At 40.1% G+C, this 51,069-nt stretch carries 43 protein-coding genes (1 of these 43 running past the window's edge); 27 read left to right on the forward strand and 16 right to left on the reverse strand.

Translation table 11 applies throughout. From position 1 onward, the window contains the following. Together H1A14_RS18725 and H1A14_RS18730 are read left to right on the forward strand one after the other, a co-directional pair. A protein-coding gene (locus tag H1A14_RS18725; RefSeq protein WP_228527869.1) for a formylglycine-generating enzyme family protein crosses the window boundary here: on the forward strand, positions 1–833 show its 3' portion. Its footprint begins 139 nt before the window's first position; 833 of the gene's 972 nt are visible here — the last part of the coding sequence; the start codon falls outside the window, past its left edge; it ends in the stop codon at positions 831–833. A 27-nt stretch (positions 834–860) separates the two neighbouring features. Next, complete coding sequence (locus tag H1A14_RS18730; RefSeq protein WP_262893973.1) at positions 861–1,109, forward strand: outer membrane beta-barrel family protein; 249 nt, start codon at positions 861–863, stop codon at positions 1,107–1,109. Positions 1,110–1,174: 65 nt separating this feature from the next. Here the strand turns inward: H1A14_RS18730 and H1A14_RS18735 are convergent, their stop codons facing one another. The 3 genes from H1A14_RS18735 to H1A14_RS18745 form a co-directional block, all read right to left on the reverse strand. Beyond that, positions 1,175–2,059, reverse strand: a complete 885-nt coding sequence (locus H1A14_RS18735) for a macrolide 2'-phosphotransferase (protein WP_194777821.1) — start codon at positions 2,057–2,059, stop codon at positions 1,175–1,177. 753 nt (positions 2,060–2,812) lie between these two features. Then, the gene (locus tag H1A14_RS18740; RefSeq protein ID WP_194777822.1) at positions 2,813–3,508 is read right to left on the reverse strand and encodes a hypothetical protein; all 696 of its coding nucleotides are present in this window, start codon (positions 3,506–3,508) and stop codon (positions 2,813–2,815) included. A 306-nt stretch (positions 3,509–3,814) separates the two neighbouring features. Further along, positions 3,815–4,402, reverse strand: coding sequence for a hypothetical protein (locus tag H1A14_RS18745; RefSeq protein ID WP_194777823.1), 588 nt, complete (start codon positions 4,400–4,402; stop codon positions 3,815–3,817). A gap of 338 nt (positions 4,403–4,740) precedes the next feature. Between H1A14_RS18745 and H1A14_RS18750 the strand changes: the two genes are divergently transcribed. From H1A14_RS18750 to H1A14_RS18775, 6 genes are all read left to right on the forward strand, one after another. Further along, positions 4,741–8,730 carry a hybrid sensor histidine kinase/response regulator transcription factor gene (locus tag H1A14_RS18750; RefSeq protein WP_194777824.1) on the forward strand — a complete coding sequence of 1,330 codons (3,990 nt, stop codon included), beginning with the start codon at positions 4,741–4,743 and terminating at the stop codon, positions 8,728–8,730. A gap of 193 nt (positions 8,731–8,923) precedes the next feature. Beyond that, the gene (locus H1A14_RS18755; RefSeq protein ID WP_194777825.1) at positions 8,924–10,015 is read left to right on the forward strand and encodes a lipase family protein; all 1,092 of its coding nucleotides are present in this window, start codon (positions 8,924–8,926) and stop codon (positions 10,013–10,015) included. 54 nt (positions 10,016–10,069) lie between these two features. Beyond that, complete coding sequence (locus tag H1A14_RS18760) at positions 10,070–10,228, forward strand: hypothetical protein (protein ID WP_194777826.1); 159 nt, start codon at positions 10,070–10,072, stop codon at positions 10,226–10,228. 251 nt (positions 10,229–10,479) lie between these two features. Beyond that, entirely contained in the window at positions 10,480–11,253 is a 774-nt protein-coding gene (locus H1A14_RS18765) for a hypothetical protein (protein WP_194777827.1), read from the forward strand. 84 nt (positions 11,254–11,337) lie between these two features. Next, positions 11,338–12,252, forward strand: a complete 915-nt coding sequence (locus H1A14_RS18770) for a phospholipase A (RefSeq protein WP_228527870.1) — start codon at positions 11,338–11,340, stop codon at positions 12,250–12,252. Positions 12,253–12,452: 200 nt separating this feature from the next. After that, positions 12,453–13,526, forward strand: coding sequence for an RES family NAD+ phosphorylase (locus H1A14_RS18775; RefSeq protein WP_194777828.1), 1,074 nt, complete (start codon positions 12,453–12,455; stop codon positions 13,524–13,526). A 581-nt stretch (positions 13,527–14,107) separates the two neighbouring features. Here H1A14_RS18775 and H1A14_RS18780 read toward each other — a convergent pair. Continuing rightward, entirely contained in the window at positions 14,108–15,682 is a 1,575-nt protein-coding gene (locus H1A14_RS18780; RefSeq protein WP_194777829.1) for a calcineurin-like phosphoesterase C-terminal domain-containing protein, read from the reverse strand. Between the two features lie 336 nt (positions 15,683–16,018). Here H1A14_RS18780 and H1A14_RS18785 point away from each other — a divergent pair, with 336 nt between their 5' ends. Continuing rightward, positions 16,019–17,212, forward strand: a complete 1,194-nt coding sequence (locus tag H1A14_RS18785) for an ATP-binding protein (protein WP_194777830.1) — start codon at positions 16,019–16,021, stop codon at positions 17,210–17,212. A gap of 184 nt (positions 17,213–17,396) precedes the next feature. On the opposite strand, the gene H1A14_RS18790 is transcribed toward H1A14_RS18785, so the two are convergent. Continuing rightward, a complete protein-coding gene (locus tag H1A14_RS18790) occupies positions 17,397–17,759 on the reverse strand; it encodes a DUF6122 family protein (protein WP_194777831.1) in 363 nt (120 codons plus the stop codon). A 186-nt stretch (positions 17,760–17,945) separates the two neighbouring features. Continuing rightward, a complete protein-coding gene (locus tag H1A14_RS18795) occupies positions 17,946–18,731 on the reverse strand; it encodes a porin family protein (protein WP_194777832.1) in 786 nt (261 codons plus the stop codon). A 278-nt stretch (positions 18,732–19,009) separates the two neighbouring features. Between H1A14_RS18795 and H1A14_RS18800 the strand changes: the two genes are divergently transcribed. The 6 genes from H1A14_RS18800 to H1A14_RS18825 all read left to right on the forward strand — a co-directional run bounded on the left by H1A14_RS18800 (position 19,010) and on the right by H1A14_RS18825 (position 22,888). Then, positions 19,010–19,453, forward strand: a complete 444-nt coding sequence (locus tag H1A14_RS18800; protein ID WP_194777833.1) for a copper resistance protein NlpE — start codon at positions 19,010–19,012, stop codon at positions 19,451–19,453. A gap of 170 nt (positions 19,454–19,623) precedes the next feature. After that, entirely contained in the window at positions 19,624–20,295 is a 672-nt protein-coding gene (locus H1A14_RS18805) for a DUF4136 domain-containing protein (RefSeq protein WP_194777834.1), read from the forward strand. A 5-nt stretch (positions 20,296–20,300) separates the two neighbouring features. After that, complete coding sequence (locus H1A14_RS18810; protein WP_194777835.1) at positions 20,301–20,900, forward strand: hypothetical protein; 600 nt, start codon at positions 20,301–20,303, stop codon at positions 20,898–20,900. A gap of 89 nt (positions 20,901–20,989) precedes the next feature. After that, positions 20,990–21,460 carry a hypothetical protein gene (locus tag H1A14_RS18815; protein ID WP_194777836.1) on the forward strand — a complete coding sequence of 157 codons (471 nt, stop codon included), beginning with the start codon at positions 20,990–20,992 and terminating at the stop codon, positions 21,458–21,460. A gap of 312 nt (positions 21,461–21,772) precedes the next feature. Further along, entirely contained in the window at positions 21,773–22,087 is a 315-nt protein-coding gene (locus H1A14_RS18820; RefSeq protein ID WP_394355338.1) for a DUF4136 domain-containing protein, read from the forward strand. 243 nt (positions 22,088–22,330) lie between these two features. Then, complete coding sequence (locus tag H1A14_RS18825) at positions 22,331–22,888, forward strand: porin family protein (protein WP_194777837.1); 558 nt, start codon at positions 22,331–22,333, stop codon at positions 22,886–22,888. A 61-nt stretch (positions 22,889–22,949) separates the two neighbouring features. Here the strand turns inward: H1A14_RS18825 and H1A14_RS18830 are convergent, their stop codons facing one another. Continuing rightward, positions 22,950–25,499, reverse strand: coding sequence for a phosphoenolpyruvate carboxylase (locus H1A14_RS18830; RefSeq protein WP_194777838.1), 2,550 nt, complete (start codon positions 25,497–25,499; stop codon positions 22,950–22,952). A gap of 237 nt (positions 25,500–25,736) precedes the next feature. Between H1A14_RS18830 and H1A14_RS18835 the strand changes: the two genes are divergently transcribed. The 9 genes from H1A14_RS18835 (at position 25,737) to H1A14_RS18875 (ending at position 33,054) form a co-directional block, all read left to right on the forward strand. After that, positions 25,737–28,046 (forward strand): putative monovalent cation/H+ antiporter subunit A, encoded by a 2,310-nt coding sequence (locus H1A14_RS18835; RefSeq protein WP_194777839.1) that lies wholly within the window; start codon positions 25,737–25,739, stop codon positions 28,044–28,046. 1 nt (position 28,047) lies between these two features. Beyond that, the gene (locus H1A14_RS18840) at positions 28,048–28,458 is read left to right on the forward strand and encodes a Na+/H+ antiporter subunit B (protein WP_194777840.1); all 411 of its coding nucleotides are present in this window, start codon (positions 28,048–28,050) and stop codon (positions 28,456–28,458) included. 1 nt (position 28,459) lies between these two features. Continuing rightward, positions 28,460–28,813 carry a Na+/H+ antiporter subunit C gene (locus tag H1A14_RS18845; protein ID WP_194777841.1) on the forward strand — a complete coding sequence of 118 codons (354 nt, stop codon included), beginning with the start codon at positions 28,460–28,462 and terminating at the stop codon, positions 28,811–28,813. After that, positions 28,810–30,318 carry a proton-conducting transporter transmembrane domain-containing protein gene (locus H1A14_RS18850; RefSeq protein ID WP_194777842.1) on the forward strand — a complete coding sequence of 503 codons (1,509 nt, stop codon included), beginning with the start codon at positions 28,810–28,812 and terminating at the stop codon, positions 30,316–30,318. Before H1A14_RS18845 ends, H1A14_RS18850 begins: the two co-directional genes overlap by 4 nt. Positions 30,319–30,332: 14 nt before the next feature. After that, entirely contained in the window at positions 30,333–30,812 is a 480-nt protein-coding gene (locus H1A14_RS18855) for a Na+/H+ antiporter subunit E (protein ID WP_194777843.1), read from the forward strand. Beyond that, a complete protein-coding gene (locus tag H1A14_RS18860; protein WP_194777844.1) occupies positions 30,809–31,084 on the forward strand; it encodes a cation:proton antiporter in 276 nt (91 codons plus the stop codon). The genes H1A14_RS18855 and H1A14_RS18860 overlap by 4 nt, the downstream gene beginning before the upstream one ends. Next, entirely contained in the window at positions 31,077–31,457 is a 381-nt protein-coding gene (gene mnhG, locus H1A14_RS18865; protein ID WP_194777845.1) for a monovalent cation/H(+) antiporter subunit G, read from the forward strand. The genes H1A14_RS18860 and mnhG overlap by 8 nt, the downstream gene beginning before the upstream one ends. A gap of 93 nt (positions 31,458–31,550) precedes the next feature. After that, entirely contained in the window at positions 31,551–32,699 is a 1,149-nt protein-coding gene (locus H1A14_RS18870; RefSeq protein ID WP_194777846.1) for a lactonase family protein, read from the forward strand. Between the two features lie 163 nt (positions 32,700–32,862). After that, positions 32,863–33,054 carry a cold-shock protein gene (locus H1A14_RS18875; protein ID WP_194777847.1) on the forward strand — a complete coding sequence of 64 codons (192 nt, stop codon included), beginning with the start codon at positions 32,863–32,865 and terminating at the stop codon, positions 33,052–33,054. Between the two features lie 52 nt (positions 33,055–33,106). Here H1A14_RS18875 and menC read toward each other — a convergent pair whose 3' ends face one another. After that, positions 33,107–34,198, reverse strand: a complete 1,092-nt coding sequence (gene menC, locus H1A14_RS18880) for an o-succinylbenzoate synthase (protein ID WP_194777848.1) — start codon at positions 34,196–34,198, stop codon at positions 33,107–33,109. A gap of 105 nt (positions 34,199–34,303) precedes the next feature. Here menC and H1A14_RS18885 point away from each other — a divergent pair, with 105 nt between their 5' ends. Then, the gene (locus H1A14_RS18885; RefSeq protein ID WP_194777871.1) at positions 34,304–35,527 is read left to right on the forward strand and encodes an S-adenosylmethionine:tRNA ribosyltransferase-isomerase; all 1,224 of its coding nucleotides are present in this window, start codon (positions 34,304–34,306) and stop codon (positions 35,525–35,527) included. A 3-nt stretch (positions 35,528–35,530) separates the two neighbouring features. Here H1A14_RS18885 and H1A14_RS18890 read toward each other — a convergent pair whose 3' ends face one another. From H1A14_RS18890 to H1A14_RS18910, 5 genes are all read right to left on the reverse strand, one after another. After that, positions 35,531–35,950 (reverse strand): LytR/AlgR family response regulator transcription factor, encoded by a 420-nt coding sequence (locus H1A14_RS18890; RefSeq protein WP_194777849.1) that lies wholly within the window; start codon positions 35,948–35,950, stop codon positions 35,531–35,533. 326 nt (positions 35,951–36,276) lie between these two features. Then, positions 36,277–37,269, reverse strand: a complete 993-nt coding sequence (locus tag H1A14_RS18895) for a PAS domain-containing protein (RefSeq protein WP_194777850.1) — start codon at positions 37,267–37,269, stop codon at positions 36,277–36,279. 442 nt (positions 37,270–37,711) lie between these two features. Further along, positions 37,712–38,158 carry a DinB family protein gene (locus H1A14_RS18900; protein ID WP_194777851.1) on the reverse strand — a complete coding sequence of 149 codons (447 nt, stop codon included), beginning with the start codon at positions 38,156–38,158 and terminating at the stop codon, positions 37,712–37,714. 72 nt (positions 38,159–38,230) lie between these two features. Beyond that, positions 38,231–39,361, reverse strand: coding sequence for a serine hydrolase domain-containing protein (locus tag H1A14_RS18905; protein ID WP_194777852.1), 1,131 nt, complete (start codon positions 39,359–39,361; stop codon positions 38,231–38,233). A gap of 235 nt (positions 39,362–39,596) precedes the next feature. Continuing rightward, positions 39,597–39,986, reverse strand: coding sequence for a toxin-antitoxin system YwqK family antitoxin (locus H1A14_RS18910; RefSeq protein WP_194777853.1), 390 nt, complete (start codon positions 39,984–39,986; stop codon positions 39,597–39,599). Positions 39,987–40,225: 239 nt separating this feature from the next. On the opposite strand from H1A14_RS18910, the gene H1A14_RS18915 reads away from it, so the two are divergent. Both H1A14_RS18915 and pfkA read left to right on the forward strand, forming a co-directional pair. Then, positions 40,226–40,612, forward strand: coding sequence for a methylglyoxal synthase (locus tag H1A14_RS18915; RefSeq protein WP_194777854.1), 387 nt, complete (start codon positions 40,226–40,228; stop codon positions 40,610–40,612). Further along, positions 40,602–41,588: a 6-phosphofructokinase gene (gene pfkA / locus H1A14_RS18920; protein WP_194777855.1), complete on the forward strand. Its 987-nt coding sequence runs from the start codon at positions 40,602–40,604 to the stop codon at positions 41,586–41,588. The genes H1A14_RS18915 and pfkA overlap by 11 nt, the downstream gene beginning before the upstream one ends. 61 nt (positions 41,589–41,649) lie before the next feature. On the opposite strand, the gene H1A14_RS18925 is transcribed toward pfkA, so the two are convergent. From H1A14_RS18925 to H1A14_RS18935, 3 genes are all read right to left on the reverse strand, one after another. Next, on the reverse strand, positions 41,650–43,626 hold the full coding sequence (locus H1A14_RS18925) for an OmpA family protein (RefSeq protein WP_194777856.1): 1,977 nt from the start codon (positions 43,624–43,626) through the stop codon (positions 41,650–41,652). 7 nt (positions 43,627–43,633) lie between these two features. Beyond that, a complete protein-coding gene (locus H1A14_RS18930) occupies positions 43,634–44,608 on the reverse strand; it encodes a PorP/SprF family type IX secretion system membrane protein (RefSeq protein WP_228527871.1) in 975 nt (324 codons plus the stop codon). A 4-nt stretch (positions 44,609–44,612) separates the two neighbouring features. Continuing rightward, positions 44,613–51,069, reverse strand: a 6,457-nt coding sequence (locus tag H1A14_RS18935) for a DUF7507 domain-containing protein (protein ID WP_194777857.1), incomplete at its 5' end; no start/stop codon positions are given.

The raw sequence follows: 51,069 nt of genomic DNA on the forward strand, positions 1-51,069 counted from the left end.
TGACCAATGCCCAATTCCGGGAGTTTGTTAAAGCTACAGGCTATCTCACTGTGGCTGAGAGGGAAATAGACTGGGAAGAAATGAAAAAGCAATTGCCGGAAGGGACCCCAAAACCCGATGATGAGCTGATGAAGCCCGGTTCTATGGTTTTTTCCCCGCCTGCACATGCCGTGCCTACCCATGACATCAGCCTCTGGTGGAAATGGGTCACAGGGGCCAATTGGCAACATCCGGAAGGTCCCGAGAGTGATTTAAAAGGGAAAGACCAGCATCCTGTCGTGCACATTGCTTTTGAAGATGCTCAGGCCTATGCTGCATGGGTTGGAAAGAGATTACCAACAGAAGCCGAATGGGAATTTGCCGCGAAAGGCGGCTTGAATGCCCGCTATTCCTGGGGAGATGAATTGAATCCGGGAGGACAATTTATGGCCAATACCTTTCAGGGTGATTTTCCGCATGAAAATGAAGGTAAAGATGGGTTTACTGGAACCGCCCCTGTGAAAAGCTTCCCCCCCAACCCTTATGGCCTCTATGACATCATCGGAAACGTGTGGGAACTTACCGATGACTGGTATGATGCTTTGAAATACAACAGGTTGGTGGGAAATGCCCCCGCTTTGGATACCAGCATCAGTCAGTGCTACAACCCTTCAAACCCCTATGCACAGGAAAGGGTAATCAAAGGAGGATCATTTTTATGTTCGGATAACTACTGCGTGAATTACCGTCCTTCTGCCAGACATGGGCAAGCCTATGACAGCGGCACCAGCAATGTAGGTTTCCGCTGTGTCCAGGATGATCAACCAACCTTATTAGGTTTATCAGATCGATGAAGTTTTTGTTTTCAGCGTCTAGCCTAATTGATTTGTAAACAAAATCTAGGAGCCAGAATGGATCTTTTTAACAAGCGGGCCACCCTAAGCATCAATGTGGCAGATGTATTCAATACGCGTGTTTTCATGATTCAGACCGATGACCTGGAATTTTCCCAGATGGGGTTTTTCAACCGGGAAACCCAAATTGGCACCCTGTCCTTTGTTTATCGTTTTGGAGGATTTAAAACCAAGGAGGATAAACCGAAAGTCCGGTATTCTGATGATCCTTTTTGATTGCCAGGAAGCATTTTACACCAAAAAGGGATGCGATTCTTGTGAATCCAAGCAAGGTTAACTGATTAACCCAAACCCAATTGAAGTTTTGCTGCTTGAAGATATTCTTCACTTTGGGTGTTGATGGCAAAATAGGCATAGTTCAAAGGAGTGGCGGCACTTCTTTCCAAGGACTGCTCAAATAAATGATCCCAGACTTTTCCTCCGAAATGGGAATAAGCTGCAATCAATTCTTTGAGACTATCTTCCCCAAAGACCGTGACATGACCCGAGAAATCCATAGAAGGATCATTTACCTGTCCCTCCGACCAATCGATCAGGCCGGAAATTTTTCCCTCATTGGTGGACAGAATATGTCCTGCATACAAGTCCCCGTGGACGAAAGTGGTGAAATCCGGCCATAATCGGTCATTGTCCAACCATTTGCGCCACCGATTTTCCAACTCAGCCCCTACACCCACTTCCTGTTTTACCAGTTTAATGCGGTTAAACATCTCTGCCCTTGCCATTTCCGGGGAAAGGGTTTTGATTCCCAAAGATGCAGCGTCCTGTGCAGGAATCTGATGTAACTCCACCAAAACCTTGGCCAAAGCGGGTATAAATTGCCTATTGCCTTGATCCATGTGCCAGGTCACTTCATAAGTTCGGGCATCGTAGGTAATCACCGGCTTATTTTCCAGCAAAGGATAGGCTATCAATTCCGGGTTGGCAATTTTCCAGTCGGGAACTGCCACAGAGAGATGTTCTCCAGCCAGTTTCAAAATTTTGCCTTCCTGCTCAATCTGTTCCCCCAAATCATTCCTCCGGGGAATCCTCAATACCCAGGCAGTCCCATCCATTGCTTCTGCAAAACACACCTTAAAATCTATCCCCATCTCATTGAAAGACATTTCGTCTTTCAATCGGAGGCCGTGTTTTTCAGCGAGTTTGGTTATTTCTTGGGTGTTCATGTTTTATGAAGACATTTTTTTCAAATCAATCTTTTTTGGAAATTGCCAGCTTGTGAAAATTTTCTTTAAGTCTCAAGTGAAACAACGACCGATATGAAGATAATTTTCTTAACATTAGGGTTAATCAACTGCAGATAAGGTTGGCCTGACTGAGGATCATAATTAAAAACAGCCCAGGTTTATACCTATTGGCTTTGGCAAATAAATCGCTCTGGATAGCTCAAACCATTAATCTAATTAATGATTACTTCAATTCTCTCTTCTTAAGGTTAAATTAAAATTTCATCATTCCCAATTGTTTCTGCAACCAATTTATAGTTCTCTTTCGATAAACAAAAATTTGTCTATTATTGAATCCTTGAAAAAAAACCTGCCCAAATCATTGGACAGGTTGTTTGAATTAGTAGTTAAGTCTCAATTAAAAAAGTCACCCGTAAAAAATTCAATTCAGTTGCTTTAAAAAATACACCCAAATATAATTATTCAAATATCCGCTTCTTTGCCAGTAACCCAATATTCTTCTTCAAACGGGTCGGAAGTCAGAAGTCCCCCGCCGTCGTCGGGCAGGCCCGCCTGTCGTCGGACAGGCCCGCCTGTCGCCGGACAGGGATGTACCGGACATTTCAGTTTGCTGACGAGAATTATATTGAATTACCTTTTTACTGACATCATTGCGTACTTACATGTATTATTATTTGAATTTGATATTGAAGGATATTTTAATTTATTCCCTCTTTTGTGATTTCTTTAAAATCAGTAATAGGTGCCCACCCAAAGCATTTTTGCAGGATCTTTAAGATTGGTAACGGCCACTTTGGAAGGAAAAGAAGCTCTGATATCGGGATCGGTTTCATACACTTCCTGAATGGTGTACTCCACCCAATTGAAGCCTTTCTTTAATTCAATATCAAAGTTGTATTCCGTCTCCACCTCTGTGTTGTCATCCGCATAATCTGTGCTCCTACAGGAAGTCTTTACGCTCAGATCCTCTTCCACATACATCACTTCATAAAAAGATCCCTTAATGGCATTTTTATAGCCCGGATCTTCCAACCAGGGTCTCAGTCCTTCATCCGAAACCAAGAATACGGTACCTGACCAATCTCCATCCTTGGTCAATCTCACATAATCCTGTCTTGCAGCAGGTTTGTCAAAAATATCTCCGAAAGCCTTGTTGTCATTACATTTAAAGAAAAAGTTAAAATAAAGTTCTCCGATGGAAACGGATTTATTCTCCTCTGGAACATGGTCTAGACTGATGTTTTCCAAGCTAGCATTAAATTGACCTTTCTTATCCACTTTTCCGATGGAAATCAGGTTATCCATTCCAAAAATCATCAAAACCAAATCCATTTCAGCCTTTTCATGGTTCTTTACAATACCTTTTAATTCCTGGCCATTGACCAAAAAAGAACAACATAAAAAGAAAATGGGAAGTATGAATTTCATATCAAATTTTGTTTTAAGTGACAAATTAATGATCATAGCAAATCTCCTGCAATCACAATTAAAAAAGTATAAACCATGTACCAAAACATACCACAGATGTAACAATTGGTGAGAAAAAGTCCGATTCAATTAAATTTCACCATCTCCAATTCTAATTTTTGTGCTGAATATTGGTTTGGATAACCATATAAAGGGAGAGAAACGTGGAATTTGATTGGAAAGCAAAGAGAAAATTGTGGACTCACACGTCAAGCAGGAAAAATGGAGGTCTTTGGGTAGATCTATTTAATGGTTTTAGCGATTCTTTCAGTCCAATATCTCCATGTCCAACCCATTGATGATGGTCCATAAATCACTTAAGTTAACTTCATTTCCTTTTGTGAAAAAATGATACCTGCCGTTTCGGACAAACTCCAATTCTGAGGTTTTGGATTTTAGGTTGACTTTTTCCCTCACCCTTGATCCATTGAGTTCATGAATAAGGTTATGCCCATCAGCATTCAATTCTTCAAAATCCAAATTCAGCTTTTGGACAGTACCGGATAAAAGTACCGAAGCTACCGGACCGGCTCCATCCAACACATCAATCAATATTGTTTTAGAAGAATCGGTTCGGTGCTGATAGATCACTTGTATGGCACTCATTTCCATAGATTCTTTGTGTCCAGCAAGAGTCCTGATTTTTAGAAAGCCAGCTACTTCCTCTGGGAATAATTTTTTAAAGTTTTCTTTGGGGATTTGTATGGTATTGTTAAGATCTATCTCTGGAGGCACATCGGATTTTGTATTAAGTTTTTTGTATTCTTTTGGGGTCGTAGTACTTTCTTGATTTGGAGGTCTTCTGTTTTCTTGACATGAAAATTCCATACCCATCAATGCCAAACCAAAAACCATTAAGACTAATTGAGTCTTAAAAACCCTTTTTTTCGAGTTGTACATGAAAAGATTGGAAAATAAGTGTGTATCAATCATATGAAATCGTAGATCAAAAGTAAGCGAAAATTAAAAGGCTGAATGCTTCAATTGTATCATTGAATGTAATACACGTAACATTTGCCTCAAACCTAGCTGGTATTTTACCAACAAAATAACAATCCATCTGAAAGATAGCATCATTTCGGTAGCATGAGTAAATGATAATTTTAAAACAAAATTGCTGAGATTGTTGACCAAAGACTTTATCTTTATTAGGATAAAAACATTTCGTTTTTATCCTTTAAACCCGAGTTATTGTGGTTAATAAGTCCTCATTGGTAAATTTCCCCCTATTTCTTTTCCTGATTTTTTTGGGAAATCCTACCATTGTTTTTCCTCAGGCCGAGCTATCATTTAGACAACTTTCGGTGAACGAGGGCCTCTCTCAAAATTCAGCCGTTTCGGTTTCTCAAGATAGAGATGGATACCTTTGGATAGCCACCCAGGAAGGCTTAAACCGCTATGATGGAAGGGAAATTTTATTTTATGATAAAAAATTCGCTGACATCACCCAAGAATCCCATTTGCAATTGGGAAAAGTATATGCTGATAGCCAAAATAGGATTTGGATCATTCCGGATAGTTCAGTGCCAGAATTGTTTCATCCTGAGGAAAGGGTCTTTTATCCGGTAGAGGGAATAAAGGCCGCAAGCTGTATCTTTGAAGATATACAAGGAAACATCTGGATTGGAACTTTTTCTGGTCAACTCTTCAAATGGAATGAAGCCATTCGTTCAATCGAAATGAGTTGGACGGACCCTTCCAAGGAAATCATGGATATTGGCCTTTACGATGAAGATCACTTGCTACTTACCTTCAAAGATGGCATTGCCATCTGGCAGGTTCATACACAGCTCATTACCTTTTTGGAATTACCTCAAATTAACAATATCCATTTCTCCTGCAGTCAGAGGGATTCAAATGGAAACATCTGGGTTGGCACCTTAAATGCAGGACTTTGGATTTTGGAGAAAGGAAATCATATCCCTGTACCTATTCCTAAGGTATTTAAGGAAAAAGAAAATAGAACGGAGATCAAAATGGTATTGGACATTGTGGAAGACTCCAAAGGAAACATTTGGGTGGCAACCTATGGGAATGGATTGGAAAAGTATAATCTGAATGAGAAATCTTTTGACAATTTCACCTACAGCAAGCAAAATCCCAGGTCACTTCATTACAATGATGTGCTTTGCGTTTATGAGGATTATACAGGCACTTTGTGGTTTGGAACTGATGGAGGCGGATTGAGTTTTCACGATAAGTTTTTAGAAAAATTTAATTTTTTTCTCAATCAGCAAGTACCTGAAAATATCAATATCGATGTGGTAAGAGCCATTTTTGTGGATGAAAATGAAAATATATGGATAGGCACCTCAGGAAAAGGCCTTACTTTCTATGATTCAAAAACCCAAACCTGGAAAACCTATACTGAGACTAAGGACAACCAAAATCACATTGCAAGTAACAGGGTCATGAGCCTATGGGGAGACGGAAATGGGAAAATCTGGATAGGTTACCAGGAAGAGGGGCTTAGTATTTTGGACCTCAATACAGGAATCTTCAATCATTACAATGGACAAAGTCCAGTTAAATTACAAGCCAATACCATTTGGAAAATATATGAAGATGAGTCCGGAAATCGGTGGCTTGCCACAAGAAATGACGGTTTGATTCAATTTGACCCTCAGAAAGGAATCATCAGACATTTCTTGCATGACCCAAACGATCCCACAAGCATTCCTGGAAACAACATCAGGACATTGGAAAAGGGAAGTAACGGGGAGCTTTGGATCGGTACAGAAAACCAAGGCATAGCTAGGTTGGACATTGAATCGGGTAGCTTTCAATCCTTCAAGCATGAAGAAGGGAATAAAAAAACCATTTCCTCAAACAACATCAAATCCCTTTATTTCGATGGAAAAAGCACACTTTGGATTGGCACAAATGGTCATGGAGTCAATGTCCTTGATGTAAATACGGTTGAAAGTTTCCGGATTTCGACTCAAGAAGGGTTGGCAAATGATGTCATCTACGGGATCCTTCCCGATGATTCCGGCAACCTATGGCTCAGTTCCAACAAAGGCATCACCAAAATCACCTTACAAGCCATGAAGTCTCCCTCCTATGCTATCACTAATTACACCAATTACGATGGGTTGGCAACTGAATTCAATACCGGAGCGTATTTCAAGGATCACGATGGATCCTTGTATTTTGGAAGTATAGAGGGGTTTTATTGGTTTAATCCAGATGATATTTTGCTCAATGAGACACCTCCTAAAACGGTTGTTACCGGACTTTTTGTTTTTGATAAATCCGTAGAAATCAGTGAAGAAATTTTTTTTAAGCACCATGAGAACACCCTGACCATCAATATAGCTAGCTTGGTATTTTCTTCCCCCAGTAAAAATGAATTCCTTTACAAACTTGAAAATCATGATGCAAACTGGATTCATTCGGGCAATAACAATCAGGCAAGATATACCAACCTTTCGCCAGGGACCTATAAATTTTTAGCCAAATCGAGCAATTATGACGGGATCTGGTCAGACGAACCTGTTTCTCTTAGTTTTACTATTCTACCTCCATGGTATTTGAGTTGGTGGGCCAAATTAGGCTACGCAACATGCATCACCTTAGCATTAATTTGGATATATAAATACCTAAAGTGGCGTTGGCAGGTGAATTTCATGCTCAAAATGAAAGAGGACGAAACCAAAAGACTGGTGGAGATCGATAAGTTTAAAACAAACCTTTTTACCAATATTTCCCATGAATTCAGGACTCCCTTAACCCTCATTTCCGGACCGATAGAAAGACTGATCAGCCAATCTGACAACCCGATTTTCAAATCGCAATTGAACCTGATCAAGCAAAATTCTCAGCGTTTGCTGCATCTGGTAGATCAGTTGCTGGAGGTTTCAAAAATCAAGTCCGGTAAGCATGAACTGAAAATCCAAAAAGGTAATTTGGGATTATTGTTGCAATCGATCGTAGCCAATTTCTTTTATTTTGCCGCTGAAAAAAACATGAGACTCAATACGGACATCCCTCTTATGACTGAGGTTTGGTTTGATGCTGACAAAATTGAGAAAATAGTAAGCAACCTGATACAAAATGCATTGAAACATGGCAAAATAGGATCAGAGGTTTTATTGACAGGTCAAATCATGGATAATCAATTTTACTTGACGGTTAAAAACCAAACCGTTAAAAAATACGATAAGGAAGAAATAAATCAACTTTTTGACAAATTTTACAAACCATACTCCAAAGCAGAAGGCTTTGGCATAGGACTGCCATTGGTCAAAGATCTGGTAGAAATCAACCAAGGGGAAATTAATCTCATCTTAGAGGATCAAGCGTTTTTTGAAGTTCAAGTTCGGATTCCGGTTGACAAGTTTGCTTTCAGACCTGAGCAAATCCTAGAAGAAGAACTTGATTTACTCCCGGTCGAAGATGGGATGCCAGCAGAAATAAAAGAGGACGCACCCCTTGTATTGGTTATTGAAGACAATGATAAGGTGCGTTCATTTATTTTGAATGAATTGCAGCCATACTACAAAATTTTAGAAGCCAGCGATGGAAAAGAAGGATTATTCATCGCCATGAAAAAAATCCCGGACCTAATCCTATCAGATGTCATGATGCCAGAAATGGATGGTATTGAACTTTGCCAAAAATTAAAAAACGATGAAAAGACTTCTCATATCCCCATCATTTTACTTTCCGCTAAATCTGACGAGGAAAATATTCTAAAAGGTTTAGAGGTGGGTGCAGATGACTACATGCTTAAACCTTTTGGTATCAAACAACTTTTAGTTAGAATCCAAAAACTAATTGAATTGCGAAAGAATTTAAGGATTAGGTACTCCGCCAAAGCCAGGATTACTCCCAATGAAATAGCCATAACATCCACTGATGAAAAGTTTCTGAATAAAATCCAAAGCATAGTAGATGATGATTTGGGTGACACAACTTTCACTGTGGATCAATTCTGTAAAAAACTGGGCATGAGCAGAATGCAGCTTCATAGGAAATTAACCGCACTTACCGGGCTTTCAACCTCTGCTTTTATAAGGGATCAAAGGTTAAGATTAGCCATTCAAAGACTCGAAAAATCAGGAGAATCCATATCGGAAATAGCTTATGCGGTAGGGTTCAGTTCCCCTTCCTATTTTATCAAATGCTTCAAAGAAACCTATCACATGACCCCAAGCGAGTACTTGGAAAAAGAAAAGTAGATCCTTTCAGAAAAATTAAATGCTTATTCGAGCAAATTTTTTGGTTCCCCATAAAAAATGGAGTAATCCTTTCACCTTCCAAGAAAATGGGTTTTAAGAAAAAATATTCAGAATAAAAGTTAATTTTAGGCTAAACTATTGACCTATCTTTTGGTTCTCGTTTTTCTAAGTCCAAAATAAAGTCCCTTGTACCATGGTATTAAAAATCAAATTGCTGATTGTTTTTTTGATATTGAGTTTCACGGCATTTTCTCAAGGTTTGAAACCCGGTTTTGACAAGGAAGAGTATCTGGAAGCCCTGAAAATCTCGGCCATAACAAGCAAAGACAGTAGTTATTTTGAGAAAATCGAGGCTCCCAGTAAATTCCAAATGATTTACCAATCTGAAATCATGGGATTGGACAACTTCTGGGATCTATGGCAACATCAGAGCCAAAACGTAGCTGCCATCAGCATCAGAGGCACCACACCAAACCCCATCAGCTGGCTGGAGAATTTCTATGCAGCCATGGTGCCTGCCACCGGAAAGCTGGACATACAGGAAGGCTTTGCATTTGATTATGCATTGGCCGACAATCCAAGGGCGGCAGTGCACATCGGTTGGTTGGTGGGGACGGCTTTTTTATCCAGAGACATGCTTCCCAAAATGGATTCGCTTTATCAAAGCGGAACCAAAGAATTTCTGATCATCGGTCATAGTCAAGGAGGTGGAATAGCCTACTTGCTGACCGCTCATTTTCGCTCACTTCAGCGACAAGGAAACATACCCCAAGACTTGAAGTTCAAGACCTATTGCAGTGCTGCCCCTAAACCAGGCAACCTGTACTTTGCCTATGCCTATGAGCACATGGATTATGACGGTTGGGCTTACAATGTGGTCAATGCCAAAGATTGGGTACCTGAGGTACCGATGTCCATCCAAACCACTGGGGATTTCAACGACATCAATCCTTTTCAGAATGCCAAGGTGATGATCAGTAAACAAAAATTCCCAAAAAACCTTGCCCTCAAAAGAGTCTATAACCAACTGGACAAACCTACGCGAAAAGCCCAGAAAAATTATCAAAAATACCTAGGTGAAATGGCCTCAAAAGCTGTTTCCAAAAATATTGAAGGTTTTAACAGTCCTGAATATTATGGCAGCAACCATTATGTGAGAACGGGAAAAACAATTGTACTGACACCGGATTCGGACTACGAGAAAGCCTTTCCTGATGATGTGGGCCACTTATTCCCCCATCACCTGCATCCCGCTTACCTGTTGTTGACTGAAAAATTACCTTAAAATGAATTATTTCCTACTTCAATCGTATACCTAATCTACTTGAAAACGGGAATTTTGAATTCATTATTTGTAGTGATGTCCATGGCTTGTCATTCGAAAGAGAAGCATCTGGAAGCCAATATTGCACCGGCGCAAGTGGCAGTCCTTATGGCCTCTGTGAAAGAACTATTTTGGAATCTGACCATGGATGAGGAGGATTCAAATCCATGGTAGAAGGTTTTGAGTCATTTGGGGTACCTGGTAGGGAAAAAGTACAAACAGAAGGTCCAACTATCCATCAGGGTGAAAATGGGATTGATGGCCTTGTGGCAAAGATTTTAACACAAACATGAATCCATGCAATGTCTGAAAATGCTTCGGACTATACGGTATCGGTATCTATAAAAAGAGATGCCGATGTATCCATCACAGATTTTGAAGGATGTGGTGCTTACCCTTCCCCAACAAATCCTTACATTTAAATTATGAAACCTACACTCATTTTATCATGCGTATTTCTTCTTGTATTGATTGCCTGCAATTCCAAAAACGGGGAGACGGTCGAATCCTTCACTGAGGAAGAGTCAACTGTCAACGAACCCCTCACCTGTTACCACCATGGTGACAAGGGCAATAGGGTATTGCTCAAGTTTTCCATCGCCGACAACATGGTGGAGGGGGAAATGATGTATGCTTTGGAAGGCAAGGACATCAACAAGGGTACTTTCAAAGGAACGTTGAACAACGGGATCATCCTTGCTGATTACACTTTTATGTCGGAAGGAGTGATTTCAGAAAGACAGATTGCTTTTCAGAGAACCTCTGATGGTTGGTTGAAGGGTTTCGGCCCCGTAGTCAGTCAGGGAAATAAGGTGGCATTTACAGATGCTGAAAAAATTGATTTCAGGAGTGGCTTGAAATTCGTCGAAGAACCCTGTGATGAGCCATCCTACGCATGCATTGGCTCCTACACAGGTGTTTGGTCTGCTTTAAAAGGCAGTTGTGTGGAGTTGTCAGAGGAAGCCACAGAACTTAACCCCATCGAAGTCCAAGACCAAAACAACCCGCCTGCCTACCTGATTTTTGCAGATGACCAATCCAGTGCGGAAGTGTACCTGCCAGGCAGGGAAGACCACATGCTGCTCCAGCGAGAAGGTGAAGAAGGAAATTGGGTTTGGAAATACGAGGATTATGAGCTCATCACCTGGAAAGGATATGTGTTGAGAAAAGAGGGAGTTGCTTTATATGGGGGGGTATAAACTGTATTGAACACTTTTTTTGCCGATGTTTGATTTTGACTTTAAGATCATATTGTACAGAATTCATGGGTTTAAAATGAATGTATGACAAACTTTACTTGGCTTGGAATTAGGTTAATTCCATTGTTTTTGATGGGGCATATCTGTGGTGCTGTGGCTCAAACAATGTTGGGAAATGCTGATAAAATCATTGCAAAATCGATTACAGAGCGCTGGGAGCTGGATTCTGCCAGTCAACGGGGTACTTTCCGGCTCACTTCCTATAAACCCTTCTATGTGACCGCAGGCAGGTGGTCCAATAATCCCAATAACTTCCCAGCCAGTGAAAATCCGGATTATGCAGTCACAGAACCCTTCGAATTCAATAACTATGAGGCTAGATTTCAGCTAAGCTTTAAGACCAAAATTCTCCAGGATATTTTTTGGGGTCAAGGGGATTTATGGGTTGGTTATTTGCAGGTGGCCCATTGGCAGATCTACAATACCAACCTTTCCAGGCCCTTCCGCGAGCTCAATTATGAACCGGAACTGATCATGAATTTCGGAGTCAATTACAATTTGTTTGGCTTTCAGGGCAGGACCTTGGGTTTTTCATTCAATCATCAATCTAACGGCAGAGAACTTCCACTTTCCAGAAGCTGGAACAGGGTGATTTTTCATGCGGGTTTTGAAAGGGATCACTGGGGACTTGTACTGAGACCATGGATCAGGATTCCTGACGAAGAGGACGAAAACCCTCTGATCACGGATTTCATTGGACGCGCAGAAGCCACCGTGATTTATAGCAGAAATAAGGTTCAAATGTATGCCGTCATCACCAATTCGCTACGCTTCGGTGGTGGCAATAACCGTGGAGGAGCACAATTCAATGTGGTCTTCCCCATCAGAGCAAACCTGAGGGCACAGTTTCAGGTTTTTGACGGTTATGGAGAAACTTTGATAGATTACAACCACCGGCAGACCACCATTGGTTTGGGAGTTTCATTTGTGGATTGGTGATTTTTTTTCAGTTTTTAGGGCTTAATCCTGCCATCCGGGTTAGTTTGAACTGAATTTTTTAAATTTTCTGATTGTCTTATATTGGCAGGTCATCTTACATTGCTAACAATCCTTAGCATAAGAGATTGCGGTTTTATCAAAATCGCCAGATTCAAAAAATCAAAAAATTCTTGCCAGAAATATCTCAGTTCCTGTTATTTATGGAAACAAGCTTTAATAGGATGTGCAACTCGACACTTGATTTAGTAAATGATTTAGAAAAGTACAGGGATAAATTTCCATTTCCATTTATATCAAAAAATGAGAAAGAAGATTTTTTGGCTGTTTATAAACAAAAAATTGAGGAAATTCAAAGATTTTCCGAAGTTCAATTTAATTGGTTTCAGTCAAATGAAGGGAAGGTGAAATTGACCTTCAAAAAAGTATATGATTTGACCTACAAAGTAATTCAGAGTAAACTTAAAGACGATGATAAAACTGCCATTGAGCATTTGGAAGATCTCATGAAAATTATTGAATTTGATAAGCTTTCACATTTAGATCAAAAAGACTTTTTTCGAATTAGAAAGACTCAGTGGAACAATGGACTACTTAAAGAATTAAAAAAGGAAGACATGTTTCACATAAATTATCAAGATAGGCGCAAATGTAAAAATTATAGATTTAGTATTTCCGGAATTCCTGCTCTTTATTTAGGAGAATCCCTTGCACTTTGCGAAAAGGAAATTTTTTACGGTTGTGATCCTTCTGACTATTATATTTCCCAATTTAGAAGCCGTGATAATTTTAAAGTTATCACAATCGACTTACCAGAATGGATAATTTGGCGATTAGTGAAAGGTGAATTTGGAAAAAGAGAATTTATAAATTTTTTCGCTTATCTCCCTTTTTCAGCAGCCTGTATTTTTAGAACTGCTCCACCTCATAATCATTCCTTCAATCCAGAGTACATTATCCCTCAAATGTTGATGAGTTATTTAAAGAAAGACAAATTAAAGAAAGACGAAAAGCCCATTGGAGTAAGGTATCCATCCACGAAATTTAAATATGACAGAAGCACTAAACCTGCACTAAATTATGCATTTCCTGTCACAGATCCTGATAAGGACGGCTTCTGCAAAAATTTGAAGAGAATATTCGGCTGGACCGATCCAATACTTTCGGAAATTAATTATGATAAAATGAAAACTGAATTAAGAGAAAAGGCTATAAAAATTGAAATGTCGGATGATCTGAATAAATTACGGGAAGGATTTGGTAAAGCTATCGAATAATTTAAAAATTTAAAAAAATCCTATTAGGATAAACTTACTTGGAGAAAACTAAGAATTTTTCGAAAAAAAATGACTTAATACTTTCAAAATTTAAATCTAAATGGCCCACAAAATTTTTCCTCAGTCTCTAACTTGAAATTATGGAAAGTTGATTTTTGTTGTACAAATACATAATGTTGGCAGCTCCCTCCGTCGCAAAAGAAATGAATAGTTGAATTCCCACCTTGAAAATTGGTCAATTTTACATTCCTAAAATTTTCTTCTAAAAAACTAATTATTCTAGAAAGCTCTTTTTTTGAATTAGATTCATTTATTTCCGTTTGTGTACTTTTTTTACCTTTCATAACTGAAATATAAAGAAAATTTTTAATCATAAACCTTTTAACACAGCTTTTATTAGGTTTTATCACAGATATAATCAAAGGGGGTATGCGAAAAGTTATTAGAGTAAGTAATCAATCTGGTAATAGTAATCCTTAGGATTTATCTAAGTAATATCCTTATATCCACTTGATATCAATGAATATTTCATTTAAGCAGAATCCATTTTATTTGTGAAACATTCCGTAAAGTCCGATTAATCATTCAGCATCCAAAACCCTAAAAGTCCTTTTCCCCACATGGACCTTTCCAAACATATCCATGGCTTCCACTTCAATGGTATGTTCTCCTACTTCAAGGTTGGAGGAGATCGGCGCTCTCCATAAGTGGTCCGTCAGTGCAGGGTTGGATGGTCTCCGGCCGGGCATCACTTCTTCGGTGGTGTCCCATTCATATACTTTAAGCACGTATGTGGGATCATAGGTTTCCATTTGCGCCATATCCTTCCATTCACCCTGATCAATCCGGTACCTTACTTTGTTGTCAGCTGCGCCGGTGAAGAAGTTGACCACAATACTGGAACTGGTACGGACATCTTTTGCCAAAACCTTAGGGGCAAAGATTTCCATTTGGTAAGTATCCGGTTTTCCGGCTGCTTTATAGTGGACCTTGAAATCAGTATTCTCGATATCCAAAAACAGATACCCTTTGGGTGAACCGTCCCTCATGGTGGATTCAGGCGTTCCATCGGCGAGGATTTTTCCGCTGTACCAATCTCCCGATGGCGTACCGATGTTATAGTGGTGGTGGGGCTTTGATTGATTGAAGCCGTCTTCCTTGCCAAAAAAAGCCTGCTTCATGTAATGGGTATGGGCTGACATGGAAAGGGTATTGGCAAATGGAGAAATAAGTTCTAGAATTCTTTCACGATCATCATCCCGAAAACTGTCCCCGTTTTCCTCAAACAATGGTATATGCATCAGAAGGACAACCAATTTGTCTTTGGGCACCAATTTGAGGTTGTTTTCTAAAAATTGCATCTGATCGGGTCTCAATCCTCCCCAATAACCCTGTCCGTCCCTTGGGTCAGGATAGAGAATATCTTCCAAAACCACAAAATGCGCGTCGCCATAGTTGAAGGAATAGGTAGCAGGTCCGAAGTTGGCTGTATAAGATTCATCACTGTACTCATCCCTATCCGCATCAAAGTTCATGTCGTGGTTACCCATCACCTGAAACCAAGGCACTCCAATCTTGCCCACTGACTCCGCATATAATGGAAAGAAGTCTGGTCGGTCTCCCACCAAGTCTCCCAAAGCAGCCCCAAAAGCAATGCCCTGAATGTTTTCCACTTCCGAGACTATCCCTTTTTTGAAATGCTCAATCTCCTCCAAAGTATAAGGCTGGGGATCTCCAAAAATCAAAGCGCTGAACTGTCGATCAGTTTTGCCTGGCAATAGTCCAAAATCAACAGACTTGGGAAGCTTTCCGGTAGGTGCCACACCGGGATACCTCAGGTTGTCAGGAGAGCCATTGGGTTTGTGGATATAGTAAAACTGTGGGATGTTGTTGGCATCGGTCGGCAATTCATGGGAAGAAGGTTTGATGACGAAGATGGTTTGGTCCTCCGCAATGGGGAGCTCATACTTCCCGTTTTTGTCGGTTTGGACTACCTGAATGCCATTGGATACCGCAACATTGGGCAGTCCCTTTTCTCTTCTTTCTTTTTTGCCGTTGGCATTAAGATCTTCATAGACGATTCCGCTGACTTTTTGCTGGGCAAATACCGAAGCAGTAAAAATCAGGGCAAGGAACAGGAGTTGAAATTTTTTCATCGGGTAAGGTGTGTTTTGGATAAAATTAAGGGATTTTGTTGAATGCCATGTTTATGAAAAGGTTATGCTATGGTTAAGGATTTGGATTGGTTTTGGAAAAGGGGTGATTGGTTAATGAAGTCCAATTTTAAATGACAAAGCCAAGGCACAAAAATTGACCATTTAACTCCAAAAACCTCCAAGACATCTCAGTATCAATGGGTAAATAAATCCATATTCCAGCCCATAAATAGGATTTTAACCCCACAAAGTACTGATTTTAAATTAAATAGGACAAATATTTTAAATTACTCAATGTATTGAGTAATTTTACTCAATACATTGAGTAAACAAATTATGACATACCAAAGGACAGAAAAAGCAGGTTTGTTGAAACGGCTGAAAGATGAACCAAGGAGGTTTCTACAGGTCATCTACGGACCTCGACAGGTAGGTAAGACCACCTTAGTAAGGCAGATTATGGAAGATCTGGATTATCCTCATCTGTTGGTAGCGGCAGATGCAGTCCCGGCAGGAGATGGCTTGTGGATCGCACAGCAATGGGAAACCGTCAGGGTCCAACAGCAACAGCAAGCTGACAAACCTTTTCTTCTGGTCATCGATGAAGTCCAGAAGATCGACAATTGGTCCGAGCAGATCAAAGCCGAATGGGACAAAGATACGGCTGAAGGCTGGGATATCAGGGTTGTTTTGTTGGGTTCATCAAGGTTGATGCTGCAGCAGGGACTCACTGAATCTTTGGCAGGGAGGTTTGAATCCACTTACCTCGGGCATTGGTCCTACAAGGAAATGAAGGATGCCTTTGGTCTGACAGCTGACGAGTATGTGTGGTTTGGAGGCTACCCAGGTGCGATTGTGCTCAAAGATGATGAAGACCGATGGAAAAGCTATGTCCGAGATGCACTGTTAGAAACCAGTATCTCCAAAGACATCCTGATGTTAACCCGGGTGGATAAACCTGCTTTGATGAAGCGTTTGTTTGAATTGGGATCGGCCTATTCGGGACAGATTCTGAGTTTTACCAAAATCATGGGACAACTGACCGAAGCAGGCAATACCACCACCTTGGCCAATTACCTGGAATTACTCAATGATGCAGGTCTGCTGGGCGGCATTGAAAAGTACAGTCCCAACATGGTCAGGAAACGCTCATCAAGTCCCAAGTTTCAGGTTCATAATACAGCCATCATGTCGGGGATTTCCAAGGAAAGTCTTGACTCTTTGCTTAAAAACCATGAAGCCTGGGGAAGGTGGGTAGAATCCGCCGTAGGTGCTCACCTAATCAATCAGTCATTTAAGAACAAAAAGCTTGCTTTGTATTATTGGCGGGAAGGCAATGATGAGGTGGATTTTGTGGTTGAGTACAACAATCAGGTGATTGCCCTTGAAGTGAAGTCGGGTAAAACAGGGAGACTATCTGGATTGAAGGCGTTTGACAAAAAATTAAAACCTGAAAAATCCCTTCTGATCGGTGTAGACGGAATTCCCTGGCACGAATTTTTGCAAATGAACGTGGTGGATTTGTTTTAAAAAGACAAGTCATTATGACTTTTTTTTGGTTTAAAAATAAAATGATAAATGCCTAATTTTCAGTTATTTATGCCATACCTTAATAATTTACTCAATAGGATGAGTAAATTTACTCAATAGAGCGCGTAAACGACTTAAAAAAATCTAAACAGTGCGTTTTTGTAAAGACATGACATGAAAGTGTTTAATCTATAGACTGAATGTATGCATTCCATAAACAATCCTGATAGTCAGTAAGCATGTGAAAAAGCAGGCCTATTGCAATGATTTTGACGGTTTTATTTTTATGAAACAAAAATAAGAAATACACGGCAATCGCATAGTAACTATGCAAGAAATGAAACCCGATGCTGCATCGGTTAGGATCAAAAATAGGGTCAGCAAAAAGATGGTCTACATCAACGAGCATAGTCAAAATGAGAATCAAATAGGTTTTTTTCCATTCCTTTTTGAAAAAAATCAAAGCGATGAACACCGGGAAAATTAAATGTAAGAAATAATGGATGATGGTTTGAATGATCTCTAGGGTGGCTACATCTGTAATCATTTGATTCTGCCGTTTCAGCATTTAAACTATATTAAACTTTAAATCTTTTGGTCACTTGTTCTTCAACAACTCGCTCCCTCCTATTCTGATAATATACCAGATATCTTAGCTGAAAAGGTTTGAAATAACCAAAACACCTCATGGATTTGGAGAATCTTTTAAAAGATTTTTAAAGTTATAATTGGATTAATCCACGTGATCCCCGGGAAACTCTTTGATGGTAGGCAATTTACCTTTCATCAGATTGAAGTTGATGGTTACCCAAAAGACCATTCCATGGTTAATCCTTGCAATTTCGGGACTGAGATTAATGTATCGAATCACATATCCAATAGAATAATTGATGTTTCCTTTGGCTAAACCTGCAAGAAAATGGGTCCTGTGCTCATGTCTGAATCCATTGGATCCAGGTCCAGTTGTAAAAAGCGCTTCATTTAAAAAACTATTGGTAAATCGGGTGTTTGGACTGATAAGGTTTCCCCAATTGTACCTAAGCGCGTTGTTAAACCGCCAACGGTGGTTGAATGAATAGCCTGGGAGAAAATCCGATTGAGCTACATTTCTGATAAATCTGGCATCATACCGGAAGCGAAAGCTGGTACTGACTTTTTTGGTCGAAGGGACCCTGAAAATCACCTGTCCCCAAGGTCGGTGTTCGGTTCTTACCAAACTCCCTTCCGAAAAAGGTGCTGTAAGGCGTAACCACCCATAACCTGCCGTACCGACTATATTATCCTTTTTATTGTGATAAGTTAATCCAGTTCGATATATAAAAAAGAGCTGATCCACGAAATGCGCATCATTCCAAACCGACCATTGTGGAGCAACCTGAGCCGAGGTCATTACTCCCCACCAGGTTTCATAATTAAAACTGATGTCTTGTTGGGCCTTTAAGGTCGTATGAGTGGAAAAAAACAGACCTGAAACTACAATGCATCGGAAAATTTGAAATTTTAGGGATTTGATATTCATTTTACACTTCAATTTTTTCTGATAAGGCTACTGGAAATATTGAGTTCCAACTTCGCCCAATCCCTTTCCAACAAAAATCCCTCGAAACTCAGCCTAAAATATTTGTACAAACATAAGAAAAGCATTCGAATTTACCCCGGGATCGGTCACCCAATAATATCTTTAATTTTATGAATGAACAACAAAAATTAATGGATTAAATACGAAACTTTGATATAAAAATTATATATTTCGCAGGATTTTAGCCGATTGTTGAAATTTAAACCTTCCTTAAGATCATGAAATATCCTTTCCTGCTTTTATCGTTTCTGCTCATATTCTCTTGCCAAAAACCCACTCAAAATGAAGAAATAATCATTGAAGATGAGGTTTTTGAGGAAACAGTTCCAGATGGTCACACATCCCAACTTGCATTAGATTATCTGGGCGTGTATACTGGTGTTTTACCCTGTGCGGATTGTGAAGGAATTGAAACAACCATTACCTTGAAAGAAAACGAAGAATATTCCAGAAAAATGGTCTATCTCGGCAAAACAGGTGGTAATACCCATGAATCTTCCGGTAAATTCAGCTGGAATGAGGCAGGCAATACCATCAGTTTAACAGGTGAAGATGCTCCAAATCAGTATTTCGTTGGAGAAAACGTTTTGTTTCATTTGGATCAGGATGGCAATCGAATAACTGGAAACCTTGCTGATAATTACAGATTAAACAAACAGTAAGCAAAAATGGAATGCATTTTATAGATATAATGTCCTACCATTTTAACTTGTCGACACTTAAATCCATATTTCAGAAACCTAAAGTAGGCTTTTGAAATAAAATCAAATTCAAACAAACCCATCACTTTTACGCTGATTTTTCAACAATATATTAGGAGGTAGTCCAATTTATGAATCCATTTGTAGAGGCCAAAAGTACTTTGAAGCGTATTTTTAGCCCCATCCTGTTTTTGGTTGGTGGTAGTTTGTTCTTTTGTTGTGTCCCTGACGGGCCAGATGCCATTGAACAAATCGATGTGGTCTATACCAACCACAATCCCAGCTTCAATTTTTCCAGTAGATTGACTTACTCCCTTCCGGAGAGTGTTATTTTGATCGAACAGGAGGTATTACAGAATCCGGATACACCGCCGGCTTTTGCTGATTTTTTGATCAGCCAGGGGATTCTAAGTTCTATTCGGACGAACATGAATGCCAGAGGATACAGTTTGGTGGATGTTTCAGCCAATCCGGATTTGATTTTGTTGCCCAGCATCACGATTACTGAAAATCTAAGGTTCAGCTATAGTTGGTGGTATTGGGGATGGTTTTATCCCAATTTCCAGCCCGATTGGGGATGGGTCTATCCTGGATATACGCCGATTGCCACTAGAACAATGGAAACGGGTACCCTCTTAATACAGCTGTCAGATCCCAAAGGAATTACATCGGACAATAGGGTTCCAATCCATTGGATCGTTGCTTTGAATGGAAGAATCAGCCAGTCTACCGGAAACAACCTTAATCGCATACAGTCCAATATCGATCTGGCTTTTAATCTCTCCCCTTACCTCAGCCGATGAATATCATGAAAAATGTTTTGTTTTTTATTGCAGTTGTGGTGGCTCTGGGATTTTCAAATTCGGGATGGGCACAGAGCAGCTATAGCATCGTCAATTTTGCTCCGACACTCCCGATGGGCAATACCGCTGACTACATCGGTGTCATGACTGGCAGAAGTGTAAATGTTGAATTTATTCGGATATTGGAAGAAAGCCGGTTTGGATATGGCATTGAGGCAGGAAGAAGTTCTTTTTTTGAAAAGATACCGAATCGAATTCTAGAAAGTGGAACCGTGGTGGCTTCTGGAACACAATTCAGGTATATTAATACCACTCCAATTATCGTCTCAGGTCATTATTTTTTCACGGAAAGTGGAAAACTGAGACCATTCGCAAGTTTGGGGTTCGGTGTTGTTTTTCAAACCCGAAGAGTTGATATGGGCATCTTTAGTGAGCGCACCACAGGCACACAGCTAGCCATCAGGCCAGAGTTGGGAACAATATTTCAGATCAGCGATTATGTAGGCATCAAGCTTTCCGGTAAGTATTACCAGACTATGGGAGGAAGTAATTTACCAAGCCATGCTGCCTTAGGATTCAACCTAGGTTTTGTCATCATCAATTAGAGCGACGAAATTATCCTTGGTTGTCTAGTTTCAAGTTGACTAATATTTATATTAATCCGTCAAATAAATTTTAACTTAACTCCATAGCCATGAAAACCAAAATTCAATTTACCTGTCTCCTATTTGTTCTTCTCCCTTTCTTTGCCCATGCCCAATCGATAGATGGAGAAATAGCCATGATTCAAAGTGCATTCGGTATGGAAAAAAGGGCATTGGTCAGCAATTACATGAATCTCCCTGAATCTTCCTCCAATGCCTTCTGGTCAGTCTATCAGGCCTACGAAGAAGAAAGACAAAGCATTTCCAGAGAAAGAATAAAAATAATCAACGACTACTTGGAGAAATTGGACAATCTGGGTGAAATAGAAGCGGATGCCTTGGCTACAAGGACCCTTAAAAATGATCAAGCCTTGGCTAGGCTCCATGCTAAGTACTACAAAAGGTTTAAAAAAGCCACCTCTTCCCTCGAAGCCGCAAAATTCCTTCAGATTGACAATTATATCCACAGTTCCATCAGAATGGCCTTACAGGAAAATCTACCCTTTATTGGTGAAAAATAAGCCTAGGTAATCTGTTAAAACTGAAAAACAATGAATAGAAATGCTTATTGAACCCTATTGGAGCCAATAGGTATTTCTATTCAACAATTGTAATTGTTGAAAAAATTTTCGATTAGGAGGCAAACATTGCAAAGATTCATTTTTTTTGCTTTATGCTTTTGCTTGTCCTGCAAAACAGCAGAAGTGAAAGGCATTCCAACAGGATTCCCTGATTTTCAACTTAGAAACTAAAGTTCTTTTGATTTTTTTGAATTAGATAAAAACGGCATTCCCTCTTCAGTCAATCCTTTAAAATACCAACAGAAGCTGGAATTGGTTCAGCATGAAATTTCCCGGCAAATGAAAATCAGAGGAATTGAAAAAGTTGATATACAACCGGATTTAAGGGTGAATCTTGGTATCAGTATCAAAGCAGAGACTCACACCAGGGAAACTAGCTTAGTAACAGATCCTGGAACATTCACTTATATTGGGCAAAGAAGATATACTTGGCAGGCCGAAACGATAGAAATAGGAAAATACAAAGAAGGTAGCCTTACTTTGGACCTTGTGGACAACAGCAATAACCAACCGGCTTGGATTGGGGTTCTTGAAGGAATTCTACCGGAAAATGAAAAAAAAACTTGACCAAGCAATTTCAATTGCAGTTCAAAAACTTTTTGAGCAAATAGATCAAGAGGGTTTATAAAATCAAATCCGACTTTAAAAATTTAGTAAATTCATTTTATAATTACTTTTTTTATTTATATTTTTATAACATTATCAAAAGGGTTCAGGTTATCACAAACCAATCTTACAATAACAAAAATAGGTTGATTGGGTTACACATCTTTTGTCAGTAACTTAAAACTTCATTTAACTACCTTAGTCATGAAAAAATTAATTTTATTGTTCTCACTCATTACCATTTTAGGTGTTGGAACTACTTACGGTCAGTTTCTAAGAGTCGGTCTTAAAGCAGGACCCAATTTCTCCAATTTCTCTGGAGGATCCATAGAAGGCTACGATTTTAGTCAGATTTCCAGCTTTCATGCTGGATTATTGGTTGAATTTAAACTGTTGCAAAATTTATCTCTCCAGCCTGAACTACTTTATTCTACCAAAGGGGCGAATCTTTCCGGCATAGGAAATGAATTCAAAAATAAATTAGGATACCTATCTATCCCTGCATTAGCTAGGTTTTATTTAGTAGAAGAAAAATTCAGTCTGGATCTAGGACCCCAGTTTTCCTTTTTGCTCGATGAAACTGAGCATGTTGACATTTCAAATTCAAATTCCTTTGATTTTGCTGTAGTGGGTGGTGCTACTTTTCACTTAACAGATACCTTCTTTCTGCAAGGCAGATACAACTTGGGACTTACCGATGTAAAGCCTGATGCAGATGTAAAAAACTCCGTTATTCAGCTTTCTTTGGGGGTTAGATTTTAAAAAAAAATCATGCCCAAAGACTTGAGGCATGATTTTTTACTTTTTTTGACTATTGACTATCTTAGGCAGCATTTCTTGCAGCATTGATAATTCCAAACATGCTTCTTAATACCAACTTTTGTAGGATTGGATCATCTTTACCTGATTCCAACATGGACTGAATTGCGTACTGTTGAATTGTAATCAAAGGCAATACGATTTTTTCTCGAATGGCTATGGAGGCTTTGCTGATTTGATTGTCTTTCAGTAAGGTATCCATCTGGGCTACCTGCAAAAGTTTTTCAATCGATTTCTTATATTCCTCATACAAAAGTTCCCAAAAGCCCCCATAGGTTTTATTATCCTTCAGGTAAGCTGTGCCAGGATAGAAAGACTTTGCCAATGATTGCATAGAATTTCCCAGCAGCGAGCGAAAGAAAAGGCTGTCCTCATACAATTTGATGACATCCTGTATTTTTCCTTTCTTTTCCATTTCCTCAATAGCAGCGCCGACCCCAAAAAAGCCCGGGATATTTTGCTTCATCTGTGCCCAAGATCCCACAAAAGGAATGGCCCTGAGATCTTCAAATTTCATGCCTTCGCCTTTGCTTCTTTTGGTTGGCCTGGAGCCGATATTCGTCTGACCAAAAAACTTCAAAGGGGTAACATGTTCCAAATAGGGCACAAACTGTGGATGATTTTTCAAATTTTTATAGGCCTCATAACTGCTTTCAGCCATTTCCTCAATCAAAGCTCGCTGATGGTCACTCAAATTGTTTTCTTTGGTGGGATACAAATGGTTTTCCATCCCGGCACTGAGTAACTGTTCCAAATTATAGGTACATGAAACTTCTTTGCCATAATTGGCAGAGATGGTTTGTCCTTGAATCGTTACTTGAATCTCCTTGTTTTCAACCTGCTCTCCAAGCGATGCATAGAAATTGTGCATGTTACCCCCTCCTCTAGCAGGTGGCCCTCCCCTTCCGTCAAAAAAGACCACATCGATATTATTTACCCTGGAAACTTTTGTAAGCTCTTCTTTTGCCCTTAAAATTGACCAATTGGCCCTGATATATCCTCCATCCTTGGTACCGTCAGAAAACCCGAGCATAATCGTTTGCTTTTGATTTCTACTTTTCAAATGTGCAGAATAGATTTGGTTCTTGTACAGCGATTCCATGATTCCTGGAGCTTGGGCCAAGTCCTCAATGGTCTCAAACAACGGCACGATATCCAAAGGAAGTTGTCCATCATCAGCTAAAATCAATCTATTGAGATGAAAAACTTCAAGTATATGAAGGGCGGATTGCGTGTTTGAAATGATGTATCTGTGCAATCCCTCCTCTCCATTTCTTTCTTGGACATATTTTGCTGCCTCTATACTTTGAAGTAATTCCCTGTGAAATTCATCCTTGAAATTTTCTAACGAAGGAAGAGATTTGATTTGGAGAACTTTATCAATTTTAGCTTTTTCATCTAATTTGTCATAAGCGGCCAAGCCCTTTTCACCTTCCTGAATGGAAATGATCGATGCCCAAAGATCATCATGCTTTCGGCTATCCTGTCGAAGATCCATACTGGCAAAATGAAATCCGAAAATCTTGATTTTTAAAATAAAATTATCCAATTCATCCAAAAACAACCCATTGTGATGGTCAATTATCGCTTTTCTGGCTTCAAAAAGTGGCTCTAGGAGATGTTCCTTTGAAGAAAAAGCCTTTTCGTTTCCAAAAAGCATGTTATATAGGCCTCGCTCTACTTTTATAAGCAAGGGCTCCACATTTTTAAAGGTGAGTCTCCTTCTTACTTTTCTGACATCTCTATAGTAGCATTTAATGATCCACATTTGTAGCCGGTCAGCTACTTTTCGGGTCGTTTCATGGGTAACAAAGGGATTCCCGTCACGGTCTCCCCCAGGCCAAAAGCCTACTTTCAACAAACCTGGGTTTTCCCATTCATGGGTAGGTATATCCAATTGCCGAAGCATTCTGAAAATGATGTCAGGAATGCTTTTGTAAAATACGTTCTCCAAAAACCACAACAGACTGACCGCCTCATCAAAAGGACTAGGTTTTTCTTTGTTGATAAATCCTGTTTTCCCCAGTTGCTTGAGCAATAGATCGATGTCGCCCAGGTTATTGGCTCTGATGGCTGTCTCAAGGTCGGTGATAATCCCCAAAACATTGCCAGGGTAAAACTGAGTGGGGTGGGCAGTGAGCGTTAACCGAATGGAAAAGGTTTTCAATTTCTCGATCAGGGCTTCCTTTTTACGGTCGTTTTCGACCCTGGATATCAACGCGGTGATACTCCCCTTTCCTTTGAGATCATTGATTTTTTCGAATGCCGCATCCTCTATGGAATCAAATAATACCACCTGCCGCTCTACGTATTGGACCATTTGAAAAAGTAAATCGTGCCTTTCCTTATCAGAGTTATGGGCCATCATTTCCTGAAAAAACTGGCTGATGATGCTTTTGGGTGTCTTCATCTTCTCAAAACCCGCTTGACAAGCAGTGGATAAAATAGGAAGCAAAGTCCCCGTCCTGTAAATATCATCAAAGGGCAAGTCCAAAAACAAGCTGTTGTAAATGGTAAATCTTTTGGCTACTTCAGTTTCGTAATTTCTTGACATCGTTGGTTTTATTTTGGAACTTGAAATTAATCATTTTTAGAAAATAAATGAATAAAACATTGATAAATACCCTGTTTTTATAAAAAAAATTCATATTTAAATTACTTTTTTTGAATAAAAGGTAATTTAAAAAGGCGTTTTCCATAAAATCTTCAATTCTAATTGATTTTCACATCTTCTATCTCTTGGTTTTTTTTGTAATTTAGTGTTTTACTCCTTTCTACCCCAACTTATATTATGCTGATAGCAGTTTTGTCAGGATTCATTTTAGCATTGAGTCTGGTAATTACAGGAAAATGGATTAAAGGCAAAGGGGCACCTCTGGTAGGACTTTTCCCATTGGCCCTGTTTGGATATTTTGTAAGTTTCTTTCCTGCTATAATGAAGGGAGAAAGCCTGACATTCACCTATGAATGGATTCCTTCGCTTGGGGTAAACTTAAGTTTTCATTTGGATGGGCTTTCCCTATTATTCTGCTTGCTGATTACGGGAATCGGTGCTTTGGTATTTTTTTATACCGCCCCTTACCTTAAAGAACATATTTATTTGGATCGATTTTTTGGCTACCTCAGCATGTTCATGGGTTCTATGCTTGGGTTAGTGCTTTCTGACAATATCATTACTCTCTTCGTATTTTGGGAATTGACCAGTATCAGTTCCTTCTTTTTGATTGGATTCAACAATGAAAGCGAAGAATCTCGAAGATCAGCCATGATGGCTTTATCCATGACGGGTATCGGCGGCTTGTTTTTGTTGGCTTCTATGATCGTCTTAGGCACGGTAGGCGGAAGTTATGAAATATCCACCCTACTTGGAAGTGCTGACATGATCAAGGAACATGAAAATTACCTTTGGATCATAGGATTGCTCTTTATTGGAGCCTTCACCAAATCAGCCCAATTTCCGTTTCATTTTTGGTTGCCTGATGCCATGAAAGCCCCTACCCCGGTTTCTACTTACCTGCACTCAGCTACGATGGTAAAGGCAGGTATTTATCTATTGGCTAGATTTACCCCAATGCTTGGCGAGACGGTTTATTGGAATGGGACGCTGATCATTATCGGAAGCATCACCATGGTCTATGCGGCTATCCATGCCGTGTTCAGGCTAGATCTCAAAGGGATTTTGGCTTACTCTACCATTTCAGCATTGGGCATTTTGGTATTTCTAATAGGTTTGGGTACCGATCAAGCTTTATTAGCAGCTGCTGTTTTTATCTTGGTTCATGCCCTTTACAAAGCGACATTGTTCTTGATTACTGGGATCATTGACCACGAAACGGGTACCCGAGATGTCAGCAAATTGAGTGGCTTAAACAAAGTAATGTTACCAGTGGGCATTGCTGGTATTCTTGCTGCTATTTCCAATGCCGGGATTCCGCCAAGTTTTGGTTTTGTAGGTAAAGATTTGATTTATGAAGCTACACTGGGATTTGAGACACTGATCTGGGTACTTTCTGGAGTGGCATTGCTAACCAACATTTGTTTGATGTATGCTGGTTTTCAAGCAGGGATCAAACCATTTACAGGTCAATTGCCAAAGGCTTATGAAAAGGTACATTTACCTTCTCCCCTGATGTGGGTACCTCCATTGCTTTTGGGATCCTTGGGCATGGTTTTTGGCTTGATGCCCTTTTTGATCGACAAGAGTTTGATCCAAGCTGTCGTCAACGCCATGATCAGAGGTGGTGCCCTGGATGTCGAGTTGAAGTTGTGGCATGGATTTAATTTGGTATTGCTACTCAGTGGAATCACCCTGGCTGCCGGCTTTTTGTTGTATTATTTCCTAAAACCTTCAGCGCTTTTGGAGGCCAAAACGAATCGTTGGGAAAAACTCTCCCCAAAAAGCCTCACCAAGGGTTTGGGTGGGATATTTTCAGGAATTTCTAAATTATGGACCGGTTTTTTCCAGAACGGCTACTTGCGCTATTACCTCATCTTTGCGCTTACTTTCCTGACCTTTATCCTGGCCTACAAATTATTCAAAGAAACCGAACTATACATTAATTTTAATGACCTGACGGGGATTACATTTTATGAGGTAGCGGCCATGGTGATTATTGCTTTTGCCGTCCTTTTTACTGTCCTGACCAAGTCAAGGCTAGCCGCAGTGGCATCTTTAGGCGTGGTCGGCTATTCCATTTGTTTGGTTTTTCTGTTTTACTCGGCCCCTGACCTTGCCATGACCCAGTTTTCTATCGATACGCTTACTGTAATTTTATTTGTTTTGGTCATATATAACCTGCCCAAGTACCTCAAACTCTCCAATCAGATTTCCAGAGTAAGAGACGGGATCATGTCTGTCATCTTTGGTGCATTGATCAGTATCTTGACTTTGGAGGTGCTCAATGAGCCGGTATTGAAGGAAACCAGTCAGTTTTATGCGGAAAATGCTTACACACTGGCCAAAGGCAAGAACGTCGTCAATGTAATCTTAGTAGACTTTAGGGGAACGGATACATTTGTGGAAATTACGGTATTGGCAATTGCTGCACTTGGTGTGTATAGTTTATTGAAACTACAATTAAAATCTACCGAAAAGGAATAACATGAACACTGTCATTTTCAAATCTGCTTCGACTTACCTGCTTCCCTTGTTGCTGCTCTTTTCGGTATTTATCCTCCTAAGAGGCCATTACCTGCCTGGTGGGGGATTTGTGGGAGGCCTGATAGCCTCCATCGCTTTCATCATCCATTCCGCAGCCAATGGATTGGAGCAAACAAGGTCTATACTCAAATTCCATCCGGGTGTCCTTTTGTTGGCTGGATTGACGGTAGCCCTTTTCAGCGGGATATCTCCCATGTTTATAGGAGAACCCTTTATGAAAGGATTATGGTTTGAAAATCCAGTGCCGGTTATAGGAATGATCGGAAGTGCTTTGTTTTTTGATATCGGAGTTTATCTGGTTGTAGTAGGCGTTACTTTAACCATAATTTTCACCATTACAGAAACAATATAACATGGAGTTACTGCTGGTTTTCATCATAGGTCTTTTGTATGGGGCAGGCGTTTACATGATCCTCAGAAGAAGCCTTGTCAAGTTGATCATTGGTTTAATCCTGATGGGAAATGGGGCCAATTTGCTGATTTTTCTCTTAGGAAGAATAGTTAAAGGCAATCCACCATTGATCAACAGTGATGCTAATATTTTGGGTGAAATATATGCTGACCCCATACCACAAGCATTGATTTTAACTGCCATTGTAATCAGCTTTGGTTTGCAATCCTTTGCCATTATTTTGGTAAAGCGTGCCTACAAAGTTGTAGGGACGGATGATTTGGATGAAATGAATGCTACTGACGAAGACTTATGAGTAATCCATACATCATTTTACCGATAATAGCTCATATGGCCATTGCCATTTTGTTGTTGTTTTTCTGGAAAAAGAAAAATGCCCAAAAGCTTATTTCGGTGCTGGGTAACCTGATATCTGTTGGTATAGCGATTTGGCTTTTTTACATCGTATGGGAAAACGGTATTTATTTTACACAAGCTGGAGACTGGGATGCACCATATGGTATCCCAATTGTTGCAGATACGCTAAGTGCTGTGATGGTGCTGTTGACAGGGATTTGTGGATTAGCTGTATCTGTTTTTTCAGTGGGCAGTGTAAGAAATGCTCGGGTAAATTTCGGCTATTTCCCCATACTACATTTCCTGTTGATGGGATTAAACGGTGCTTTTTTGACAGGAGATATATTCAATCTGTATGTTTGGTTTGAGGTCATCATCATTTCTTCCTTCGTACTATTGACCATAGGGGGAGAAAAAAGCCAGATAGAAGGCAGCATCAAATATGTCACCATGAACCTGTTGGCCTCTTCCATTTTCCTGACAGCGATCGCCATCCTTTACGGCTTAACAGGTAGTCTTAACATGGCGGACCTTTCCCTTAAAGTGGCAGCCCTCGAGAATAGAGGGCTTGTCAATGTGACTGCCTTCCTTTTCTTTGTTGGCTTCGGCATCAAATCAGCTGTATTTCCCCTATACTTTTGGTTGCCGGCTTCTTACCATACCCCTCCCCCTGCCATTTCGGCCATTTTTGGTGGATTGTTGACTAAGGTAGGAGTATATGCCCTTTTCCGAATCTTTTCTCTCATATTTATCCCAGATGAGTTTTTACTTAACTTGATATGTACGGTTGCAGCCCTCACCATTTTTTCTGGAGCAGTCGGTGCTCTGACACAAATAAATCTCCGGAAAATATTCAGTTACCTGATTATTTGTCACATAGGATTTATGATTGCAGGTTTGGGTATGTTTACCGAATTGGCCATTACGGGAGCGATTTTCTACATGATCCATGATATCATAGTTAAGACCAATTTGTTCATGTCTGCTGGTTTGATTTTCAAAATAAAAGGAACTTACAACATCAAGAAATTAGGGGGTCTTTATGCAGCATATCCCAAGTTGACACTGTTGATGGCCATTCCTTTATTTTCCTTGGTGGGTATCCCTCCACTATCTGGATTCTGGGCCAAAATTTACTTGATCGACGCAGGTTTTCAATTGAAAAATTATGCCTTGGTTGGCTTTATCATATTAGGAAGTTTTCTTACCTTATTTGTTATTGCAAAAGTATGGTCGGAGGTGTTCTGGAAGGAAAGCGAGGAATTGACGGCAAAAGAGTGGGTCAGGTATTTCAAGGACTTAAAGCCATTGAAGCAAAAGGCCATCATCATTCCAATCTTATTTCTTGGATTGGTTTCTCTTTACATTGGTTTTGGTGCAGAGCATATCATTACAGTATCTAGTCGAATTGCCCATGAACTGCTGCATACCGAACCATATATAAAGACCATCTTACAAAAATAGCCATTGACAAGACCATGATCAAAACCAGGTTTTTAAGCAATTTACTGTTGGCCTTTATCTGGCTGGCATTGACTGGAAATTTCAATTTTGGGAATTTCGTGTTTGGCTTCGCTTTGGCCTTTTTGATCATGTGGGTGATCACGGTCAACAGACGGGAAAACAAGTATTTTACCCGGCTTCCATTGAGTATAGGTTTCATATTCTATTTCATTTATGAACTGATCAAGGCCAACCTTCAAGTTGCTTATGATGTGATAACACCCAGCTACTATATGAAACCTGGAATCATTCAGATCCCCCTGGAAGCAAAAACAGACCTTGAGATCACACTTCTGGCAAATTTTATATCATTGACACCGGGCACATTGAGTTTGGATGTTTCAGATGACAAAAAAGTGTTGTATGTACATGCCATGTATGTCAGAGACAAGGATAAATTCATCGAAGGTATCAAAAATGGCTTTGAAAGACGCTTACTAAACATATTGAGATGAGTGTAGAAGAATATTTGTATCTGATCATTTTGCCCATCTTGGCCCTATCCATCCTGCTGATCTTTGTCAGGTTTTTGATAGGCCCTTCATTATCTGATCGTGTAGTTGCACTCGACCTATTGGTTACCTGCGGAACGGGGATCATTGCGGTATACAGCATTTATACCAACCAATCGGACTTTTTGGACATAGCCATGATATTTGCCCTTATCGCCTTTTTGGGAACTGTGGCTTTTTCATATTACTTGGAAAAAAGAGAAAAAAATGAATGACATTGCTATCATTATCCTGAGTTCTTTAGGAACCTTGTTTATCCTCTTGGCTGCCATAGGCATCCTTCGTATGCCTGATCTCTATTTAAGGATTTCAGTTACCACCAAAGCCGCCACATTAGGTATAGGCTTGATGTTGATTGCTGCTGCAATCTATTTTAATGAGGTTGCGGTAAGTTCAAGGTCTTTAGCCATCATATTATTCATGCTGCTAACGGCACCTGTTGGGGCTCACATGATTGGTAGAGCCTCTTATTTTACTGGCATAAAAATGTGGAAAGGTTCGATTTATGATGATTTAAAAGGTATGTATGACCCAAAAACCCATGAGCTTTCCAGTAAACCGCCAAAAGATGAAAGTATAGCCAAATAGATAAAAATTCCTCAATAGGCCGGAATATAATTGGTCAAACTCGAGTTTTTTGGTACATTAATATATTATCATCCAATATGATACCCAAATCTTATGACTATAAAACCCTTTTGGCCCTTAAGCCTTGTTATTCTGATTATTTTAAATGCCTGTGAAGTGGATAAAGAAACCGTTACTCCCGAAAAATATGCCTTTTTGGTAGGCACATATACTGAAACTGACGATGAAGGCATCAATTACCTTGTTTTTGATCCGGAAAATAGGACACTTGAGGCACAAGTAATCGGTAAAGGAATAAAAAATCCTTCTTTCTTGGTCAGCAATAAAAAAAGAGATAGGGTTTTTACTGTTGAAGAAACTGGCGGAGAAAATGGAGGAAGAGTAAAATCTTTTCAATTTGATGAGGAAAACAGAGACTTGAAATTGATTAGTTCAGCCAGTACCCAAGGGGATTCTCCTTGTTACCTCAGTCTGGGATCCAATGAGGAACTCCTTTTTGTTGGCAATTACTCAGGTGGAAACTTAGCAGCATTTCAAATATCTGATGATGGGGCATTAGACAGTGCGCAGGTGATCCAGCATGAAGGACAAAGCATCATTAAATCCCGGCAAAGCAATCCACATGTTCACAGTGTGGTGGTACATCCCAAAGAGGATAAATTATTTGTTGGAGACTTGGGTACAGATAAAGTAAATGTATATACCATTCAATCTGGATCTGCTTCCGTTTTGACTAAAGCGAAACCAGCTTATTTTGAAGTTTCTCCTGGAGCCGGACCCAGACATTTGGTCTTCAATCATGAGGGAGACCGATTCTACCTGATTCATGAACTGACTGCCGAACTGGGAATTTATGCTTACGAGGAAGGTGATATCAAACATCTTCAGACCCTTCCGCTCACATCACCCACCTTCAGCGGTGATGTAGGTGCCGCGGAGGTCCGGTTGTCCCCGGATGAAAAATTTGTTTATGCCTCCAACCGGGGTGATGCCAATGAAATCTCTGTTTTTAAAATCAACAAGCAGGTAGACAAAGCAGAACTCATCCAAATCATACCCTCAGGAGGTAAAACACCCAGAAATTTTAATTTTACTTATGACGGAAAATGGATCTTGGTAGCCAATCAAGACAGCAATGACATTACCGTATTCGAGCGAGATGACATTACAGGATTATTGAAAATGACAGAAATCAAAACAAAGATTCCAAAGCCAGTTTATCTTTTTGCCATTGATCAATGAAGAAATTAAACCAATATGCCAAATTATGGTACAAAAACTGCCTTTATTGGCAATATTTAAAATGCTTATTTGAACCTTCACAAAATATTTTATTCAAAATGCAATTATTTGTTAAAACAATTACTACCTTTGCATAAATCTATTACAATACAATTTAATAATCATGAACACAGGAAAAGTAAAATTTTTTAATGAATCCAAAGGATTTGGATTTATCGTAGACGACGAGTCTTCTAAAGAATATTTTGTACACATCTCCGGATTGGTAGACGAAGTAAAAGAAGATGACGATGTAACTTTCGACCTTAAAGAAGGAAGAAAAGGTCTTAATGCAGTGAATGTAAAGTTAGCTTAACATAAACATTGACATGTATTTCAAAGCCACTCATCATTTGGGTGGCTTTTTTTTATGGCAAATTTCCCCATTTTTTATCTAAATCAAAGGCCAAAAAGCCTTCATCGATCGTTAATGGAGAAGTTATGTTATTGAAATAAAGTTGTCCTGTCCCTAAACCCTGAGGTAGAACCGGATTTAAGCCAGAGGTATATTGTGCGATGGCATTCAAGCCTACATTACTTTCCAAAGCAGAGGTGATCCACCAGCCAATATTCAAATCAGTTGCCAACTCAATCCATTCCTGCGTTTCTTTTATGCCTCCCAGTAAGGTTGGTTTTAATATGATAAAAGCTGGATTAATTTCAATGAGAAGTTGGTGCTTTTCATCCCTCCCAAAAACCCCAATCAGTTCTTCATCCAGGGCAATTGGCAAGGGTGAATGCGCACATAGTTTTGCCATCGCTGTCCATTGCCCTTTTTTGATAGGTTGTTCAATACTGTGAATTTCATATTCAGCTAACTTTACCAATTTTTGAATGGCTTCGTCAGATGAAAATGCACCATTGGCATCTACCCTCAATTCAATCTCTTCGGCCGAAAATTTATTTCTGATAAATTCAAGGAGCGCACACTCCTGATCAAATTCTATGGCCCCAATCTTTATTTTGATACAATTAAACCCTTGTTTTAGTTTATCTTTAACCTGCTGAAGCATATTTTCTTTATCACCCATCCAGATTAACCCATTGATCGGAATGGCATGGTTTTTTTCCACAAGGGGGCTGTTGATGACAATGCGCCTACCACCATGAACCAAATCCAATAAAGCCATTTCGAATGCAAATCTGATACTCGGAAGATGAGGGGGAATAAAATGGTGAACGAAGTCAAGTATTTCTTCAAAATGGGCAGGTATGTCATATGCAGTGATTCGTTCGCAGTAGCTTTTGATGAGCTCCGTAAAATCAGGTATGTCATCTATGCTTAAATTTGGTAATGGGCCTGCTTCCCCCCAGCCTTCAATTCCTACAAATTGCTCTGAAGTCAATACAATAAAAAAAGTGTCTCGGGATTGCATCACCCCTCTGGACGTACCTGCTTCAAACTTGAAATTCAACTGGTATTTACTGCATTTTGCATTTACTCGGAATGTATTGGACATAAATGGATAAACTTTGTGAAAACACTATATTTGCAAACGCATTCAGAAGGTCAAAGTTTTGACCCCCAAACCTTATTGAACCCTTTCAATCAGAAGTACAATTACATGAATATACCCGAGATCCCTTTGTTATCCCAATTTCATTATGAACTTCCTGAGGAGCGAATTGCCAAATTTCCATTGAATGAGCGAGACGCATCCAAGTTGTTGCTATATGAAGAAGGGAGCATCCATCATTGCCATTTTACACAATTGCCTGATCTCTTGCCCACTAATACGCTTTTGGTTTTTAATGATACCAAGGTAATTCCTGCAAGGCTAATCTTAAGGAGGGAGTCCGGTGCTAAAATTGAAATCTTCCTTTTAAAGCCCCATAGCCCAACCACAGAAATTCAACAAATGATGGCTTCCAGAGAGCCTGTAATATGGGAAACCATGATAGGAAACCTAAAAAAATGGAAATCAGGAGAAAGCCTAATGGGAACTGTATCAATAAACGGGGAAAACTTGCACATTGAAGCCAATCTGGTAGATAAGGAAAAAAGGTTGGTTAAATTCAGCTGGAGCAACTACCAGCTGCCGTTTGTCAGTATTGTGGAGGCATCCGGGGAAGTCCCTTTACCACCTTACCTAAATAGAAAGCCGACCGATTTAGACCGACCGAGGTACCAGACTGTGTATTCAAATGCATCCGGAGCAGTTGCTGCTCCAACTGCAGGATTGCATTTTTCTGAAAGAATGCTCCAAAAAATTGAACACAAAGGAATAAAAACCGAATATTTGACCCTTCATGTAAGCGCGGGAACCTTTCAACCTATCAAAGTGGAAGATGTGACTCAGCATCCCATGCACAGTGAGCAGATTTCGGTAAGCAGGCGCACATTAGCGCAATTAGTGAAACACACAGGAAATGTGGTGGCTGTGGGAACCACTTCCATGCGGACATTGGAAAGCCTTTATTGGTATGGGGTGAAACTGTTAGAAGATGCTGGTTCGGTATTTCATATTGAAAAATTAGCTCCATATCATTATTCGCAGGAATTACCAAACAAACAAAAGAGTTTTCAGGCTGTTTTAAACCATATGGTAACCAATGAGTTAGAAACAATCAACGGGTCTACCGAAATTTTTATCATGCCCGGATATACTTTCCACGTTTGCAATGGAATGATTACTAATTTTCACCAGCCAGGATCCACATTAATCTTACTCGTTGCAGCTTACACCCGAAACGATTGGAGAAAACTTTACTATGCTGCTTTAGAAAATGGATATCGTTTCCTGAGCTATGGAGATAGTAACCTGATTTGGCATCAAAAGATAGAGTGACCGTTAGTCGTTTCCTCCAGATCCCAATTTGTTGATACCATTGATCAAATTTTGGTAGTAGGTTCTTCCTACAGGTACTTTTTCTGTTCCTATGCAAATTTCTTTGGGTGAAATGGTTTTGATCTCATCTACGCGAATAATGTAAGATTTATGAATTCGAATGAAATCTTTGTGCGGTAATACAGACTCAAATTCCTTAAGGATATTTCTCAATGAAAACACCTTATCTCTGGTAACCAAAGTGGTGTAATTCCCATCCCCCTTGAGCCACATAATGTCTGAAAATCTTACTTTGGTCAAACAACCTTTATCCCGAACAAAAAGAGCATCTTTGATCAACAACTCACTCTCCTCTACCAAGTCAGCATTGTGGTCATGCTTTCCATTTGATACATTTTTGATACTTTTTACGATTCCTTCCATGACGGTTTACTTTAAAATAAATTTTATAAACAGTAAACAGCTAAGATGACATTTTGTTTTTTGGGGGCTAAAAAAGAAAAACCAGCGAAAAATTCATTTCCAATCACCCATTGGTTGCGGATAATTTATAGAAATCAATTTAAGGATTTACATTCGTACGGAGATGTGTCTTCTAAGCGAAAGTTTAAGACGTGTAGATGAGGAAACTATTGATCCAGCAAATAAAAAAGGGAGCAAAAAATAACCCTGACTCCCCAAACAGTAATAGAAAAATATCTCTAAAAATGCAAAACAACTCCAATACCTAATCCCAAAAAATAAAAGTCTTATTCTCTTACAGAAGTAATTTTGTGAACATTGTTTCTGATTTGTTGATCCATCTCCTCTGCCAAAGGTTTCAACAATTTAAAATACTTTTGATTTTCCTTATCCAATTGTTCATGGTCAATCAAATCCAATAAACCCATCAAAGAAGATAAAGGTGATCTTATTACATGAGACTGCATGTGGGTCAATTCCCTAAGCATGGCTTCTTTGGCTTCCAATTGTGATGCACAGCGCCTTACATAGTTGATATTCTTGATGCTGACTGTGACAGCAAAGATTTTCTTATGTGTATCGAAAACAGGCACGAATTTAAAATTATACCAAACATCATTTTGATTTTGATCTTCGATTGCTACTTCCATTTCCCCAGCCCCTCCAAGGAAAGCCTCTTGTATAGCACTGTATAAATCTATCTGACTGAGGGATATCAAGAACTTCTTGACGCTGTCACCGGCCTGCAAGGATTTTCCAAATAATTCTTCCAATTCCCGATGGGCATATCTGTTGATCTCAATCACTTTACAATTGCCATCAATCATCACCATACCTTCTTCCAAATTATCCAGCAGGGATTGATTGATGAGATCTCTTGTTTTTAATTTCTCTTTATAGGTATATTCTTCCTGAATATCCTTGATGATAACTGTAAGCCCCACTGCAGACGGAAAAACAGAAACTCGGTACCAAGTAGAACTGATGCCATTAAACTCTTCAAAGTGAACAGCTTGATTGGTCATTTTGGCTTCCTTGAAATAAAGCGCATAATGATACATGGAGTATGCTGGAAAAATCTGCCAGATGTTTTTATCTACAATATCAGCCTTGTTGATCCCAAGGTAATCCAAGGCTACCTGATTGATTTCCAGAAAGCGCCATTGTGGATCTAAATGAAAAATACCATCCTCCAACTGGTTCAATACGGTGTGAAAAAAAGATTGATAATCCTCTTTTTCCATGGTATTTCTGTGACCTATTTGGTTTACTTGAGGCATAGGCGAAAAAAATTTATCGGATGTTTTCTTGAAAATAAAATCTTTCTTAAACATAAAAAACCTTCCTTTAAAATGAATAAACTGACTAAAATCTAAATTGTATTTTTTAAATAAATTTCTTGCACAATATATAAATAAATATTTACAACATGCAAATCCTGATTTAACAAAATTTAAATTTATTTTACAGACTTTTTCAGAATATAATTTTAAACAATAAAAAAGAATTTTCCAATACTGATTTTTGCCTTTTAAAGTAAATTCTAGGGTAAAAAAATTTTTACAGAATTATAAATGATTTTTAGGCCGTAGAGGCAAATCCCCTGAAAACAGGGGGTTATTTTAAAAAAGAACCTTAAAGTAATACTTTAAGGTAAGGACAGGGTTTCCTTTGCCTGCAGTGAAAAAATGGATTTTTGTATAGGTTAAAAAGGTTTGAAAGTTAGGGCTTTCCTTCGTAAAATATGTAATCAGTCACTGGCGGAGTAATGCCTTTAGATCTGAGATCAGAAATAACCTGCCCCCTGTGGTGGGTGGTATGGTTTCCGACATGAAATAAAATATCCACCACGTTCTTTTGATGAAAAACACCCCTGCTGTTGCGATAAGAAATCAGGCCTTCGAGAGGTACCTGTTCCAATACTTCAAGGCTATCATGATAATTCTGCTCATTCAAGCGTTGCCAGTCATTGAGAGCAATCCTTTCAAAAACTCCCCTTTCTGGCCTTCCCATTATCCTAGCCATCCAAATCTGATGTGCATTTAGGATATGGGCATACAATTCAAAGGTCCTTTCAGTAACTTCCCTCTGATTTTCCTCTATGACCTGAATAAGCTTTTGATTGGTCTCGTGGTGGTACTTAAACACTTTTTTAAATAATGCTTTCATCTCAAAAAACGGAATGTGAAAGTAAAGACAATATAACTTCAAATTTGTACGAGAAAATAACATTAATGTCCATCATGGTATTACTTTGGTTAAAGCAGTCCAAATATCCTCTAACAAAAGAAATGGGACAAGAGCATCATCTGGATTATCGCCCATACGGATCAAAACAAGATTCTGTGAAGGAACCACGGAAACAAACTGCCCATCTCTACCCATTCCAGAATACATATCTGCTGGACCTGATGGAATGGGCGCTCCGGAGAATACCATTCTAAGCCTTGGGACCATAAAACTGCTGGATTGATTTAACCACCATAAATATCCATAGTTCTCATTGAGATTTTGGCTGGGATTGATCATTTCATTTAAGAACCCCTTGTCCTCTAGGATGACGTCATCAGACCATTTTCCCTCAGCAAGCATCAGTAATCCAAAGCGAGCCATAGACCTGGCATTGCTGAAATAAACATGGTTATCCCCTACCCAAACCCATTGGCCATTCATACCGATTGGTTTTGCGAGGTTGTCACTGAAATACTGTGTAAATGGACTACCGACTGCTTCGGAAACGACTTTTTCCAAAAGGGTATAAGGGGCATTGTGATATGACCAACGAGTTCCTGGTGCTGCCAAATATTGAAGATCAGCAGGTGAAGTACCGTCTAAGTTGCCTGAATCATCCAAACCAGTAGTCATGTTCAATTGGTGAAAGATGGTGATGCCAGCCTCCTGTGACGGTGTAAGGCTTGTCCAACCTTCACCTAAGTATTGATAAGTGGGATCATTAATGGACAATGAACCAGCTTCTTGAGCCAAACCAACGGTAAATGCCGTCAAGGTCTTCCCCGCTGAGGCCCAATACCAGGGCGTATCTCTTGTAAAAGGAGCATTTCCTATCAGATTTTGACCAAAGTACGCTTCCACCACAATTTTGCCATCTTTTAATAGCAAAAATGCCCTAGTGCCCTTTAGTTCCAAATTCAATAACAAATCTTCTAATTCGCTGGTATTCCATCCCAAAGCCTCTGGATCTATCGTGTCCCACTGTGTACCTTCAAGGGGCGGAAAATAGAGGGCGGAACTTGGTGCTGGGTTAGGACTTGATTCTTGGTTACATCCCCAAAAAAATACCACCCCCAAAAGAAAGAAGTATATTAAAATCTTGGCTGCTGAACAAAGAAAAGCATCACCTGTTTTCAGCATGCACTCAAATTGATGTTTCGATTTTAATCGAAGCTGATTCAATGATACTGCTGCCCTCATGCTATACTGAATTTTTTGTACGAGTTTCGGTAATCTTACACATAAAAATTAAATACAATCAACCCGATAAACGTTGATTTGAGTAGTAGTAATATCCTGATTTGCATAAATTTCGTCTTTGGACAGGTTATCTCATCCAGCATGTAACCATCTGAAAAGTCAGAGTCTATTTATGCTAACCTTGATAATTCTTTTTGGTCAGCAACTTCCCTAAAGCATCATATGTCCTCCACTCCCCTTTTTTTTGGCCTGCAGAATAGGTTCCTTCATCTCTCAGCATTCCATTGGGATGATAACGCCTCCAGTGGCCGGTTTTGATATCATCATCAAAAAAACCCGTCTGCATCAACTGTCCATTTTCACGCCACCATTTCCATTCACCGGTCATTTTATCATTCTCAAATTTACCAATAGATTTTAATCTTCCATTCAGGAGGTAATATTTCCATTCTCCTGTCTTTTTCCCATTTTTAAAAAAGCCTTCTGAGGCCAAGGAACCGTCTTTGAAGTAATTTTGAACAGGTCCTTCTTTCGTAGTTTCAAATGTCGTTTCTTTATTGGCCATTATATTTATCTAAGAATGGAGTTAATAGGGTAAAATAACTTATTTTCTTCCGTTTTCCTAGAACATGACTTAAAACACCCAATATTTTAAAATAATTTAATCTGAATACCTCTATTTTCTATGGAAAAACCTCTTTTAAATATTTGTTCATTCAGTTTAGTTTGTTAATTCGTGGAAATGATCCGAAATACCATATTTTTTTTTATAACTTTAAGCCTTCATCCTATTAAACTAAAATTATGAAAATCGCATTGATTGCCCATGATGGTAAAAAAGCTGACATGGTGCATTTTCTCAGTGGATTCAAAGATAAACTTCAACACATCAATGTTTCCCTTGTAGCTACAGGTACCACGGGATCTCACATAGAAAAAGCTGGTTTTAAAGTTCAAAAGTTGCTTTCCGGCCCAATAGGCGGAGATGCCCAAATAGCAGCAATGGCTGCTCAGAAAGAATTGGACTTGGTTATTTTTTTTAGAGACCCACTTGACAAGCATCCTCATGAGCCTGATGTTCAAATGTTAATGCGGATCTGTGATGTACACAATATCCCCCTCGCCACCAATCCCGCCTCTGCTGAATTGATGTTCAAACATTTAACCACCGCCGTTTACGATGGAAAATAAAACCATTTCTAGGATCGGTGTGCTCACCTCTGGAGGTGATGCACCAGGAATGAATGCTGCCATCAGAGCAGTGGTCAGGACCTGCAAATACTATAATTTAGAATCATACGGCATCTATCGGGGATATGAGGGGATGATTCTCAATGATATCAGAAAACTCGAAACCAAAGACGTGGCCTACATTTTAGAAAGAGGCGGTACATTTCTAAAATCAGCAAGAAGTGCAGAGTTCCGAACTACAGAAGGAAGAAAAAAGGCATTTGATAACCTTCAAAAACACAACATCAATGCTTTGGTAGTGATTGGTGGAGATGGTTCTTTGACTGGTGCCCATTTATTCTTTGAAGAATTCGGCATTCCAGCTGTGGGATTGCCAGGTACCATTGACAATGACCTTTCCGGAACGGACAGCACCATAGGATTTGATACCGCCTGCAATACCGCCATCCAAGCCATTGATAAAATCAGGGATACGGCATCCTCTCATGATAGACTTTTTTTCGTAGAAGTTATGGGAAGAGATGCCGGATTTATAGCCATCAATGCGGGAATAGGCAGCGGGGCTGCAGCTACCCTGATTCCTGAAAAGAAAATGCCAGTTGAAACCCTTATTGAGAGGCTTAAATCAAGAGCCAAAGCCAAAAAGCAATCCAATATTGTGATCGTCGCAGAAGGTGGAAAAAGCGGTGGTGCGATGGAAATATCCGAAAAAGTCAGAAAAATCCTACCAGGATATGACATCAAAGTAACCATACTCGGTCACCTTCAGAGAGGTGGATCGCCTTCCTCATTTGATAGATTGTTGGCCAGCAAATTGGGCGTAGCTGCGGTGGAAGGCCTTATTCAGGGTAAATACGATGTAATGGCTGGGATCATCAACAACAAGGTCGTATATACTCCAATCAAAAGAGCCATCGTAGATGACAAAAGCGTGGATGAGGATGACTTCAGGGTAGCTAAAATCCTTTCAACCTAAATAAATTGCAAGTCTTGAAAAATGAGAGGGAGCCAAAGTAATATTGGTCTCCCACTTTCTATTAAAGTTTTATAATCTTATAGGCTGTCCTCCGGTTTTCAGCGTGCTGTTCTTCAGTACAGTTGGCGTTTTCATCGCATTCATTCAAAAGCATACTGAATCCATAACCGATTCCCTGCAACCTTTCTTGTTGAATTTCCTTTTCTACCAAGTAGTCAATCATGGCTTCCACTCTTTTTTCGGAAAGTACCTGACTGTATAGCTTAGGGAGTTTGGCGTCAGTATGGTGAGAGATTTCTATGGCCATTTCAGGGTTGTCCATCAATAGTTCAGCAAGGCGGTCCAATGCTTTGGCTGTTTCCTCTAAAATGGTAATGGCTCCGAATTCAAAAACCACCTCATCCATGGAAAAGACCCTATCTGCCTCGAGTTTGACCAATTCGAACTTTTCATCGACAAAAATGTTTTGGCCTGGAACCGTTTTTTCATCAAACCTGTAATTGAATCTAGCTGGAAAATATCCGGGTAATTTTATTTCCAAAGTCAGGGGTTTGCCTTCATCAACGGGCAACTCAAACTGCCCTGAGGTATTGCTTTCTAACTCCACTAACAATTCATCAAAAGCATCCTTCACCAAAATGGGGGCTTGCGGTATTGTTGAATTTGAATTCTCTTCAACCAAAGTACCTTTAAGAAAGATTTTAGATGGAGGTCTTACTATTTTGAATGTGTAAATATCATCCAAACCGTACCCACCTGGTCTGTCAGAAGAAATAAAGCCCGTATCTGTGTCTTCAGGATTGAAGAAAATAAAAAAATCATCAGAATTTGAATTTATCGGCGCAGCCAGATTCTGTGGTCTTCCCCAACCTCCGCCAGTCATTTCCACTTTAAAAATATCCAATCCACCCAGGCCGGGCCAGCCATCTGAGGCAAAATACAAATCGCCGTTTGGGTGTACATGTGGCGTTCTCTCGTTACCAGGTGTATTGATTTCCTTTACAGCCTGTACCCTTGACCATCTACCATTTTCCAGCATATCCATGAAATAAATATCTGTACCCCCTGCTCCTCCCGGCATGTTTGAAGTGAAATAAAGGCGCCTTTTTTTCTCATCCCAAAAAGGATCACTCACGCCATATATCAACGGACGGCTGACCGGAAGCACCTGCACACTGTCAAGATGGAAATTATTGGATTTCTTCCAATACCTGATTTCTGGAAAGATAGTATATGATCTTTTATCCGCTTTGTATCCAGTATCATCTGTTGCATCCTCATACTTTACAGTTTGTACAAAAAACAGGAATTCATCATTTTCAAAGACAGGACCTACGTGTTTGTCATATTCTAAAGCTGCTGTCTTGAAAACCCGTGACACATATTGATTTTCAGCAAACCAAAGCCCATCGAAAACTGCCAAATAACTATTTCCTGTCCGGGTATCAATGGCACTTTTCAAAGCATTATAAGGATTGGCATCCGCTAAACGGCCAGTCATCCTGTCAGAAACAAACAGAAATTTATCCTTATACAACGTGGCTCCAAAATCAGAATACCTGGAATTGACCGCATTTAGATTTTTGACTTCAATTTCAAAATCCTCGGGTTTGTATTCATATTGCCCCTTGGCTGATAATAAAAGGCTTTCTGCAATCTGCATTTGCGCAGGTGTAAGACTTTGTTTATCAAGTTTTTGGATTTGAGCGGCAGCTTTTTCAAACTTCTCATTGGTAATCAATACCTTAGAATAAGTTAACCTGTCCCTGGTCTCCAATCGGTCCAAATCATCCAGTTCACTGAACCAAAACTCTGCCCTTTTAAAATTTCTATCCCCATAATTGGCATGGGCAAGTCCTCTCGCGGCATTATGGCCAGCATTTTTATTGTATGCCTTTTCCAGATGTTCAATGGCAATGGGATAATTTTTCATTTCAAGTTGTTCCATACCGTTGATCAAATCCCAGTTTTTGAAACCGGAACAGGATACAAAAACAAGAAAGAGGAAACAGGAACAATATCTGATGCGATTTTTCATGATAAAATCAGAAATACCTTGGTGAAACAATCTGAACTTTTTTGGGCGGAAGGATGAAACCGACCGAAAGATCATGGGTGGACACATTGGTCCTTCCAAAACCAGTCAGGTTATGGTCATAAGCATAGCCTATGCGAAACCTCTCATTGACGTAAAATTCGATTAACCCGACCAAAGCTGTCGGTCTTTGAAGGTTATCGTCGAATCCTCGATTTGACAAATTCATGGAAGTTCTGTAAGACAATCCCAACCAGAATTTTTCATAAAACAACAAAAAACTGCTGAAATCCATTCGAGCTGGGGCATTGAAATCATCCATATAAAGGAGGGTAGGTTTGAAAGCCAAATTCGGTGAAATCTCTATTAGGGTTCCTGCGGTAAAATAAAAATTGGAAACCGGTTCAATGATAATGGCCTGATCACCCAGTCCCATTTGAGAGGAGAATATGTTATCCATAGATACACCCACAAAAAACCTGGGGGTATAATAGTATAGACCAAGCTTGAGATCCGGATACAAAAGCTGATCCCTTCCAGCCGGAACAGCCGGATCGTTGGGATCACCTGAATTCAATAGACCACCATCCAACATGGAATTGACCAATCCAGCTCCAAAGCCGAAGCTCAGGAAATGCTCTTCGGCCAGCTGAAGGTGATAACTCAAGTTTGCGTATGCCCCTGTCGTCCTTTGGGCACCAATGCGATCCATTACCACGTGACCTCCCAGGCCCAGCTTTTTGTTTTCAATTTTGCCATCAGCAGAAACCACAAACGTCTCAGGACTTCCTTCTATCCCAGCCCATTGTTTCCTGTAATAACTTTGGATGTACATACTTTCCTTATATCCTGCATAGGCGGGGTTTAAAAACAAGGGATTGAACATATATTGACTGAACTGAGGCACTTGCTGTGCGTAGACTTGATCAGTCCACAGGACTATCGGGATCAAAATCAAAATAAATATTTTTATCCTACCCATCATTTCCTCATTTTAAAATCGTAACATAACCCGTAAAAAACAACTGTCTTCCAGTCAAATCCTCTGTAACCGTAATTCTGTAGAAATAGGTGCCTTCAATTAGGTTTTCACCTCCCCAATCATTTCTATAATTGTTGGATTTAAATACCTCCGAACCCCAACGGTTGACGATTACTACGCTGTTTTCAGGGAACTCATCCGTCAAACCTGAAATATCCCAAGTATCATTTACCCCATCTCCATTAGGTGTAAAGACGGAAGGAATATCAAAGTCAATCTGACGGTGTTCCACTTCATCTATGTTGTCCGAAACATCTTCATCAGGTTGAGATGCGGTTACATTTGCCTGATTGAGCACTGTACCTTGGGTAATGGCTCGAACAATGATCTGCAGCACTTTTGGCGTATTTGGAGGAAGTTCATTTAAGGTCCATGACAGCAACTGACTCTGAGGATTAAAATCTATGGTTCCTTCAGAGAAAACACTACTGATATACAAAACCGCAGGAGGAATAACATCCCTTACCAGTACATTGGTTGCCAACTCCTCGGAATTATTGACCACTGTAATTTCATAAGTAAATTGATTTCCTACAATAACCACATTGTTGGAGACCGATTTGGTTATGCTCAAATCTATCAGCCTATCAGGCTCTGTGAAAACTTGAATGGCCGGAGAATTAGCTAATGCATCGGGGAAATTGTTCCCTATTACAGACACACGGTTGACGATGTCATTGCCTGTCCCCGTCACGATGGTATTGATTGTGAATATTCTTTCCTCATTGGCTTCCAGGACATCCACTTCCCAGAGAATACTGTTGCCTATGACCTCGGTTGCATCAGGTATCAATTCGACCACCATGAATTGATTGGGAAGGGTGTCCCTTACTTCGAGGTTGAAAGCAGGTATTTCTGAATCATTTCTGATAATAATGGAATAAACGACCACATCTCCTAAGAAAGCTTCTTCAACATCGACAGATTTACTCACCGTCAAGGTAGTCGATGGATCTATGATCACCTCAATGCCCAAGCCAGGATCACTTTCCTTAGTTCCTTCGGGATCAGTGGTGCTGTCCACGGTGGCTATATTTCGGATAAAGTCCCCCGTATTTGCCAAATTATTGACTATGGTTACTAATTCCAATTCGAAAACATCACCTACAGCCAAAGTCGGTGTTCTCCATTCCAGTGCGCCGTCCTCAGCTACTTCACCTCCCTGATTGGTGGATACAAAAGTCAGGTCTTCAGGTAATTCGTCCCGAACATAAATGTTCCTGGCTATACTGGGACCATTGTTTCTTATTGTGATCGTATATTTTATCGTATCTCCTTGACGTGCTTGTTCAAGATCTGCTACCTTCTCAATGGAAAGATCGGAATTGAGCACAACAATGGTTTGAGCTTCATCTTCAATGACTATGGGAAGTTCATTCACTGCTACCTCTACCCTATTGATCAAAGTATCTCTCGCATCAATTTCCGCCTGAGATACTTGATAAGTTGTAGTCAATGTTCTGCTTTCACCAACTGGAATATCATCCAAAGATCCTGTCAAAGTAGCTTGGTTGCCATTTGGTAAAACATCTATGGGTCTCAGGCCTGTTAAAGTCACATTGCCGGTATTGTTGATGACAATGGTATAGCTCAAAAGTTCGGGACCATTTATTACTTCTTTATCCACTGTTTTTTCCACTGTCATGGCGGCAGCTTGGTTGATGACAGTGACCGCATCATCAGTAGATGGTCCGGGTACTTCATTGGTGACCACAGTTACCAAATTGACCAAATTGCTTCCAGCATCTATATCCTCAGCTGTAACTTCATAAACTGCCCTGAGTTCTCTAATTTCACCTACTTGAATATCATTCAGCGAGCCTGTCAATTGGCCTACCGTACCATTTGGCAACAAATCTGTTACCAGCAAACCTGTTAATGTTACATTGCCAGTATTTGTGATTCGGATAAGATAATTGAGAATGCCAGGCTGAGCTATACCTGTTCTGTCAACTGTTTTGACAACAGTGAGGGAAGGATTTCGGTTAAGTATTGTCTCCGAAGTATCTGATATTCCCTCAGGAATTTCATTGGTAGTCACTGTAACCGTATTGACTAAGATTTCACCTAAATCAAAATCAGCTTGTGTGACTTGATAATTTGTTGTCAATACCCTGGTACCTGCTATCGGGATATCAGCCAAAGAGCCCGCAAGGTTGGCCAAAATTCCATTTGGCAAAACATCTTCAACCTGCAATCCTGTGAGCGTGACATTACCTGTATTTACCAAAGTAATGGTATAATTGAGCACTTGAATTGAATTGATATCAGTTCGGTTTACTGTTTTTGTAACAGTAAGTTGAGGATTTTGAATGATGGTCGTAACAGCAGTATCCTCAGTAGGACCAGGCACTTCATTGGTTACCACCCTTACCGTATTGATCAGATCATTTCCTCTATTGACATCTCCCTGAGAGGCTTGGTAGCTGATGGTAAAGATCCTTTCACCACCTACCGCTAGATTCGCCAAAGATCCAGTTGGGGTTCCTTGATTTCCATTAGGGAGGATGTCAATGAGCTGTATACCTGTCAAAGTTACGTTTCCAGTGTTTCTTATCCTTATGGTATAGTTTAATCTGGTAGGTGCAGATATACTTTCTATATCTACGGTTTTTTCTACTGTTAATCCAGGTACCTGTTGAATAATGGTTTCAGCAATATCCGACAGGGGATCCGGCAATAGATCATTTGATACTGACACGCTATTCACCAAGATAGCACCTGCATTAATTTCTGCTTGGGTTACCTGATAGGTAGTGTTGATTATACCGGTTTCACCGACTCCGATTTCTCCAATTTCAGTACTCAGGTTTATTTCATTTCCATTTGGAAGTACATCCAAAACAGTCAGGTTCCTTAAAGCTACGTTCCCCGTATTGACGATGGTGATGGTATAATTGAGCACAACAGGCCCACTGATCATTTCTTGATCAACCGATTTGCTAAGGGTAAAAGAAGGATTTTGGATTATGGTAGTTTCTGCCGTATCATTCACAGGTGTGGTAACTTCATTCGTTACCACAGAAGCCGTGTTTACCAAAGGTTCTCCGCTATCTAAATCTCCCTGAGTGGCTGTATAAGTAGTGGTAAAGACCCTACTTTCTCCAATTGGAATATCATCCATTGATCCTTCCAATTGGGCAGGACTACCATCGGGTAATAAATCGGAGACCTGTACCCCTGTCAACACCACATTTCCTGTATTGGCTACGGTGATAGTGTAATTCAATATAGTCGGTTCTGAAATACTCGCTTGATCGACTTCCTTTACTATGCTTAAAATGGGATCTTGATCAATTGTAGTTTCAGCGGTATCAACTGTAGGTCCTGGAACTTCATTTGTAACTACAGAAACCGTATTTACTAAGGTTTCCCCTAAATTGATATCCGCTTGAGTCGCTTCATAACTGGTGGTGAAAATGCGACTTTGCCCCACTGGAATGTCAGCCAAAGACCCTTGTAAGTCGGCTGTGTTTCCATCTGGCAGAATATCTGTAACCTGAAGTCCTGTTAAGGCTTGATTTCCGGTGTTTTGAATTGTGATCGTATAATTTAATAAAGTGGGTTGGTCAATGTTCGGAACATCTACCACTTTTGAAACGGTCAGACTACCAGCTTGTTCAATGGTGGTTACAGCCGAATCAGTAATGGGACCCGGCACCTCGTTGGTAATAACTGAAACCGTGTTGACCAAATCTTCCCCACTGTTTATTTCAGATTGCGAGACGGTATAACTTGTGGTCAATGCTCTACTGCCACCCACTGGAATATCTTCTAAAGAGCCTGAAAGTTCTGCTTGTTCACCGTTTGGTAAAATGTCGGTAACCACAAGCCCAGATAAAGCCACATTACCAGTGTTGGCAATGGTGATTGTATAATTGAGTGTTTCTGGTTCCAGGATACTGGTCTGATCAACCACTTTTTCAACAGTCAATCCGGGTTGGGAGCTTATTGTTGTTTCGGCCGTGTCCACAATGGGCCCTGGGACTTCAATACTGGTTACGGAAACCGTGTTGACTAGGGTATTACCCGCATTGATATCTGCTTGGGTGACAGAATAGCTTGTTGTAAACACAAGGTTTTGGCCTGGCGCCAAGCTTTGATTGCTTTGGGTTAAAATCACCCTTCTGCCATCAGGGAAAATTTCTTCCACTACTACACCGGTCAGGGTGATGGACCCAGTGTTTGTCAAAGAAATCCTATAATTCAATTGGGTCGGTTGAGAAATATTTTCTCTATTTACTGTTTTTTCTATGGAAAGTGCAGGCTCTGATGAAACCTGTGTAATTGCCGTATCCTCAATTGCATCCGTGATTTCAGCTGCGATAAAGGAAACCCTGTTTACTAAATCTACACCCGCATCAATATCGGCTTGGGTAGCATTGTAAGTTGTGCTTAAAACTCTGGACCCTCCTACTGGTATATCAGCCAAGGAGCCATTCAGATTTGCCTGCTCGCCATTCGGCAAGATATCAATGACCTGAATATTAGTGAGGGTTATATTTCCTGTATTGACAATGGTTATTGTATAACTGAGCGGTGTCGGTTCCGTAATATTGGTCCGGTTTACCACTTTTGTAATCGTTGCCGATGGGTTTTGTGTGATGACTGTGACAGCTGTATCTGAGGTGGGACCTGCTACTTCATTGGTTACCACCTCAACGGTATTGATCAATTCTTCCCCTATATCAATATCTGCTTGGGTTACTTGATAAGTGGCGGTAAGCTGTCTGCTTCCTCCTACAGGGATATTCGCCAAAGAACCTTGAATAGAAGCATTGCTTCCGTTTGGCAGAATATCAGTTACTTGCAATCCTGTAAGCGGCACGTTACCGGTATTGGTAATGGTGATGGTATAATTCAGCACACCGGGATTCTGGATGTTGTTTTGGTCAACGATTTTATTGACCGTAAGCCCAGAATTTTGATCAATGGAAGTTTCTGCGGTTGCAGTACTTGGACCCGGAACTTGGTCTGAAACCACTCTGGCTTCATTGATCAATGAAATACCCGCCTCTATGTCTGCTTGAGTTGCTTCGTATGTGATATTAAAAGACCTGCTTTGACCCAAAGTCAAAATATTCGGGGTCACAGGAATATTTACTACTGTACCATCCGGCAAGCGATCGGTGAGCTGAACACATGTCAATAATACGTTCCCTGTATTTGAAATAGTAATGGTATAATTTAAAGTGGTGGGAGTAGATATACTTGTCTGCTCCACTACTTTGGTAATGGTCAATCCTGCAGATTGAACAATATCGGTTTCCGCAGTGTCTGTGGTGGGCCCGGGAATTTCATTCGTTTCTACCTCAACGGTATTGACTAAAGTTAGACCAGCATCAATATCAGCTTGAGTCGCACTGTAGCTTACCGGAAACACTAGATTTTGACCTGGAGCAATGGATTGATTCCCTTGAGACAAAAATATTGTCGTTCCATCTGGTAAAATATCTCGGACAACCAAACCAGTTAGCGTTATACCTCCAGTATTTCTTATGGAAATGCTATAATTTAAGGTCGTCGGTGAACCTATTTCAAGTCTATTCACGGTTTTTTCCACCAGAATATCAGCTTGACTCGAAACCGTGGTAATTGCCGTATCTTCAGTAGGTATCGTAACTTCGTTGGTTATGATACTTACCCTATTTATCAAGTCATCACCTTCATCAATTTCTTCCTGACTTACTGAGTAGTTTGTACTCAAAACCCTGACTTCTCCAACTGGGATATCATCAAAAGATCCATTTAGATTAGCTATTTCACCATTGGGTAAAATATCAGTAACCTGTAAGCCTGTAAGTGCAACATTTCCGGTATTGACGATGGTAATGGTGTAATTGAGAGATGTGGGTTCAGTGATGCTGGTCCTGTCCACTATCTTTTCTATGGTTAAGGAAGCTTCTTGACTGATGGTGGTTTCCGCCGTGTCTTCGGTTGGGCCTGGGACTTCGTCAGTGGTTACCGAAACGCTGTTGACCAAAGTGGTTCCCGCATCGATATCCGCCTGGGTGGCCTGATAGGTGGTGGTCAGTTCCCTGCTGCCTCCAACAGGAATATCAGCCAGTGAACCCGAAAGTGTGGCCGTGCTGCCATCGGGTAAAATATCGGTTACATTCAGTCCTGTCAGGGCTACATTACCGGTATTCTCAATGGTAATCGTGTATTGCAGTAAGGTAGGTTCCGAAATGCTGGTCGGGTTTACGGTTTTGCTGACCGTCAGTCCTGCAGTCTGGCTGATGGTGGTTTCTGCCGTGTCTTCCGTTGGACCGGGGACTTCGTCAGTGGTAACCGAAACGCTGTTGACCAATGTGGTTCCCGCATCGATATCCGCCTGGGTGGCCTGATAGGTGGTGGTCAGTTCCCTGCTTCCTCCAACCGGAATATCAGCCAGTGAACCCGTG

This window comes from Pararhodonellum marinum (genome assembly GCF_015354735.1).
GTDB classification, from domain to species: Bacteria; Bacteroidota; Bacteroidia; order Cytophagales; family Cyclobacteriaceae; genus Pararhodonellum; species Pararhodonellum marinum.

Excerpts from the sequence above, each read along its gene's own strand:
- H1A14_RS18910 (WP_194777853.1), bottom strand. The coding sequence starts at position 39,986 with ATGGCCAATAAAGAAACGACATTTGAAACTACGAAAGAAGGACCTGTT.
- H1A14_RS18900 (WP_194777851.1), bottom strand. The coding sequence starts at position 38,158 with ATGAAAGCATTATTTAAAAAAGTGTTTAAGTACCACCACGAGACCAAT.
- H1A14_RS18735 (WP_194777821.1), bottom strand. The coding sequence starts at position 2,059 with ATGAACACCCAAGAAATAACCAAACTCGCTGAAAAACACGGCCTCCGA.
- H1A14_RS18835 (WP_194777839.1), top strand. The coding sequence starts at position 25,737 with ATGCTGATAGCAGTTTTGTCAGGATTCATTTTAGCATTGAGTCTGGTA.
- H1A14_RS18915 (WP_194777854.1), top strand. The coding sequence starts at position 40,226 with ATGAAAATCGCATTGATTGCCCATGATGGTAAAAAAGCTGACATGGTG.
- H1A14_RS18755 (WP_194777825.1), top strand. The coding sequence starts at position 8,924 with ATGGTATTAAAAATCAAATTGCTGATTGTTTTTTTGATATTGAGTTTC.
- H1A14_RS18830 (WP_194777838.1), bottom strand. The coding sequence starts at position 25,499 with ATGTCAAGAAATTACGAAACTGAAGTAGCCAAAAGATTTACCATTTAC.
- H1A14_RS18825 (WP_194777837.1), top strand. The coding sequence starts at position 22,331 with ATGAAAAAATTAATTTTATTGTTCTCACTCATTACCATTTTAGGTGTT.
- H1A14_RS18810 (WP_194777835.1), top strand. The coding sequence starts at position 20,301 with ATGAAAAATGTTTTGTTTTTTATTGCAGTTGTGGTGGCTCTGGGATTT.
- H1A14_RS18805 (WP_194777834.1), top strand. The coding sequence starts at position 19,624 with ATGAATCCATTTGTAGAGGCCAAAAGTACTTTGAAGCGTATTTTTAGC.
- H1A14_RS18780 (WP_194777829.1), bottom strand. The coding sequence starts at position 15,682 with ATGAAAAAATTTCAACTCCTGTTCCTTGCCCTGATTTTTACTGCTTCG.
- H1A14_RS18795 (WP_194777832.1), bottom strand. The coding sequence starts at position 18,731 with ATGAATATCAAATCCCTAAAATTTCAAATTTTCCGATGCATTGTAGTT.
- H1A14_RS18840 (WP_194777840.1), top strand. The coding sequence starts at position 28,048 with ATGAACACTGTCATTTTCAAATCTGCTTCGACTTACCTGCTTCCCTTG.
- H1A14_RS18905 (WP_194777852.1), bottom strand. The coding sequence starts at position 39,361 with ATGCTGAAAACAGGTGATGCTTTTCTTTGTTCAGCAGCCAAGATTTTA.
- menC (WP_194777848.1), bottom strand. The coding sequence starts at position 34,198 with ATGTCCAATACATTCCGAGTAAATGCAAAATGCAGTAAATACCAGTTG.
- mnhG (WP_194777845.1), top strand. The coding sequence starts at position 31,077 with ATGAATGACATTGCTATCATTATCCTGAGTTCTTTAGGAACCTTGTTT.
- pfkA (WP_194777855.1), top strand. The coding sequence starts at position 40,602 with ATGGAAAATAAAACCATTTCTAGGATCGGTGTGCTCACCTCTGGAGGT.
- H1A14_RS18860 (WP_194777844.1), top strand. The coding sequence starts at position 30,809 with ATGAGTGTAGAAGAATATTTGTATCTGATCATTTTGCCCATCTTGGCC.
- H1A14_RS18845 (WP_194777841.1), top strand. The coding sequence starts at position 28,460 with ATGGAGTTACTGCTGGTTTTCATCATAGGTCTTTTGTATGGGGCAGGC.
- H1A14_RS18765 (WP_194777827.1), top strand. The coding sequence starts at position 10,480 with ATGAAACCTACACTCATTTTATCATGCGTATTTCTTCTTGTATTGATT.
- H1A14_RS18870 (WP_194777846.1), top strand. The coding sequence starts at position 31,551 with ATGACTATAAAACCCTTTTGGCCCTTAAGCCTTGTTATTCTGATTATT.
- H1A14_RS18770 (WP_228527870.1), top strand. The coding sequence starts at position 11,338 with ATGACAAACTTTACTTGGCTTGGAATTAGGTTAATTCCATTGTTTTTG.
- H1A14_RS18895 (WP_194777850.1), bottom strand. The coding sequence starts at position 37,269 with ATGCCTCAAGTAAACCAAATAGGTCACAGAAATACCATGGAAAAAGAG.
- H1A14_RS18890 (WP_194777849.1), bottom strand. The coding sequence starts at position 35,950 with ATGGAAGGAATCGTAAAAAGTATCAAAAATGTATCAAATGGAAAGCAT.
- H1A14_RS18800 (WP_194777833.1), top strand. The coding sequence starts at position 19,010 with ATGAAATATCCTTTCCTGCTTTTATCGTTTCTGCTCATATTCTCTTGC.
- H1A14_RS18855 (WP_194777843.1), top strand. The coding sequence starts at position 30,333 with ATGATCAAAACCAGGTTTTTAAGCAATTTACTGTTGGCCTTTATCTGG.
- H1A14_RS18930 (WP_228527871.1), bottom strand. The coding sequence starts at position 44,608 with ATGATGGGTAGGATAAAAATATTTATTTTGATTTTGATCCCGATAGTC.
- H1A14_RS18790 (WP_194777831.1), bottom strand. The coding sequence starts at position 17,759 with ATGATTACAGATGTAGCCACCCTAGAGATCATTCAAACCATCATCCAT.
- H1A14_RS18745 (WP_194777823.1), bottom strand. The coding sequence starts at position 4,402 with ATGGTTTTTGGTTTGGCATTGATGGGTATGGAATTTTCATGTCAAGAA.
- H1A14_RS18815 (WP_194777836.1), top strand. The coding sequence starts at position 20,990 with ATGAAAACCAAAATTCAATTTACCTGTCTCCTATTTGTTCTTCTCCCT.
- H1A14_RS18925 (WP_194777856.1), bottom strand. The coding sequence starts at position 43,626 with ATGAAAAATCGCATCAGATATTGTTCCTGTTTCCTCTTTCTTGTTTTT.
- H1A14_RS18875 (WP_194777847.1), top strand. The coding sequence starts at position 32,863 with ATGAACACAGGAAAAGTAAAATTTTTTAATGAATCCAAAGGATTTGGA.
- H1A14_RS18785 (WP_194777830.1), top strand. The coding sequence starts at position 16,019 with ATGACATACCAAAGGACAGAAAAAGCAGGTTTGTTGAAACGGCTGAAA.
- H1A14_RS18850 (WP_194777842.1), top strand. The coding sequence starts at position 28,810 with ATGAGTAATCCATACATCATTTTACCGATAATAGCTCATATGGCCATT.
- H1A14_RS18775 (WP_194777828.1), top strand. The coding sequence starts at position 12,453 with ATGGAAACAAGCTTTAATAGGATGTGCAACTCGACACTTGATTTAGTA.
- H1A14_RS18740 (WP_194777822.1), bottom strand. The coding sequence starts at position 3,508 with ATGAAATTCATACTTCCCATTTTCTTTTTATGTTGTTCTTTTTTGGTC.
- H1A14_RS18885 (WP_194777871.1), top strand. The coding sequence starts at position 34,304 with ATGAATATACCCGAGATCCCTTTGTTATCCCAATTTCATTATGAACTT.